Source organism: Paenibacillus gorillae, from assembly GCF_000513275.1.
GTDB classification, from domain to species: Bacteria; Bacillota; Bacilli; order Paenibacillales; family Paenibacillaceae; genus Pristimantibacillus; species Pristimantibacillus gorillae.
Genome location: NZ_CBVJ010000082.1, coordinates 115,344 through 160,400 on the forward strand (window position 1 = coordinate 115,344; position 45,057 = coordinate 160,400).

General features: G+C 50.8%; 39 protein-coding genes (1 of these 39 cut by a window edge). 1 reads left to right on the top strand and 38 read right to left on the bottom strand.

What is annotated here, in order from left to right; translation table 11 throughout:
• The 26 genes from thrB to TY10_RS14690 all read right to left on the bottom strand — a co-directional run.
• A protein-coding gene (thrB, locus tag TY10_RS14560) for a homoserine kinase (protein ID WP_042164712.1) crosses the window boundary here: on the bottom strand, nt 1-357 show its start. The gene continues 624 nt to the left of window position 1, outside the view; only the first 357 of its 981 coding nucleotides appear in the window; its start codon is at nt 355-357; its stop codon lies beyond the left edge, outside the window.
• Between the two features lie 38 nt (nt 358-395).
• Nucleotides 396-1,682, bottom strand: coding sequence for a homoserine dehydrogenase (locus tag TY10_RS14565; protein WP_042164714.1), 1,287 nt, complete (start codon nt 1,680-1,682; stop codon nt 396-398).
• A 48-nt stretch (nt 1,683-1,730) separates the two neighbouring features.
• Nucleotides 1,731-2,168, bottom strand: a complete 438-nt coding sequence (locus tag TY10_RS14570) for an ACT domain-containing protein (RefSeq protein ID WP_042164717.1) — start codon at nt 2,166-2,168, stop codon at nt 1,731-1,733.
• Nucleotides 2,169-2,957: 789 nt separating this feature from the next.
• Nucleotides 2,958-7,070, bottom strand: coding sequence for a galactose-binding domain-containing protein (locus TY10_RS14580; RefSeq protein WP_052350552.1), 4,113 nt, complete (start codon nt 7,068-7,070; stop codon nt 2,958-2,960).
• A gap of 340 nt (nt 7,071-7,410) precedes the next feature.
• Entirely contained in the window at nt 7,411-8,730 is a 1,320-nt protein-coding gene (gene obgE / locus TY10_RS14585) for a GTPase ObgE (RefSeq protein WP_042164722.1), read from the bottom strand.
• 13 nt (nt 8,731-8,743) lie between these two features.
• The gene (locus tag TY10_RS14590) at nt 8,744-9,484 is read right to left on the bottom strand and encodes a Spo0B domain-containing protein (RefSeq protein WP_042164725.1); all 741 of its coding nucleotides are present in this window, start codon (nt 9,482-9,484) and stop codon (nt 8,744-8,746) included.
• Nucleotides 9,485-9,655: 171 nt separating this feature from the next.
• Nucleotides 9,656-9,967, bottom strand: a complete 312-nt coding sequence (gene rpmA, locus TY10_RS14595) for a 50S ribosomal protein L27 (RefSeq protein ID WP_042164730.1) — start codon at nt 9,965-9,967, stop codon at nt 9,656-9,658.
• A gap of 14 nt (nt 9,968-9,981) precedes the next feature.
• Nucleotides 9,982-10,320: a ribosomal-processing cysteine protease Prp gene (locus TY10_RS14600; RefSeq protein ID WP_042164732.1), complete on the bottom strand. Its 339-nt coding sequence runs from the start codon at nt 10,318-10,320 to the stop codon at nt 9,982-9,984.
• Between the two features lie 12 nt (nt 10,321-10,332).
• Nucleotides 10,333-10,644, bottom strand: a complete 312-nt coding sequence (gene rplU, locus TY10_RS14605; protein WP_042164735.1) for a 50S ribosomal protein L21 — start codon at nt 10,642-10,644, stop codon at nt 10,333-10,335.
• 176 nt (nt 10,645-10,820) lie between these two features.
• Nucleotides 10,821-12,068, bottom strand: coding sequence for an Rne/Rng family ribonuclease (locus TY10_RS14610; protein ID WP_042164738.1), 1,248 nt, complete (start codon nt 12,066-12,068; stop codon nt 10,821-10,823).
• A gap of 989 nt (nt 12,069-13,057) precedes the next feature.
• Nucleotides 13,058-13,936, bottom strand: a complete 879-nt coding sequence (locus TY10_RS14615) for a M50 family metallopeptidase (protein WP_042164740.1) — start codon at nt 13,934-13,936, stop codon at nt 13,058-13,060.
• On the bottom strand, nt 13,929-14,861 hold the full coding sequence (locus TY10_RS28885; protein WP_052350553.1) for a M23 family metallopeptidase: 933 nt from the start codon (nt 14,859-14,861) through the stop codon (nt 13,929-13,931). The genes TY10_RS14615 and TY10_RS28885 overlap by 8 nt, the downstream gene beginning before the upstream one ends.
• 159 nt (nt 14,862-15,020) lie before the next feature.
• Nucleotides 15,021-16,166 (bottom strand): FtsW/RodA/SpoVE family cell cycle protein, encoded by a 1,146-nt coding sequence (locus tag TY10_RS14625; protein WP_042164743.1) that lies wholly within the window; start codon nt 16,164-16,166, stop codon nt 15,021-15,023.
• Between the two features lie 7 nt (nt 16,167-16,173).
• Nucleotides 16,174-16,965, bottom strand: coding sequence for a septum site-determining protein MinD (minD, locus tag TY10_RS14630; protein WP_042164744.1), 792 nt, complete (start codon nt 16,963-16,965; stop codon nt 16,174-16,176).
• Nucleotides 16,966-16,980: 15 nt separating this feature from the next.
• Entirely contained in the window at nt 16,981-17,631 is a 651-nt protein-coding gene (locus TY10_RS14635) for a septum site-determining protein MinC (RefSeq protein WP_420329407.1), read from the bottom strand.
• 65 nt (nt 17,632-17,696) lie between these two features.
• Nucleotides 17,697-18,230, bottom strand: coding sequence for a rod shape-determining protein MreD (gene mreD / locus TY10_RS14640; RefSeq protein ID WP_081735286.1), 534 nt, complete (start codon nt 18,228-18,230; stop codon nt 17,697-17,699).
• Complete coding sequence (gene mreC / locus TY10_RS14645; protein WP_238327643.1) at nt 18,227-19,060, bottom strand: rod shape-determining protein MreC; 834 nt, start codon at nt 19,058-19,060, stop codon at nt 18,227-18,229. The genes mreD and mreC overlap by 4 nt, the downstream gene beginning before the upstream one ends.
• A 91-nt stretch (nt 19,061-19,151) precedes the next feature.
• Nucleotides 19,152-20,180, bottom strand: a complete 1,029-nt coding sequence (locus TY10_RS14650) for a rod shape-determining protein (RefSeq protein ID WP_042164749.1) — start codon at nt 20,178-20,180, stop codon at nt 19,152-19,154.
• Nucleotides 20,181-20,221: 41 nt separating this feature from the next.
• Nucleotides 20,222-20,911, bottom strand: coding sequence for a RadC family protein (radC, locus tag TY10_RS14655; protein ID WP_042164751.1), 690 nt, complete (start codon nt 20,909-20,911; stop codon nt 20,222-20,224).
• Between the two features lie 90 nt (nt 20,912-21,001).
• Nucleotides 21,002-21,622, bottom strand: coding sequence for a Maf family protein (locus TY10_RS14660; RefSeq protein WP_042164873.1), 621 nt, complete (start codon nt 21,620-21,622; stop codon nt 21,002-21,004).
• Between the two features lie 67 nt (nt 21,623-21,689).
• Entirely contained in the window at nt 21,690-21,932 is a 243-nt protein-coding gene (locus TY10_RS14665; RefSeq protein ID WP_042164753.1) for a DUF4321 domain-containing protein, read from the bottom strand.
• Nucleotides 21,933-21,994: 62 nt separating this feature from the next.
• The gene (locus TY10_RS14670; RefSeq protein WP_042164755.1) at nt 21,995-23,476 is read right to left on the bottom strand and encodes an SPOR domain-containing protein; all 1,482 of its coding nucleotides are present in this window, start codon (nt 23,474-23,476) and stop codon (nt 21,995-21,997) included.
• A gap of 143 nt (nt 23,477-23,619) precedes the next feature.
• Nucleotides 23,620-25,008, bottom strand: a complete 1,389-nt coding sequence (gene murC, locus TY10_RS14675; protein WP_042164758.1) for a UDP-N-acetylmuramate--L-alanine ligase — start codon at nt 25,006-25,008, stop codon at nt 23,620-23,622.
• A 7-nt stretch (nt 25,009-25,015) separates the two neighbouring features.
• Nucleotides 25,016-26,392 carry a bifunctional folylpolyglutamate synthase/dihydrofolate synthase gene (locus TY10_RS14680; protein ID WP_042164760.1) on the bottom strand — a complete coding sequence of 459 codons (1,377 nt, stop codon included), beginning with the start codon at nt 26,390-26,392 and terminating at the stop codon, nt 25,016-25,018.
• Nucleotides 26,393-26,441: 49 nt separating this feature from the next.
• Nucleotides 26,442-29,102, bottom strand: coding sequence for a valine--tRNA ligase (locus tag TY10_RS14685; protein WP_042164761.1), 2,661 nt, complete (start codon nt 29,100-29,102; stop codon nt 26,442-26,444).
• A 447-nt stretch (nt 29,103-29,549) separates the two neighbouring features.
• Nucleotides 29,550-31,013: an MDR family MFS transporter gene (locus TY10_RS14690; protein ID WP_042164764.1), complete on the bottom strand. Its 1,464-nt coding sequence runs from the start codon at nt 31,011-31,013 to the stop codon at nt 29,550-29,552.
• A gap of 263 nt (nt 31,014-31,276) precedes the next feature.
• On the opposite strand from TY10_RS14690, the gene TY10_RS14695 reads away from it, so the two are divergent.
• Complete coding sequence (locus TY10_RS14695; protein ID WP_042164766.1) at nt 31,277-31,885, top strand: TetR/AcrR family transcriptional regulator; 609 nt, start codon at nt 31,277-31,279, stop codon at nt 31,883-31,885.
• A gap of 71 nt (nt 31,886-31,956) precedes the next feature.
• Here the strand turns inward: TY10_RS14695 and fsa are convergent, their stop codons facing one another.
• From fsa to TY10_RS14755, 12 genes are all read right to left on the bottom strand, one after another.
• Nucleotides 31,957-32,625, bottom strand: a complete 669-nt coding sequence (fsa, locus tag TY10_RS14700) for a fructose-6-phosphate aldolase (RefSeq protein ID WP_042164875.1) — start codon at nt 32,623-32,625, stop codon at nt 31,957-31,959.
• Nucleotides 32,626-32,772: 147 nt separating this feature from the next.
• Nucleotides 32,773-34,065, bottom strand: a complete 1,293-nt coding sequence (locus tag TY10_RS14705; protein WP_042164768.1) for a LysM peptidoglycan-binding domain-containing protein — start codon at nt 34,063-34,065, stop codon at nt 32,773-32,775.
• Between the two features lie 88 nt (nt 34,066-34,153).
• Nucleotides 34,154-35,131, bottom strand: a complete 978-nt coding sequence (locus TY10_RS14710; protein ID WP_042164769.1) for an RluA family pseudouridine synthase — start codon at nt 35,129-35,131, stop codon at nt 34,154-34,156.
• 80 nt (nt 35,132-35,211) lie between these two features.
• On the bottom strand, nt 35,212-36,519 hold the full coding sequence (hemL, locus tag TY10_RS14715; RefSeq protein WP_042164771.1) for a glutamate-1-semialdehyde 2,1-aminomutase: 1,308 nt from the start codon (nt 36,517-36,519) through the stop codon (nt 35,212-35,214).
• 3 nt (nt 36,520-36,522) lie between these two features.
• Entirely contained in the window at nt 36,523-37,521 is a 999-nt protein-coding gene (hemB, locus tag TY10_RS14720) for a porphobilinogen synthase (protein WP_042164773.1), read from the bottom strand.
• Between the two features lie 85 nt (nt 37,522-37,606).
• Nucleotides 37,607-39,190 (bottom strand): uroporphyrinogen-III C-methyltransferase, encoded by a 1,584-nt coding sequence (gene cobA / locus TY10_RS14725; protein WP_042164775.1) that lies wholly within the window; start codon nt 39,188-39,190, stop codon nt 37,607-37,609.
• A 3-nt stretch (nt 39,191-39,193) separates the two neighbouring features.
• A complete protein-coding gene (hemC, locus tag TY10_RS14730) occupies nt 39,194-40,162 on the bottom strand; it encodes a hydroxymethylbilane synthase (protein WP_042164777.1) in 969 nt (322 codons plus the stop codon).
• Nucleotides 40,146-40,796, bottom strand: a complete 651-nt coding sequence (locus TY10_RS14735; RefSeq protein WP_042164779.1) for a precorrin-2 dehydrogenase/sirohydrochlorin ferrochelatase family protein — start codon at nt 40,794-40,796, stop codon at nt 40,146-40,148. Before TY10_RS14735 ends, hemC begins: the two co-directional genes overlap by 17 nt.
• 44 nt (nt 40,797-40,840) lie before the next feature.
• Nucleotides 40,841-41,500: a cytochrome c biogenesis protein CcsA gene (gene ccsA, locus TY10_RS14740; protein WP_337588363.1), complete on the bottom strand. Its 660-nt coding sequence runs from the start codon at nt 41,498-41,500 to the stop codon at nt 40,841-40,843.
• A gap of 193 nt (nt 41,501-41,693) precedes the next feature.
• The gene (gene hemA, locus TY10_RS14745; protein WP_042164781.1) at nt 41,694-43,079 is read right to left on the bottom strand and encodes a glutamyl-tRNA reductase; all 1,386 of its coding nucleotides are present in this window, start codon (nt 43,077-43,079) and stop codon (nt 41,694-41,696) included.
• A gap of 241 nt (nt 43,080-43,320) precedes the next feature.
• Nucleotides 43,321-43,719 (bottom strand): adenosylmethionine decarboxylase, encoded by a 399-nt coding sequence (gene speD / locus TY10_RS14750; protein WP_042164783.1) that lies wholly within the window; start codon nt 43,717-43,719, stop codon nt 43,321-43,323.
• 274 nt (nt 43,720-43,993) lie between these two features.
• Entirely contained in the window at nt 43,994-44,713 is a 720-nt protein-coding gene (locus TY10_RS14755) for a YjgB family protein (RefSeq protein WP_042164786.1), read from the bottom strand.
• Nucleotides 44,714-45,057 lie beyond the last annotated feature (344 nt).

Genomic DNA, 45,057 nt, shown 5'->3' on the forward strand with positions numbered 1-45,057 from the left:
TAGCTTGTCATCACTTAACGGGCTGCCTATCAGCGCATTAGCCGCGACCAGAGCGCCGACAATTGCAGACGCGCTGCTGCCAAGACCTCTCGTCAGCGGGATTTCGCTGTACATCTCAATATGCAGCTCGGGCATTTGCACGCCCGCTTCCTTGAACACCAGCTGTGCTACTTTATAGATTAAATTGGTTTTATCGGTTGGCAGGCCTTGCATCTGCTCGCCATGAAGGCGGAACGATGTTGTTGTCGCCGGCGACATCTCGATCCATGAATAGAGGGAGAGTGCCATGCCCAATGTATCAAAGCCGGGCCCCAGATTGGCTGTGCTTGCCGGCACTTTTACTAATACTCGTTTCATAGCGGGTAAAGCTCCTTTTTGCCTCGATTAGATTTGGATTAGCCTTCTACGCGATAGACGCTCTTCACCTTGCGGATCACATCAAGCGATTCGAACTGCTGCAGCACTTTATTGATCGCCGCTTTGTTCGCATCATGTGTAATCACGATAATTTCGGCTTCCGGATTCAATGGGTTTGGCTGCTGAAGAACGGACTCCAGGCTTACCTCGAAATCAGCAAACACTTGCGTAATACGGGCTAATACGCCCGCCCGGTCGTCAACATGCAGCAGCAGAAAATATTTCGAAGAAATTTGCTCGTCGGATTTGAGCTTTTTCTCCTTGAAGGCCACTACGCCTTGCTTGCCGTTCACGCCCAGCTTCAAGTTTTTCACCACGGCAACCAGATCGGCTACGATGGACGTTGCTGTCGGCAGCTCGCCCGCTCCCGGACCATAGAACATCGTCTCGCCTACTGCTTCGCCATAGACATACACCGCGTTATATACGCCGTTGACGGATGCGATCGGATGGGACGTCTTCACCATAGTCGGCTGTACGCTGATGCTGAACTCATCATCCTGGCGCTCTGCAATGCCGAGAAGCTTCAGTTCATAACCAAGACGCTTCGCATACAAGATGTCCTCTTTGCTCACCTTGGACATCCCTTGTACCGAAACATCGTTCAAGTCCACGTTGGCACGGAAGCCAAGCGTCGACAAAATCGTCATTTTGCGGGCAGCATCCAGACCTTCCACATCAGAGGTTGGATCAGCCTCCGCGTAACCAAGCTCTTGCGCTTCTTTCAATACATCATCATATGACGCGCCTTCTTGACTCATTTTCGTCAAAATATAGTTGGTCGTACCGTTCACGATGCCCATAATCTTCGTAATCCGGTCGGAGGAAAAGCCCTCAATCAGCGTACGAATGATCGGAATGCCTCCGGCAACGCTAGCTTCATAGAAAACGTCGCAGTTATGTTCATGCGCCTTCGCCAAAATTTCTTTGCCGTGCAGCGCCATTAAATCTTTGTTCGCCGTCACGACATGCTTGCCGCTGGCCAGCGCCTCCATAATGTATTCTTTCGTATGTGCAATGCCGCCCATCACTTCAACGATAACGTCAATTTCGGGATGGTGGATAATTTCCCACGGATCCTCGGTCAGCTTGGATGAATCAATCGAAATGCTGCGCGTTTTATTTTTGTTATGAACGAGTACTTTCTCAATGACGATCGGGGATCCGACCTGGCCTTGCAAATCCTCTTGATGTCCCTCCACGATCCGTACGACGCCGGTCCCAACCGTACCAAGACCAAGCAATCCAACTTTAACTGGCTTCATGACATTCCCTCCACAAATCAATCGTCTCGTATATTGTTTATTATTGCATTAACCCTGCCCGATTACGGAAGCTTTGCGCACCCCTTGCTGGCTGCGAATCACTTCGATGAGCGAGGATAGATCTCCGGTCAATTGCGAAATGTCAACCGAAATCACGACATTCGCGTACCCCTGAAGCGGAATGCTCTGATTCATCGTCAGTACGTTGCCCTCCAGTCCAGCGACTAGGCTGAGTACCTTAGACAATACGCCAGACCGATGCTCCAAATCCATCGAAATCGTAACGATGCGTTCCCGTTCAAGCTCATGCAGCGCATACACGCCATCTTTATACTTATAAAAAGCGCTCCGGCTCAAGCCTACCCGCTCAACGGCCTCATGCACCGTAGCGGCTTCTCCCCGCCCAAGCATCTCTTTCACCTGGATCGTCTTCATGATCGCCTCAGGCAGCATATCTTCCCGAACGACATAATAACGTTGCGTCACTATTCGTCCTCCCTACAAAGACAATTGTTCATCTATAATGGACATTATATCGGAATCTGTCCCCTGCGGCAATAGGTTTATTGCTTGCCCCTCTATAAATCCGCTGTAGATTGCTCTATTATTTTATCCGTATAAAATAGAAGTTTTGTCGCCCATTGCGCAGTGGATATACGACTTTTTTAAGCACTTTGAATGGTTGTACAGCTTCCTATAAATATGCTGGTGTCAACTGCTCTAAAAGAGAAACAAAATGCAAATGTACATTTTGTTAAGCCTCAAAGGGCTCCAAATCGCTATCATAATGTAAACGTGCATTTGAAAACCCTCTTGACTGCCCCATTCATGCTTTTTAGTCCAATCAACCTGCACTTTTACATTTTGATGCCATAAAACGGCGAAAAACCGGATAACAAACTGTATTTTTACATTTTGAGAAGATGACGCTGACATCAACCTCGGCTTCCATGGAACCAAACTTCGTTATTAGAGAAAGTAACTTCTTTCTGCGATTCTAGAACCTCAAAATATACGGTCTCACAAGTGTATTCTAATATTCTTACAAGCTAATAGTCTGCTTGCAGCCTGCGTTGATGCTGCCTTATTCTGTACACCTTATCCAGCACTTCCTGCTCTATTACGCTGCTCTAACACTCCCATTTTCTCGCCTGCCGTCATACGACAACACATAGGTATGCGCTCGGAGGTGCGGCGTTAGTTACGGGCATCGGTGATTACAGCCAAAACAAGGAGACGGCATCCGCCGTCTCCTTAAGTCAGTTCTTCAATTCTTTAACTGCCGTACACTTCAAAATTCCATAGCGAGTATCCGAATGCTGTCGCACGTTCCGTACCATTCATACGGACGTACCGCCCGTTCCCTGAAACGGTCAGCTGCTCAGCCCCTCCGTTACCATTCGTAGTAGCATAGATATCGGTCCACGTTGAGCCATTATCAGAAACTTGAATTTTATACGATTTGGCGTGAGCCGTTTCCCAGTCCAGCTTAACTCCCGTTATTTGCCGGGATTGACCCAGGTCAACCATAATCCACTGCGGATCGGCTCCCATTGCCGAACCCCAGCGCGTACCCGGATCTCCGTCAAAAGCATTCGCCGCTGCGAACGGCTCCTGAACTGTCGATGCAGAAGCCGTTTTATTGAGCGACAGCAGTGTGGACGGCACCGTTGCTGTTTGACCATAAACCTCAACTTCATACAACGAATAGCCGTAAATCGTCCCTCTTTCGGTCATGTTAATGCGCACGTAACGGCCGGTGCCGCTCACCGTCACTTCATCAATCCCTCCGTCACCAGTCGTCGTCGAATAAAGATCCGTCCACGCCGTTCCATTATCGGAGACTTGAATTTGATACGACTTGCCGAACGCCGTTTCCCAGTTCAACTTCACTTTGCCGATCGGCTGTGAGGTGCCCAGATCAATAGTCAACGTTTGCTCATCAACGCCTGCCTCGGAAGCCCATCTTGTTTCAGCGCTGCCGTCAACGGCATTTGCCCCTGCGAACGGCGCTTGGGTCGAGGAGACCGTTACCTGCTTGCCCTGCGCAATATTAGTGCCAGGAGCTTCAGGACCTCCGCCTTCGCCCCCACCTTCTTCCCCGCCTTCTCCAATTTCAGCCCAATCATCGGAAACGTTGGAATTGGTCAATGGATTGACAGTGACGAGCGACTTAGCACCCACGACTGCCGTGCCTGTTGTACCACCAGAACTATTTTTGAACGTTACCGTAACCGGCTGAGACGTCGGATTCCAGACGACAGCTTTATAAGCATTTCCTTTTTTATACACCGTTGCACTGCTCCAGCCTGTCGCGTATACCTCTTTCGTACGCTCTCCAAGCGAAGCCATATTATGAACGAACCAATACGTATTGAAAATTTCATTCTTCTGCATCGTCGAAGCATTCCACTTGGCAATAACCGCTTGCGGATCGCTGAGCGCTTGAATCGGCCATACAATATGCTGCCATTCCGTCTCCGGTCCGCCATTATCGGTTACAAATCCGTTGTATAACGCTGCCGCTTTGCCCGGAGCCAAGGCGTAGCTCGTTAAATACTCGGATGTCGGAAGCCAGTGAATGCCATAGATATGCACCGGCAGTCCGCTGAAGAACGTTCCATAGAAATACGAAGAGCCGTACACTTGTCCAACCGACTTATGCGACCATTCCGGCAGCCAGTTATCGCCGTCATAGTTAAACCAGTATTGCTCAACCGCCTTTAATTCCGTTGTAAAGCCGTAGATCGACGCATCGCGGAATGCTGTATCGCCAGTCAGCAAACTCCACATATATTGTCCTACCCAGCCAAACAACGATTCTCCAGCCGCTTCCTGATTGTTGCCGCTATCGTTGTCCGCATAGCCGCCCGCCCATGAATGGCCCTGATACGGGTCAAAGCTGCGAAGGAACGGATACTGCGAGTCCGTACGGGACGGATTCGCGTAATCACGAATCAGATGATTGACCATATCGCCGTATTGTGTGCGGAAACTGTCATCGAACGTGGCCAGAACCGCAGAAGCAAATACGAAATATCCATAGGTAAAATGATGATCTGTAATGCCGCTATTCGCTCCAAATTCGCTCGTCTTGTAGTATGTCGTGCCCCAATCCGAATTGTAGTAGAAGAAATAGTCCGGCTCACCTTGCGTATACGTATACCAATCAGCCAATATTGTGCGCATACGTGCCAAAAACTTATCGCGATACGCCGTCTCTCCCATTTCATTAGCAGCTAGAACTCCCATAGCAAGAGGATGCAATCTCTTTCCTTGCCAGTAAGCGTCTGCCGCCATTAAGTTGCCTGATGTCTCTTCATCAAGGTTTTTCAAATATGCCACCATCTGCGTCCGGTTGTAGTCAGGATTGTCCGGCTGTGTAAATTGCGGCACGATGCCGTAGAACCGGTCAACAGTCGTAAAGGTGTTGCCCTCCCTTACTTTAAGCGTGCCTCGAATTGAAGAGTACGCAAGCGCCGTAAGCGGCGACGTAGTCACCTTCCATTGATGCGGGTAAAGCGCCTGCAGCGTCTGATTAGAGAAGCCTGGCCGCTTAAGTTCGGTCGTGACATTGAAATTCGTTGTGACGAGTGATGTCGCATCATTATAGTCATAGCTCACTTGAGTTCCCGTTACAAACGCATAAGCGTGCTGGTAATAGTAATTCAAATCGGCTGCAGAAGGAAGCGATGCTACAGATAAATAATTTTGGCTGCTGCCCAGCTGAATTTTGATTTTAGCCCCTGCTTTCGTAAACACAGTGCCCGGAGGGGCGAAAATGCCGTATTCTCGCGTTTGCGGCGTTCCGCTTGGACGGCCATCCGTATTCACGACCGTGACGCGCAGATGGTCAGTTGTTACGGTCGAGCCGTCGGTCGCAAGCACCGCTGCGCCGCTGGCATTGTATATGCCTGTAATGAGCGGCGAGTAAATTTCTGCCGAGCTCGGATCGCTGAAGGTATTGTAGACATAAGGCGATCCTTTCACGATTGTCGATTTCATTTTATCCGCAGCATTATCGCTGATGACTGCATCAACCGACCAGTCGGTGTAGCCTGTTACGCGATTAGCCATTTTAGACGAATCGATATTGCCGGCCATTACATACAGATCAGGGTTGCCGTCTGCATTGACAGCCGAGCCGTCGCCGTTCAACCAGCCTGAGCCAGGATTCAGTATACCGAGACCTTGCGGGAAGTATTTCATTTTCATAGGCAGTGTAATGAGATAGTCTCCAAAAGGCTTAATGAGCATCGATTGCCACCAGTCATTGGATTGAATCGGTGCATTGATATTCGATGACTTGTAAGTCGGAAATTTCGGCTGCGGCATCTTAATATCATTGATTAAATAGCTGCCTTGTCCAACTTGGACAGCCGAAGGTGTCGGCAGCGAAGGAATCGTATACGTCGGCTGCGGATGACCAGGAACGTAATCATAAACTTCAAATTCCAGTAGCGAGTAGCCGAAGCTTGTCGCCCGCGCAATGCCGTTCATTCGAACGTAGCGTCCGCTCGTATACACTTGAATGTCCTGCTTGCCTCCCGTGCCCTTAAGCTCCCGATAGACGGTTGTCCATTGCGAGCCATTGGGGGAAACCTGAATATCGAAGGCGCGTCCTGCAGCCGCTTCCCAGTTGAGCACAATACGGCCAATCGTATGGGATGCTCCAAGGTCTACCATAAACCATTCGTTATCCGTATGATTGGACCCCCACCGTGTTCCCGGATTGCCGTCAACGGCATTCGCAGGCAGTGTGGAGCCCGGCGGCAAGTAACCCGATTCTTCAAATGAGGAAGCTGTTACCGCCTTGCCCTGCGCAATGTTAGGGCCATATTCCAAAGGCGGTGTACCCGTGCCGCCCGTTCCGTAAATCTCCAGCTCTAGAATGGAGTAGCCGTAAGCAGGCAAGGCCCGCTCCGTACCATAAATACGGATGTATCGTCCATTGCCGGATACAGCTATGTCATCTATGCCGCCATCACCCGTCGTCGTGCTATACAAGTCATTCCAAGTCATTTCATTATTGGACACTTGAATTTTATACGACTTGGCGTAAGCGCCTTCCCACTGAATCTTGACCCGGTCAACGGCGGCAGCCGCTCCAAGATCGATATAAATCCATTGCGGATCTTCGCCCCATTTGCTTCCCCAACGCGTTCCGGTGCTGCCATCCACTGCAAGATGGGCTGCGTTAGCCCCCTCCACCGATGATGCATAGGCTGTCCGGTTCAATGACAGCAGATAGGAGCCCGCGGCGTGAGCCTGCCTCTCCGTCAAGGCCGACACCAGCGTTAGCAGCAGCGCTGCGACCAGCAGTTGCGCCACCAGCCTTCTGAGCGGCCCCGCTGCTCGTTTTCTTTCTCCCGAATAAACGGATTCCATTATTTGATTCCTCCCAAGCTAAAATTTGGTTGATGCGGTCTTGCTTCGCTGCTTTAAAGACACGCTTCCCGGAAAAACAATAAGTTAAGATCCCCCCTTTATAAAGGAAGCGCTTCCATAGCCTTCCGCTTCCTAGTATAAAAGCTTTGAAGTATGACAGGACATGCCGAGAATTTGCGTTTTATGCCAAAATATCGTCACATTTTTTTCCAGACACCTCCTATTGGCATCACACGCGATGCCTCCTGACGCACACGCAGTGCAGAGTTCAGCACATGAAAAAAAAGCCTGGAAACGACGCACGGAGGCGTGTTCCAGGCTTATTGGTTGTTGCCGCTTTTTAACCCAAATAGTCGTTTCCTTCAAAAAACTCAAAGGTGAAATCGGCGATTTGCACCGTATCTCCATCCTTTGCGCCTTTTTTCCGAAGGGCCGCATCTACGCCCATCTTACGCATAATTTGCGCAAAACGCATAATGGCGTCGTAAGAGTTCATATTCATACGCTTCAAATAGCCTTCGATCGATTTGCCTTCAACGACGTATATCTCGTCTTCTCTGCGAATCGTAAATGAGGAATCTTCGCGTTTCTCGAAGCTGAATACTTTCCGTTCCGCGACATCCTTCACTTCTTCGATATCAAGCTCCAGAGGGACCGTATCCAGTGTATCCGCCACCTTGTACAGCAATTCTTGAATACCTTGCTTCGTGAGCGAAGAAATCGGTACGATGATATACTCCCGTTCGCCGCGAACCTCGTCAAGCTGCTGCTTGAACAGCTCCAGATTGTCCGCTGCTTCCAGCATATCCATTTTGTTCGCGGCAATAATTTGCGGGCGGTCCTTCAGCTTCTCATTGTAGAGGCTAAGCTCTTCATTGATCTTCTGCCAATCCTCAAACGGATCGCGGCCTTCCGAGCCGGCCATATCAATAACGTGGATAATTACCCGCGTCCGCTCGACATGCCGGAGAAACTCATGGCCCAGTCCAACGCCTTCACTAGCCCCTTCAATAAGACCAGGCAAATCGGCCATTACGAAGCTTCGGTCATCCCCAACGTCAACAACACCCAGGTTGGGCGTAATCGTTGTAAAATGATAGGCGCCGATCTTCGGCTTCGCGCCGGATACAACCGACAGAAGCGTCGATTTCCCAACGCTCGGGAACCCGACAAGACCAGCATCAGCCATAACCTTCAGCTCCAGAACGACCCAGCGCTCCTCGCCTTCTTCACCATTCTCGCAAATATCCGGCGCTGGATTATTAATCGTAGCAAAGCGGGTATTGCCGCGTCCGCCGCGTCCGCCGCGGGCAACGATTATTTCTTGGCCATGGCGCGTCATGTCGGCGATAATTTCTTGTGTATCATCATTGACAATAACGGTGCCCGGCGGAATCCGGACGATCATATCGTCTGCGCTGGCGCCATGCATGCTTTTTACTTTGCCCCGCTCACCGGCCGGACCTTTGAAATGCTTCTGGTAGCGAAAATCCATTAAAGTGCGCAGGCCTTCATCTACTCGGAAAATAACGTTGCCGCCTCTTCCTCCGTCACCGCCTGCTGGACCGCCCTCAGGTACGTACTTCTCACGGCGGTAGGAGACGATACCATTGCCCCCGTCGCCGCCTTTTACAAATATTTTCGCTTTATCGACAAACATGCTGTGCCTCCGTTCATGCGCTCAATTCCGCCTTTAGCACAATTTTCTCCTGCGGACGGTCCCATTCGACCGGCTGCAGCAGCGCGCCTTCCAACTGCTTTTTTATTTGATCAGCCAAATGCTGTTCCCCGTTGATCTCGCCAGCATAATAGAAGGAAGCGTATAAGACGCCCTCTTCATTCCGCGTCAGCTCAATTGTCAAAACCGCTGCGTCTCCATAGCCTGCTTTGACAGCCAGCCGGTAGGCGCTGATTAGCTTGATCAGCGTATCTGCAATCGGCTGGCCCCTATCGGGCCATTCATTCAACTGAATATTCTGTTCATTTTTCACTTGCAACTGCAAGGAATTCGTAATGGTGCGGAACGATTGGATATAGCTGACCAGCGATGGCACACCAAGCTTCGCAATGTTGCTCTCAGCTACCATTCTGTCCTTTATCTTCTCCACGTAGTCCGCGGTTCTATCCAGCTTCTGCATTCGGATATAGCCGTACAATACCTGCAAATCATTCATCCAGTCATGCCGGTGATGATTCAGCGTTCGAATACTGGACGCTTGCAAGCTATGTATCGTTTGAGTCATTCGCTCGGAATGCCCCTTCCGTTCAGCCCATATCCATAAAGCAGCGGCTCCCGTCAGCCAACCGAGAAATAGCGCAAGCAACCAATACTGATGAGGCCAAATAAGGACGGCGGCCGATGGCAGCAATATGGATGCTGCGGCACACCGCTTCGCAATAGATAAGCGATCCATGTGTGATCCCACTTTCTGCTCGTTTCCTATATGATCCAGTATAGCGTGATGGCGCCTTCCGCTGAAATAGTTGACCGGCAGCTGCCTAGCCAACGATTCTAAATGAATCCCGAAGCGCAAAAACAATCAAAAAAACCCGGCCTATCATTCAGGCCGGGCCACTTGCTGCTATTAGGCTTCTACTGCTGCGGCTACCGGAGCCAAGTCAACTGGATATACGCTCACTTTTTTGCGATCGCGTCCCCAACGCTCGAACTTAACGACGCCTTCCACTTTCGCGAACAGCGTGTCATCTTTGCCGATACCCACATTGTTGCCTGGGTGAATTTTTGTTCCGCGTTGACGGAACAAAATGCTGCCCGCAGATACGACTTGACCGTCCGCACGTTTAGCGCCGAGGCGTTTCGATTGGCTGTCGCGACCGTTCTTTGTGGAACCTACACCTTTCTTCGAAGCGAAAAGCTGAAGATTCAGTTTCAACATGGTGTTTCCCTCCTTCATGAAAGAAGTTGTTCGCCGATTACGACATTTCTGCCGTAGGATTCAGCGATTGTTGCCAGCATAACTGCCATAGCTTCCAGCAGCAGCTGAATTTTGTCGTCCGTCTCCCGATCGGGGTGCACCGGAATATCCGATGACAGCCAGCCGTTCTTCATAGAGCACGGCAATTCGACTTGCGTCAACGCCTCAATGGCATTGACCGTACCGACCGAAACGGCCGATACGCCAGCGCAGACAATGTCTTTGCCGGGCTTGGCATATTTCGCATGCCCTTCGACCGCGAAAGATATAATCCGTCTGTCAACGGCATTTCGTACAAATGTAACGTTTATCATCTAGAAATCCTCTTACGCTTGGATTTTCTCGATCGTTACTTTAGTGTACGGTTGACGATGACCTTGTTTGCGACGGTAGTTCTTTTTGGCTTTGTATTTGTATACGATGATCTTTTGGCCTCTGCCTTGTTTCTCGACTTTGCCGGAAACCGTAGCGCCAGCAACAACTGGAGCTCCAGTAACCAGACCGTCGCCTTTGGATACAGCCAAGACACGATCAAACGTTACGTTTTCGCCTGCGTTTTGGTCCAATTTCTCGATGTAGATAACATCGCCTTCTTGAACTTTGTATTGCTTACCGCCAGTTTCGATGATTGCGAACATAGATAGTGCACCTCCTTATTGTCGAAGACTCGCCTGACCCAGGTGGCATGAACTTGTGATTCATACGCTTGTACCCGATCGGAGCGGTATCTGCATATCTGTGCTGTAAAACAGCCTAATCAGACATACTAGAACATTATAGCATAAAAGATAGTTTAGATCAACTATTGCCTGCATTATCCGATGCCCACGGTTTTCTTGCCGCTTCCCCCACAGGCCTCGCAGCGTACAGTCAATTGCTGCGTTGCGTTTTCCCTCGCTTTTTTGCGGGTAAGCTCCAGCAAGCCCAATCTTGTCCAGCCCAGAACAGCGCATTTCGTCCGGTCCCGCTTCGCCCACTCAGACATTCGCGACATGACACGCTCCCGGTTGCCTTCGTCCTCCATATCGATAAAATCAACAATGATGATTCCGCCGACGTCCCGGACGGCCAGAAGCCGCGCAATCTCGTCCGCAGCCTCCATGTTTGCCTTGAATACGGTATCCTCCAGATCATTATCACCGGTGAATTTTCCCGTATTCACATCAATAACGGTTAGAGCTTCCGTCTCCTCCCAAATGAGCAGTCCGCCGCTCGAAAGCCTTATCCGCCGCTGAAAATCGGCATTAGCTTGCTCTGTGACTCCAAAGGCTTCGAATAAAGGCTTATCGGAGGCACGATCATACAGCTTTAGACGCTGCTCCAGCTGCGGTGTCATTTCCCGCAGCAGCGCCTGCACTTCAGAATGTCTGGTCGCGTCATCGATCCATACTTCATCAATAGCTTGCGTCATCGCATCTCTGACGATACGCCGCAGCAGCCCCGCTTCCCGGTGCAGCTCGGAGGGTACCGGAGCTTTCGCTGCCCGATTGGAGATATCATTCCATTGCTGTCTGAGCTGTTCCACATCTGCCTCAAGCGCCTGCTCGCTTTCACCTTCTGCCGCTGTTCGCAGAATTATGCCTTCCTCGCCTTGGAGCAGCCGCTCACCAATGAGTCGAAGCCGGGTCCGTTCACTTTCCTTGCCCACTCTTTTGGACACGCCCACATAGCCGGCCACCGGCATATAGACGAGCCATCTGCCAGGCAGCGTAAAATGGGTCGTTACCCTTGCGCCCTTACCGCCAAGCGGCTCTTTCATCACCTGCACAATCAGCTCTTGTCCCGGCCGCACCAGCTGCTGGATGGACGGCTTTTGAGCCGGCTGCTTTTCCAGATGCGGATGCAGCAAATCATCTATGTACAGAAAAGCATTTTTACTCAATCCGATATCGACGAACGCCGCCTGCATGCCCGGAAGCACATTAACAACTCGTCCTTTATAGACATTCCCGACTAACCCGCTATTCTCAGACCTCTCCATATAAAATTCAATCAATCGCCCGTCCTCAAGCACCGCCGTCTGCAGCAGCTCTCCGTGTCCGTGCATTAACAATTGCTTCATTCCCCAACATCACCGCCATGCCTTTTTGTCTAATATTTTAACACATAACCATGACTTCGCGTTCGCCGTACAGGAGAAATAAATCACGATTAGCCTCCAAAATGGACTCTCTTGCTCCAATGGATGTAAGCTTACCTAGCACAACAAGGTACTCCTCGTTTCCTATCGTTGTTTCATCTTCACTAGCGTCTGCTCTGTACGGGATAGATTCCTGTGCAGCAGCAAATGGAATTTTCTTCAATCACACTTAACTTACGAATTCAACGGGTCGAATGTTGCTGTCACCCCAAACTTAATTTAACTCTCGTTGCACACCATGTACAATCACATTCTCATTTCAGCGCAACTGATTCTCTATGCTAAAGCATTCATTCACCATCACTATTCGCGTTCGCTGGTTCTAGCTCTTTACTCGACATATCGTTGCAGCGCGCTACAGAACTCAGTTTCACCAGCTAACTTCTTCTTGTGCTTTTAGTTCTTCCTCTCTCTGCCGAAACTAGTTTTTCTAGGATTACCAGCTTCAATGTTCACCCCCGGCTCAACGCTCGACTTGCCATAGTCGCACCATGCGCCTTACTTCATCCACTAACTTTTCTCCAGCGAACCAGCTTCGCTGTTTAGCGAAGCTAGACTCGTTAAAGCAGTCTATAAGGACTGCTACAACAAAAAGAACGAACCTAATTTCGTTATCCGAGAACCTAGGTTCTCGAATAGCGAAATTAGATTCGTTCCACAAAAATGATGCCGTTATATGGTTGCTACAACGAACTTGCATTCTCTAAATAGCGAATCAGCTTCGCTAATTCGAATTAGCAATACTATACAATAAATTCGCATGATACACGGGTTTAATCTTTCCCCGCCAGACGGAGTAGTTTCGAGTTCATGCTGACTTTTTGAAGGTTGCCCAATCGATCGAATTAACGATCGATCCCCAACCAAGAATGGCAGCATGAACCGAAACTACGGAGTCCGAAACTACGGAGTCATATCAGCTCCATCACCGCCCGATGAGGGTCGCGCTCGGTCAAGTACCGATCGATGAGCCGCTCCTCCGGAACGACTCTTGCTCCCTGGCCCCCCGGCTCCATCACATAGACGAGATGGTACTGCTCCCGCCAGAGCAGACGCATAACCGAGCCAATAGGCTGCTTGCCGCTCACGAACAACGGCCGCGCATAGGCGCCTCGGGCGGCTGCCCGGGCCGCGACCCGGTCGCGGTGCATCAAAAAGCGGACGAATAAATAGGGAATATTGCGGTAGTACGTCCAGTTGGTCAGCAGCAAGAAAATACCGATAGCCAGCAGGTTCAACTGAACGCCTTCATTTGGGCGAAAGGCAATCAATATCGAGAATATAATCATCATGGCGCTAAGCGCAATACTGATCCGAGCTGTCCATTTCATCATCGTAAAATAATTAAAGCCATAGCTAAAAGCCGCTTGCAGCAGCTTCCCCCCGTCGAGCGGGTAGATCGGCAGCAGGTTGAACAGGCCAATCATCATATTGGCTTTCCATACATATGCCGCCCATTCCGCGTCCCACCAGCCAAGCTGGCCGCAGCCCCATGCCGCCAGCCCAATCCATAGGTTTTGCAGCGGTCCCGCTATCGCGACCATTGCTTCCTGGCCTGCAGGAAGTCCGCTCGCCTCATCGACTTCAACAACACCGCCGAAGGGCAGCAGTTTCACTTCGCGTACCGTCCAGCCGAATGCTCTAGCCGTGATGACATGTCCCGCTTCATGAACGAGAACGATCAGAAACAAAGTCAGAAGTTCTGAGAAAAATCCGGTCGCGAGGGAAGCAATCATGACGAGCACGAACAGCGGATGAAACGACCAGCGGATGCCCAGCCATTTAACCAATCGGTATCACGCTCACTGGATCGATGTAACGGTCATTTTGCTTCACTTTAAAATAAAGCAGGCTGGGCTCGTCCCCGCTCATTTCACCCAGCGTACCGATTACGTCGCCCGCCTCCACCCAGTCATTCGCCTTCACACCCGCTGCCCCAAGCTTCGCATAAATGCTCGTTCTCTGATTCGCATGCTCGATCACAACTGTAACGCCGGTTTTGCTCTCCTCCGTCACAAGCAGTACGCGGCCGGTCTCGACAGCATTAACTTTTTCCTTAGGCGCACCGGCAAGCTCAATTCCATCCAGCAGCTCAGCAAACGTCTTGACAAGCGCACCATCAGGAAGCGGAGAGACGACCGGCAATTCCACTGCGCCCTCAGCGGATTGTGCCGGCTTCGTTTCATCTCCGAATATCGGAATGAAGGAAGGCGCACCGGCAAAGGTTTGCTTGTACCATACCGCAACAGCTGCAAAATCCATTTCTTCCGTTAAAGCGCTCTTCACGAAGCTTCGGCCTTCAATCGTCCAATCGGCATCATATTGGTACATTCCCCATATCGCAGCAAACAAAAATACCGCCGCAATAACTTTCCACTTTAGCTCTTTGCGGAAACCATTCCATCCGCCGCCATTTCCATAGCTGTTCCAAGTATCATCCCGATCCCGCTGGCTGCCGTTTCGGCCGCCCTCGTCCTCGACTCCCCAACCTAGCCAAGGAGTAGGATTCGTCTTCCACTGCCTCTCGGGGTCAAGCTCATGCGTTATCCGCTCCTCAGCTCGAATCGGTCTTCCATTTGGCGGGCTTAACGGAAAATCCCCGTTTCCAGCCGTTCTATAGTCACTCCGGTCATTTCTTGGCTGCGCGGCTTGCTGCTCTAACAATCGTTTAATTTTCTCCTGTCTCCGCTGGCGTATACCGTCCTTTGCATTCATCGAAAGTTCCTCCCTCTCCCCGGCATGCAGCCAACGCGCCTGCTGCGAGAGCTTGTTCATTTACTCATATCTATGAGGAGAATGAGACAAGTATTCGGGTGAGCCTTGGAGAAAAAACAAAAAGCGTCCGCCCTCAGCTAGAGGTGCGAACGCCCGTAATCAATCGGCAAGCTCGTATTTTTCCTGATGCGCTTTAATACTGAAAACAATGCCAATCGAAATCATGTTTAGAAGAAGCGATGTGCCGCCATAGCTTATAAAAGGTAAGGTAATGCCTGTAATCGGCATTAATCCGATCATCATTCCGATGTTCTGGAAAATTTGAAATACGAACATCGTCGCAATACCGATTACGATAAATGATGCTTTTTGATCGTAACACTTGAAGGCGATGATAATCATCCTATAAATAAGCAAGAAATACAGCAGCAGCAGCACCGCTGAGCCCTGGAACCCGAATTCCTCCCCGACGACGACAAAAATCGAGTCTGAATAAGGATACGGAATAAATTTGCCCTTCAGCATATCGCCCTGCATATAGCCGTCACCGCTTAAACCGCCTGAACCGATTGCGATTCTGGCATTAACCGACTGATGCTTATCATCTTGAGACGCTTGCTCCGGGTTAATAAACGTATTAATCCGCTGATACCAGTGCTTCTTTTTGTGCAGATCAAGATAATCGTAAATTTGCGAGTTGAACGTATTAAATAGAGACACGAACAATATAACTGCGGCGATAACCGTCGCCAGACCTACAAGCACATGCGTATATTTGACGTTGCCGATCCAGAGCATGCCTAGAACGATAACTAAGTAAATAATCGCATTGCCAAGGTCCGGCTGAATCATAACGAGCATGAACGGCAGGAAGGCAAATGCCGCTACCGGCACCAGATCTTTCGTGAACGTCAGCTTGTCGCCCTGCCGTCTGCCCATAATATAGGCAATGCCTATAATAATGATGATCTTCATAATCTCGGCCGGTTGAAACAGAAAGCCCGGAAGCTGAAACCAGCCCTTGGCACCGTTTATTTCCGAGCCGAAAAAATAAACCAAAATGAGCAGCGTTACACCAATGCCATACAGCACATGCCAGCCCTTCAGCAAAATACGGTAATCGAAAACCGTTGCCAGAATTGCGATGCAAAAACCGATTCCATAGTAGATAAGCGTCTTAACATCGTAATTGTGATACAAGGCGTTGTTATGCGTGGCGCTGCGGACGAGAATCGTGCTGATGAACATGAGGCAGACGAGAATTGCAATAATACCCCAGTCGATTTTTTTCAGTTTGTTAAGCACAAGGCAATCATCCTATTCCAAGAAACTTGCGGAAGCGCTTGAAGGCGCCAGCTTTCTCATCGAGCAGCATCAAAGGAACCATATCGCCTAATATACGGCGGGCAACGTTGCGATAAGCGATCGCCGCACGCGAGGATGGATCCATAACCGTCGGCTCGCCAGCGTTGGCAGCCTTAATTACCTTCTCATCATCCGGTACGATACCGATCAAATCAACGGCCAAAACTTGGCAGATTTCGTCGATATCGAGCATGTCGCCCGTTTTCACCATATTATTCCGAATCCGGTTAATAATAATTTTCGAAGCGATCTTCTCCTTGTCGAGAAGTCCGATGACCCGGTCAGCGTCGCGAACTGCCGCGTTTTCCGGCGTTGTCACCACGATGGCACGATCTGCGCCGGCGATGGCGTTACGGAAGCCCTGCTCGATGCCTGCGGGGCAATCGATAATGACATAATCGAAATCCTGCTTCAACTCCAGGACGATTTGCTTCACTTGATCGGGCTGAACATCATTTTTATCCTTCGTCTGAGCGGCCGGGAGCATGTACAGCTCATCAAAGCGCTTATCCTTAATCAGCGCCTGATTCAACCGGCAACGGCCATCGGCCACGTCGATCAGGTCATAAATAATACGGTTTTCCAGCCCCATGACAACATCCAGATTGCGCAAGCCGATATCCGTATCGACCATGCAAACCTTTTTGCCGAGCAGAGCAAGCGCCGTACCTAAATTTGCCGATGTCGTCGTCTTGCCGACTCCGCCTTTACCGGACGTAATAACAATTGCCTCTCCCATACGTTACACCCCTCTTCACATAATCGGATTATTGCGCAAACGGAACAGCTGCGTAATCTTGTCGATCTGCATGCTGCCGTCATGCAAATAAGCGAATTCCATTGTAGCGTCGCCGCTCATCCACTCCTCCGGCGGTCTGCTAATCACTTCCGCAATTCGCAGCTGCGTCGGACGCATAAGCGAGGCGGCGATAATGACATCAGTCCGCCCTCCAACACCAGCATGGGCAACTCCTCTTAATGCACCAAGCACATAGATATCACCCGTGCATAAAATCGTGCCTCCCGGATTCACATCGCCTGTTAACAGCAAATCTCCGTCATGCTCGACCATTTGCCCGGAACGGATCATGCCAGTGATGACACGAGGTCCGGTCGGGCCCTCTATTTTATCGGCCCGCTGCACTTCCGATTCGACCGATTGCACGATCAAATTCCCTTGCGCCCGGATTACCGAACGAATCCGCTCTTTATCTTCGTCGACGAGCTGCCTCGTCCCCAGCTTCACATGTACGTGAACCAAAGGCCCGGTCAACAGCTGCTGATGCGTTTTTTCAAGCTTGTACTGCAATTCATCCATTAAGACGGCGAACTCGCACTGGTCGTCGAGAAGGAAAACGAGACCTTCCTTTACGCCTTTTATCATGATATGCTGCTTCTCGGTCACGTCAGTCCCTCCCAACGTATTCCATTCTTTTCGCAACGCCTAAATTCCTGCTTATAGCCGTTTTTTTATTCTTCTTCCTTCTCAGAGCCGCGCGACCAACTGCTCTCGCACAGCTTCCGAGCAGGCACATAGCAGATCAAAGCGAAGACCAGCTGCAGGAACAGACTAGGAAGAATGTGATCCAGAAGCGCCCAAGCATAGGATTCATTCGTAATGCGGAATGCTTTGTAAATAAAATATACGAACGTGTCATTAACCAGACAAGCAAGGCCGATGACGGATAGAGCAGTCAGCAGCGTGCTGCGCTTGCGCTCCAGAAGCAATCCTGTGAAATATCCGATAAGTCCCATAACAAAAGCGTGTACGCCCATCAAATGTCCGAAAAAGACGACGTCCTGCAGCATGCCGAAGCCGATTCCGAGCAGCAAGGCATGGTGCCGGCCGCTGTATAAAGCAGCATAAATGACGAATACGAACGTAAAGTGAGGAACGATTCTTCCAGCCAGGTCAACCGGAATAATCCAAGGCATAATCGCGCCTTCAATAATAAATAGCAGAAACATTACGCCGATGAGTCGATTGATGCTCATCCCGTTCATTCCGCAGCATCCTCGATATCTTGAACTTCAACGACAAATACCTCAGTTAAATGGTCAAATTTAGCCGCTAGCTTGACCGATGCGGTATATGTAAGACCAAAATCGCCTACCTGCTTGTTCTCTACCGTACCGATTACCAGACCCCGCGGATATACGTTGCCAAGTCCTGACGTAATAACGACATCATCGACAATCATTTTGTCCTTCTCATCGATTTTCGTCATCATGAGACGATCCGTTTCTTGATTATAGCTGCTTATAATACCGAAAGAATCAAGTTTTCCTAAAATCGTTGCTGCAATTAAATTAGAATTCGGCGATTTCTCATCCAGTTCAGTAATCGGCATAACTGTGCTCGTAAACGGGCGAACCTCGCTGACAAGACCAATCAAGCCGTCTACTGTTGTAACTGCCATATTCTTCTTAATACCGTTCTTGGAGCCCAGATTGATAACCATCGTACGGTTGGATGTGTCGTTATTCACTGCGACAACCTGTGCAATCCGATATTTATAATTGTACAGCTGCTCCTGACGTTCTGTGAAATCCAACTCTTCTTTAAAACGCTTATTTTCCTGTTCGATAAAATTATAGTTGATCTTGTCGCGCGCATAAGCGGCTGCCAGCAGTTTCAACTGTTCGTTTTCCTCATGGATCGTGCGCAAGTTTCGGATATCCTCAAAGAAGCCCGCTATAATTCCAGCGGGCTTGTAGAATAGACTCTGCGCAAAACCAACGGAATCGCCAAGAAACTTTTCTGGCATTGTTAGTTCTTTACGGTCACTTAACGAAAAACCGATGACCGCAATGAACAGTATAAAGCCGAACATAAGCATGAACATCCGCTTATTTCTAAACAGCTTAAACAGCTCAATCACCTGCCTATTTCATTTACAATTCCGTATGGCGCTCGCGGCCAGGTTAACGTTTCGAACGCGACGAGCTTCTGTTTTTGAACAAGTGAATGTTGTCAAGCGAACGGCCTGTTCCAATTGCCACGCAATCAAGCGGGTTGTCCGCTACAATTACAGGCATGCCTGTCTCGCGAGCCAGCAGTTTGTCCAAATTGCGAAGCAGCGCTCCGCCGCCTGTCAATACGATGCCGCGATCCATAATGTCCGCAGAAAGCTCCGGCGGGCATTTTTCAAGCGTGATTTTCACCGCATCAACAATCGCATTAACTGTATCCATCAGCGCTTCCGTAATTTCCTCAGCTGTAATCGGCAGCGTCTTCGGCAAGCCTGTAACGAGGTCACGGCCGCGAATTTCAATCGATTCAGGCGCATCAAGCGGCAGCGCAGAGCCGATTTCCATTTTCAACTGTTCGGACGTTCTTTCGCCGATCATCAAATTGTAGAAGCGTTTGATATACTGAATGATCGATTCATCCATTTCATCACCGGCAACCCGGATCGAACGGCTCGTTACGATACCGCCCAAGGAAATTACAGCAACCTCAGTCGTACCGCCGCCAATATCGACAACCATGCTGCCTGTAGGCTCCCACACAGGGAGATCAGCGCCAATTGCTGCTGCGAATGGCTCTTCAATTGTGTAAGCCTCACGTGCGCCAGCTTGCTTCGCGGCATCCTCAACAGCGCGCTTCTCAACCGCTGTAATACCGGAAGGAACACAAACCATAACGTTCGGGTGACGCGGAAAAAGCGACTTTTGCTTTTGCGCCGAACGAATGAAATATTTAATCATTGTAGCAGTCGTCTCGAAATCAGCGATTACGCCATCTTTCATCGGACGTACAGCACGAATGTTGCCCGGCGTTCTGCCGATCATTTTTTTCGCCTGCTCGCCTACTGCTTCAATCGTTTTTGTATCCGTACGAAGGGCCACAACCGACGGCTCCCTCACTACAATTCCTTTTCCTTTAACGAAAACCAGCGTGTTCGCCGTTCCTAAGTCGATGCCCAGATCTTTCGAAAAACCACCAAACATGTTAATGCTCCCTTCTAATTGCGACAATCCCACTTATTATATTACAAATAACCTTGTTCCTTCAAACTGATAAACCTTCCATCTCCAATAACCAGATGATCCAGCACTTCGATGCCTACTAATTCGCCAGCTTCCATCAGACGCTTCGTTAGCGCGATATCTTCCGGGCTGGGCTGCGGATCACCGCTGGGATGGTTGTGAACGCAAATTAGAGATGCGCTGCTGCATTTGATCGCCGCGCGGAACACTTCCCGCGGATGGACAAGCGAGGCATTCAACGTGCCGATCGACAATGTTTCCCGGGCAATAATGTGGTTTTTCGTATTTAGAAACAAGCAGACGAAATGCTCCTTATTCAAATAACGGAGATCCTCCATTACATAATCGGCTGCATCCTGAGGCCTGCGTACCGTGACCGTCTCGCCATGACGACTGCGTGTAATCCGGCGTCCGAGCTCAATGCCCGCACGCAATTGCACCGCTTTAGCCGGTCCGATCCCTCTAATCTTCGTCAACTCGTCCATGCTCATATCAACCAAATTGCGTAAGTTGCCGCATTCCTTCAAAATTTTACCAGCCAAATGAACAGCCGATTCCCGCTTTGTACCTGTACGCAGCAGAATCGCCAGCAGTTCTGTATGGCTAAGTGCTTCGGCCCCATATCGCATCATGCGCTCTCTTGGACGTTCATCATGGGGGACATTGCGCAACAGCTCTCCTTGCGACTCCATGTCCATCCCTTCCCTCAACTCTTAATAACGATCGTTTTTAATAGTACTGTTCAATTCAATAGTTAGTTATCGCTGCATCATGCCAGACGTTTAGGCTTCAAATACATCAATGCCGAATTCAAGAAGCATGTCCGACAAAAGCGAGATCGGCAATCCGACGACATTGAAATAGCAGCCTTCGATACGGTCGACATTCGCCGCCCCGTAACCTTGGATGCCGTATGCGCCAGCCTTGTCATCCGATTCTCCTGTTGCGATATATTTAGAAATTCTTTCATCGCTCAGCGGCTTCATATAGACCTTGGTCATACGATGCTTGACGACAGCCAGTCCATTCCCGGTCGGCAAACAGGCAACTCCCGTATAAACTTCATGGGAACGCCCTTGCAGTCTCTTTAGCATACCAAAGGCATCATTGCGGTCCTTCGGCTTGCCGAGCACATCGCCGTCGACGACAACAATCGTATCGGCACCGACGACGATGGAGGACGACTCCTCCTGCTTCTCGCTCAAAATTGCCGCTGTAGCCCGCGCTTTGCGCAGACTCAGCTGCTCTACGATATGCCCCGGGGTCCAGTCTTCAGGTACAGACTCGTCAGCGTCAGAGGGCAAAATATAAACCGGCAAGGAAAGGCCCAGCGATGCGACCAGTTCCTTCCGGCGCGGAGACGATGATGCCAGCACGAGCTGACTAATCGGCTGCATTTGCATTTCGTTGGCATGTTTCGATTTCAACTATCCCGTTCTCCTTTATAACTTACCGCATAAGTTATGCGGTTCATATTTTGCGATAGAGCCATATTGCTGCGGCAACTCCGATGATGCTAAGCAAGCTGATCTGAAGGTGGATGGATAGATCGAGGCGGAGAGCGTAAAGATCGACGGCAGGAGACCAAGAAGTTTGAATCGTTTTGGTCAAAAAGGATAATCCGGATACCGGTTCCAGCCAGCGCGCAAGCAATGCGCCTGCCAGCAAGCCGAGTACGAGGAAAAGCAATAAAATCCAGCCGTTTTTCTTCATGATTCAACGCCTCTCGCCATTAATTGACACCTGTTTCTTATTATACTTAGGTTTGATTTTCATTACAATGCGCTCACGGACTCAAACCATTGCTTTTGTGTCAGAATCGTTCCCATCAAATCGCTTTGAATAGCCTGCAAATGCGATTGTGACGGCTTTTTATCGTATTCCTCAAGTCCTTTGGCGGCGGAATTGAGGGATTGAATTAATTTTATGAGAAATGCCTGTCCTTCTTTGTCCTTTACTCCCGCTTCCATCGCCTTCACACTCTCCGTCCAGCTTTGATGAGAAGCCAACCAAGCTTTAGATGCCGCCGAACTGAGCGAAGATAATTGCGGCTGTTCCAATTGCGTCAGCGTAAGCTTATCGATCATCGACACCAGCTCCGCTGTTCTGCTGAAAAACGCTTCCGCTGCTGCTGCATCGCCGCTAAACGGAAATTGCTGCGGCACTTCAACGTCCACCTGCTTCACATAAAGCTCCATACCGCTTAATGTTTTGCCAAGAGTGACCGCCTGCGCACGATCCCCTGCCAGCCCTGTGTACGCTCTATAATCGGTCCCCGTGTAAAATCCTGCCGCTGCGTTCCCGCGGCTTTGCAGATCGGCTAGCGCAGCCTGCAGCCCCTCAGCATTGCTGAATACGCCATATTGCAGCATATAGTAGGTTTGTACAGGAAGAGAAAGATTAGCGGAGGCGCTCCCTTTGCCTGTTACCTCTCCTGCTGCTGCAGTTCCGTTTCCAGGGTTAGCACCGTTTCCTTTGCCTGCCGTAGCTTTACCGCCTCCCTGTCCGGGGTTGGCAATGGCTCCGTCAACCGGTTTCGCCGCACCGCCCGTTCCCTCGCCAGGCCAGACTGGCGTACCTGTAAATAAATTTAGCAGCAAATAACCGAATAATGCGCCAGTTGCAAGCGCAGCCGCCACGGACAGAAACACCTTCATCCAAGAGGGCGGAGCGGAATAACGTTTGACCGTCCATTCATGCTTGCCCCCGGCCTCAATCCCGCCTGTTTCCTCTGGAAATTCTTGAGCATAATGGGCTGCACCTACACCTGCATCTGGTTGTGGTTGTGCATCCCCTCTATGCTCAATCTCCAGCTCGGGGTTGAAAGAATGAATTGACGCATCATTGGCAGCAGCTTTGCGATTTACCGCTTTAGGCTTGGCAGGACGCTGATCAGCTTTCTCTTGACTCTCTGGCGTATGGCTCCGGTTTTCTCTATCCTTTGAATTGTCTGTATCGCGTATAAGCTGCTCAAGCGCGCCGACATCCTCTTGAAACGCTGTATTCCAGGGTGTGAATTCCCCGCTCATGCTATACGAATCATAGCTTTCTTTATAAATCGGAACGACTTTCGAAGCAGTCTTGGAGGGCGACGCTGAAGCTGGGACTGCCGTACCGTTAACATCAACAGCATTCCAAGGATCACGCATATCCCCCTGCGTTCCTGCACTATTTCTCTTCATCTCTTGGCGATTGCTATCTGGAAGTGGCTGTCCGCTGCGGTCGAAACGATAAGTAATGCGATTATTGGATTTCATGTCAACTCTCTCCTTGTCCCATTCTTCTATTGCTAGTTTATGAGAGTGTTAAGAGAATTATGAGCATGAAACCGCTAAGACATCGCTGCAAAAAAAAGATGCCCGGACCGGTGTAATTCCGGTCGGGCATCCTTCCATTTCTGTTATGCGTGTTCCTTCAACGATTTGGCAAGCGAATCGGCAACCTTCCAAATATCGCCGGCTCCCATCGTAATGACGAGATCGCCGGGCGCAACTTTGGCCGTCAGGTATTCCAACACTTCTTCCTTCGTTGGAATATAGGACGTATTCGCATTGCTGTTGCTTTGGATCAGCTCTACAAGCTTGCGAGAATTGACGCCTTCAATCTGCTGCTCGCCGGCTGGCGAGTAGATATCGGTAATAACAACCTCGTCCGCCTCCGGAAATGCACGGCTAAATTGATCCAGCAGAAAAAACGTCCGCGTATAACGCTGGGGCTGGAATACGGCAACAATGCGCTTGCCTGTCGCTTTCGCTGCGCTGATTGTCGCTTGAATTTCTGTTGGATGATGCGCGTAATCGTCAATGACGAGAATATCATTGATCTCGCCTAGCACTTGGAAACGGCGCTTCGCTCCGCGGAATTCATGAATCGCATCAGCAACTTCCTGGAACGGCAAGCCTGCTTCTAGACATGTAATAATTGTCGCCATCGCATTATAAACATTATGTTTGCCCGGTACGGACAGGTTAACCGTGCCAAGCTTGGTCCCGCCCTTGGTCATGTTGAAAGTCACCTTGCGGTCGCCAAGCGTAATGTTCTCCGCTTTGTACTCCGCATCGCCTTCAATACCGTACGTAATGAGCCTGCCGCGCGCGTCGGCATCCAGCCGCGGCAATATTTCCGTGACGTTCTCATCATCCGTGCATACGATCGCCTTGCCGTCTTCCTTCACTTGCGACAAGAATTGAACATAGGCTGTCTTCAGCTTTTCGAAATCGCCATCATAGTTTTCAAGATGATCCGGCTCAATATTCGTTACAATCGCAATCGCAGGATGATATTGAAGGAAAGACCCGTCGCTTTCATCCGCTTCAGCCACTACATACTCGCCTTTTCCGGCTTTTGCGTTTGTCCCGACGTTGACAATCTCGCCGCCGATAATATAAGTCGGGTCGGCCTTGCAGGATTCCATAACGAGCGCGATCATCGAGGAAGTCGTCGTCTTGCCGTGTGCACCAGCAACAGCGACTCCTTTTCCTGCATTCATGAGGCGAGCCAGCATCTGGGCACGATGCAGTACCGGAATGTTCAGCTCCTCTGCCGCTCTGCGCTCTACGTTGTCTCTTGATAGAGCGGTCGAATAGACGACCAGATCAGCTCCGTTGACATGCTCCGGTTCATGACCGATATAGATTTGCGCTCCCTTAGCAGCGAGCTTCTCCGTCAATTCCTGACGGGCGACGTCTGATCCCGTTACGGTATAGCCCATTTCGAGCATGACGCGCGCTATGGCACTCATGCCATAGCCGCCGATTCCAATGAAATGAACATGTTCTGCTGTATTCAAAGACGGTTCACCAACCTTTTTCAGATTCCGAGTTGTACAGGATGCGGGAGCGAACGTCAGCGATTAAGTATAGCGATCCGGACACAACACCCAGGTCATCATCTCCGGTCAGCTGCTGCAGCTTTTCAAGCGCTGCCCGCCAATCCGGTTCCACGATGAGCTCAAAAGTATGCGATTCGGACCGTTCGCTGCGAATCAGGTCAGCAAGCGAGCCGGCCTCACATTTGTTGCGGAAATCAGGCTCGGTCACGATAAGCGTATCCACTATTGGCAGTATATGCTTTATGACATCGCTATGATTCTTATTCTCCAGCATGCCCATCATTAGATGTAAACGATCATAGCGGTAAGTCGTTTGCAAAGCCGAGGCGAGCGTTTCCGCTCCTTCGGGATTATGGGCCCCATCAAGCAAAATACGCGGCGTACGGGACACCATTTCGAGACGTCCAGGCCATGCAGCAAGACGAAGTCCTTCTTCAAGCGCCTCATCGTCGACGATTAGCGCATAATACTGGCGCAGCACCTCAAGCGTCATGACTGCCACGGCTGCGTTAGTCATTTGATGAGCACCGTTAAGCGAGATCGTCAGCTTCTCAATCGGACGGAAAAGTCCTTCAAAGCTGAAGCTTTGCTCATCCTCTTGAACAGACAGGCTGCCAAACTTAAACTGCTCACCCAGCAAATAGAGCGTGCTTTTCTTGTCCGCCGCCGTTTGCTTTAACACTTCAATAAGTTCAGGCTGCGTAACTGCGCTGACGACAGGAACGCCGGCTTTAATAATTCCGGCTTTCTCTTTGGCTACTTCAGTCAGCGTACCGCCAAGACGATCCATATGGTCATGACCGATATTGGTGATGACGGAAATGACCGGCGTTACGATATTCGTGACGTCCAGACGGCCGCCAAGTCCTGTCTCCCATACAACGTAATCCGGAAACTTAACCTTCGCGTAAAAGAGAAGCGCAATCGAGGTCGCTACTTCAAACATCGTCGGCGAACCGAGTTCCGTTGCCGAAATCTCTTCGACAAACGGCTTTAACTCATTCGCAAGCGCAAGCAGCGTCTCTTCTTCGATATCTTCGCCATTGTATTGGAACCGGTTCGTAAACTTTGTGATATAAGGAGAAGTAAACGTTCCAACGTCATAACCGCTTTTTATTAAAATGCTTGTCAGGAAAGCGCATGTAGAGCCCTTGCCGTTCGTACCTGCAATATGAATGAATTTCAGCCGGCGCTGCGGATTGCCCGCGAGCTCCAGCAGCTTGGCAATCCGCTCCAGACCGGGACGGATTCCGAACGGGATCAGCCCGTTAATCCAATCGACAGCCTCGGCATAGGTGCGGAGCTGAGCGCCCTGCACCTCTTGTGTATGGTTATCGTTCATGGTTATCTTTCCTTCTTCCATCTCGATTCATGAAACGCCAGCGCTTAAATTAGCCGCGCAGTTCCGCTATTCTAGCCACCACTTTACTGCGTTTATCGGCGTAATCTGCCATTTTTGCCCGCTCTTCCTCAATAACCTTAGCCGGCGCTTTCGCTACGAAGCCTTCGTTACCGAGCTTCTTCTCGATGCGCTCCACTTCGTTGTTCAGCGTAGCAAGCTCTTTCTCCAGACGAGCGATTTCTTGCGAAATATCCAGCAAGCCCGCAAGCGGCAAGTACAGCTCCGCTCCTGTTACAATTGCCGTCATCGCTTTGTCCGGTGCTGCCAGGGACAGTCCGATTTCCAGCTTGGACGTGCCGCAGAAGCGGACGATAAATTCTTCATTGCGCTGCAGCAGCGCTTCTGTTGCCGCATCCGACGGCTTGATCAGCAGCTCAATCTTTTTGCTCATCGGCACATTCACTTCCGCGCGAACGTTGCGTACGGAACGGATAAGATCCATCAGCAGCTCCATCTCCTTCACAGCTTCAGGAGCTTCGAGCCCAGCTTCATATACCGGCCATGGAGCGATTGTGATCGACTCGCCCTCATGCGGCAGATGCTGCCAAATCTCTTCACTGATGAACGGCATGAACGGATGAATCAGACGCTGCGTCCGGTCAAGCACATAAGCGAGTACCGATTGCGTAGCGCGCTTCGTCGCTTCATCGCTGCCATACAGATTAAGCTTGGCGAACTCAATGTACCAGTCGCAAAGATCATCCCAGATGAAATTGTACAGCACACGGCCGGTTTCGCCGAACTCGTAGCCGTCGATGAGACGGGTAACTTCACGCACTGTCTCGTTCAGACGGTGAAGGATCCAGCGATCCGCTGTACCCAGCTCTACATGGATATTGATATCCTCGGCTTGGAAGCCCTCCAGGTTCATTAACGCAAACCGCGATGCGTTCCAAATTTTGTTGGCAAAGTTGCGGGCTTGCTCCACCTTCTCCCAACGGAAACGCAAGTCCTGGCCCGGCGTACTGCCTGTTGAGATCATAAAGCGCATCGCATCAGCGCCATATTTCTCGATCACCTCGAGCGGATCAACGCCATTCCCGAGCGACTTGGACATTTTGCGGCCTTCGGAATCTCGAACGAGACCGTGCATCAATACATCCTTGAACGGAATTTGATCCGTAAACTCCAGCCCCGTAAAGATCATGCGGGAAACCCAGAAGTAGATGATGTCATAGCCCGTTACAAGCACATTAGTCGGGTAGAAGCGTTTGTAGTCTTCCGTTTGCTCCGGCCAGCCAAGCGTCGAGAACGGCCAAAGTCCGGAACTGAACCACGTATCCAGAACATCATTGTCCTGAGACAGATCAGAGCTTCCGCAAGACGGACAAGCGGTAATATCTTCGCGCGCCACGTGCATTTCGCCGCAAGCACCGCAATACCAGGCCGGAATACGGTGGCCCCACCACAGCTGGCGGGAAATACACCAGTCGCGTACATTTTCGATCCAATGCAAATACGTTTTTTCGAAGCGGTCAGGTACGAAGTGAACCCCTTCATCCGACTTCTGAACTTCAATAGCACGGTCAGCCAGCGGCTTCATCGCAACGAACCATTGCGTGGACAGGTACGGCTCAATAACCGCTCCGCTCCGCTCGCTATGGCCGACCTGATGCACATGATCCTCGATGCGAATGCAGACGCCTTGCTCCTGCAAGTCCTTCACAAGCTGCTTGCGGCACTCGAAACGATCCATGCCGGCGTAAGGTCCTGCTTCTTCGTTCATGACACCTGTTTCATCCATCACGATAATTTGCGGCAGGTCATGGCGCAGACCTACTTCAAAGTCATTCGGGTCATGGGCAGGCGTAATCTTCACCGCACCCGAACCGAATTCTTTTTCCGCATAAGCATCGGCAATAATCGGAATCTCACGGCCCGTAATCGGCAGTACGATCAACTCCCCGATCAGATCGGCATAGCGCTCATCCTCAGGATTAACAGCAACTGCGCTATCGCCCAGCATCGTCTCTGGACGCGTCGTCGCTACCGTAATAAAGCCCTTGCCGTTTTTGAGCGGGTATTGCAGATGATACAGATGGCCGTTCAGCTCTTTATATTCAACCTCAATATCTGACAACGCCGTACGAGCGGCCGGATCCCAGTTAATGATTTTTTTGCCCCGGTAAATAAGGCCTTTCTCGTAAAAGCTTACAAATACCTCGCGAACCGCTTGGGACAATCCTTCATCAAGCGTAAACCGTTCGCGGGAGTAATCGAGCGACAGACCCATCTTCGCCCATTGATCCCGGATCGTATTGGCATACTGGTCCTTCCATTCCCATACCTTCTCCAGGAAAGCTTCCCGTCCCAGATCATAGCGGGTAATGCCTTGCTCGCGAAGCTTCTGCTCTACTTTCGTTTGCGTGGCAATGCCCGCATGGTCCGTACCCGGAAGCCAAAGCGCATCATAGCCTTGCATCCGTTTGGTACGAATGAGAATATCCTGCAGCGTAAAGTCAAGCGCATGACCAATATGAAGCATACCCGTTACGTTCGGCGGGGGAATGACAATCGTATACGGCTCCGCGTCAGGACGGTTGCCCGCTTTGAAAAATTGTCCCTGCTTCCAAAAGTCATACCACTTTTGCTCAGCGGTTTTCGGATCGTAGGTCGTCGGCATTGCCGGCGTCGTTTGGTTGTCGGCCATTAATTTCCATCCTCCTAATTATAAAGGCTTTGCCAGGCAAAGCCGGCTTAACAGACTGAATCATAAGCGGTGGTCCCGGACAAGCAAACATACGAAAAAAACCTTCCGCCCTTATAGCAAAGGACGAAAGGTTTAGCTTCCGTGGTACCACCTTTGTTCCGTGCAAAACTGCACACGGCACTCGAACAGATAACGGCTGTGGCCGGCTTGAATTGACGGTAGCAATCTTACATAGCTTCCCGGGTCCTTCAAGCAACTCCAGGGCGACTGGTAGCAGTAACTTCCTACGGAACCTCTCAGCGCTACGGCTCCGCTCTCTGATGGCTTGGCTGCTAGCTCTTCCCCTTCAACGTCGATAAAGATAGATATACAATATTCTACCCGAATCGACTATAGAAAGTCAATGTTCGCAGCCTTTATTTCGTGTTCACTTTCGGAGTTATTCTCTTAGTGACCGCCCATCATCATCTGCATTTCCGGTTTCTCCGCACCTTCCGCATCCGAACGCTTCGGCTTCGTCAAGAGGAAGCCGAACAATACGCCGGCTACGCCGATGCAAGTCAGAATGAGGAACGTATCACCGTAAGCCGATGACATGACATCCAGCGGGTTCGTGCTAGCTGCCGCATAGTGTACGCTGCGGCGGGCAAGAATGGTAGCCAGGCCCGCTACTGCGAATGATGTCATAACCTGTTGAGCAGCGCCTGTCAAGGAAGTGACGCGGCTTACCAGTTCTGGAGGCGCAGATTGAATAATATGCGTGTTCAGCGGCATCATCGACAAACCCATGCCTGCGCCAAGCAGAATCAGCGGCACCATAAAGGAGCCAACGCCAGCAGTAGCGGAGATGTTCGAGAGCAGGAACGCTCCAATTGTTACGAAAGCAAGGCCGGTAATAACAAGCGGTCTTGCGCCGATCTTATCAAACAGCCTGCCGCCAATCGGCATGCAAATGGCTGCAGCAAGCGCCTGCGGCAGCAGGATCAAGCCTGTTTCTAGCGCCGAGTAGCCTTTAGCCGTTTGCAAGAACAACGGGAACAGGAACAAGGTGCCGAACAGGGCAATCTGCGAAACCCACTGTACGATAACGCCACGGGAGAAGTTCCCGGATTTGAATACTCGAAGCTCCAGCAGCGGCTGTTTGCGGCTCAGTTCTACAATAATGAAAATAATGAGCGATACGCCGCCGACGATCAAGCCTGTCAGCGTCTTGGCGGAGCCCCAGTCGGTGCCACCCTCGCTGACGCCATATGCCAGACCGGCAAAGGCAAGCGGTGCAAAAATCATGCCTAGAATATCAAGCTGCGGCACCGATTGACGTTGAATGACCGGCAGCGTCCGGATGCCGATAATTACGGCTACAACGCCGATCGGCAGGTTGATCAGGAAAATCCAGTGCCAGCTTACATACTCGACAAGCCAGCCGGACAAAACCGGACCAAGAGCCGGAGCCAGCAGCATCGGAATCCCGATCATCCCCATTACCGCACCTTGCTTGCCCGGAGGGCTGAGACGGTAAGTGAAGGCCATTGCGATTGGAGCGACCATACCGCCCCCAAGACCTTGAATAATACGGTATACGATCAATTGTTCAGCGGTAGTCGCCAATGCGCAAAGCGCAGAGCCGATTGTAAACAAAATGACAGACACTAGAAAAATTTGCTTGGCGCCGAAACGATCGGACAGCCAGCCTGCTAATGGAATAACGGCAGATTGAGCCAAGGCATAGCCGGTAACGGTCCATTGCACGAGTGTAAAGGATGCGCCGTTGAAGTCCTCGCTCAGTTTGGGAAGTGCGACATTCATCGCCGTCCCGTCCAGGATGACCATGAACATCCCAACTATAATGGCGAGCAATGGCGCGATAATCGAGCGAATTGACAGGTTCGCGCTGTTTGTTGTTGCTGACATGCTTCTCTTCTCCTCCCAAATGCTTTGTCTCACAGGCTTACGCCCTGCGGCAAAGTTCTTATATCTATAAGCGCATGCCTTGACCTCTCCCCCGCTGCAACTATACAATGAAGGTATCGAGAGACAAGATTGCTTATGTTTGCGGACAATTGTCCGCTGTTCGATATTACCGGACAATTGTCCGCATGTCAATATACGAATACGCTATTCAATCATTAAATAATTATTAACACACTCATTTTGTTGAAAAGGAGGGTTTGCCCGTGCCTGCAGCCGGAAAGAAAAAGGGCTCATTGGAAGTTAGCACAACGATCCTTCATACTGCAAAGCTGCTATTTGCCGAACATGGGGTAGAATCAGTCAGCATGCATCAAGTCGCCAAAGCTGCCAATATCGGACAAGGGACGCTTTATCGCCGTTACGCCAATAAATCGGATCTGTGCATGGACTTGATGAAAGACAATTTCTCTACATTTGCCGCGAGCATTGACAAGCTGCTTCACGACAAAAAAGATTCGTCTGTGCAGGAGCGTTTCAATTTGACCGTCCATCATTTAATCCGATATCTTGACGAGCAATTTGACTGGATTAGCGTGATCCACATTCCGAGGCATTGCGAACCTGATCAAGCGACATTTTTCAACTCGCCTCCGTATCAGTTTTTATATCGCACTTATGAATCGCTTTTGCTGGAAGCGCATGAGAAGCAGGAGCTGATTGAACTGGATATTGAGTTTACAACTCATATGCTGATCACCAGCTTTCCTCCGGAATCCTTTATGTATATGAAAAAAGTCAAAGGCTATTCAACGGATAAAATAGCCGCTAGTTTTTGCCAAATATCCATTGATCCGCTCTTTTTGTCTAAATAATAACGTCTGCCTTCTCTCTTAATTACAAGGAGACGGCAGACGTTTTCGTTCATTTTACATATAAAGCTTGTTTACAGCTTTGGCGCTTTCGACCAGTCGGCAGCGAATTTTTCCATGCCTTGATCTGTCAATGGATGTTTGGTCAACTGCTCGATGACACTGAACGGAATGGTCGCAATATGTGCACCTGCCATTGCGACGCGGGTCACATGATCCGGGTGGCGAACCGATGCGGCAATGATTTGCGCTTCTAAATTGTGTACGCGGAACAGCTCGGCAATTTTGGATACTAGCAGCACACCGTCTTCCGAAATATCGTCCAGACGGCCCAGGAACGGTGATACATACGTTGCACCAGCGCGTGCCGCAAGGAGTGCTTGGTTAACGGTAAAGATAAGTGTAATATTCGTTTTGACCCCTTTACTGGTCAGATATCGGCAGGCCTCCAATCCCGCTAGTGTCATCGGAAGCTTGATTGTAATTTTGCTGTCTCCGCCGTTGATTTTAATCAACTCATCAGCCTCTGCCATCATCTCCTCCGCCGACAGTGCGTTTGGCGTTACTTCTGCGGATACTGATTCCACTTCCGGCACTAGCTGTAATATCTCTGCGATGCGATCCTCGAATTTGACTCCCTCTTTCGCTACAAGCGAAGGATTCGTCGTTACCCCCGACAATACACCGATTCCATAAGCCTTCTGGATATCTCCGATATTTGCGGTATCGATAAAAAATTTCAAAATCATTCCTCCGTCACTCGTTTTATCGTTCGTTCCTATAATAAGCTTCTCCCATAAGACGGCTCGGCATCCCGCCGCTTGTCTTTCATACAACTGAAAAAAGGGCTTGCCCGCAACGCGGACAAACCCTTTTTTAAATAGCCTGGATTATGGAATGTACAATAGCTGTCCTTCAGCAACCGCAGATTCGTTCAAGCCGTTGTACAATAATATTTCGCGAGGATTCATGCTGTATCTGACGGCGATTGACTCTAAAGTCTCGTCCCGTTGAACGATGCAGACGCGGATTTTACGGAATTCCCGTTCATCGCTTTGCTTGCCCAGGAATAATGTTTTCCACTCGATCTCGTCGCCGGACTGAATAGACTTGGAAGATTCAACTGCCTGCTGTGCCGCTACCTGCTCCGCAGCCTCCCGTGCAGCCTGCTCCCGTTTGCTCGTTTGCAGCAGCGTCAGCAATCCGACATTAGCAGCCTGCTCCGGATCCGTCCCCGGCTGCTTGCTCCCAAAACCGATTCGCAGCTCCTGCTTCTCCGCCTCTTCTGCGTTCTTCTGCTCTCCTGCGGCAAACCATTGCTCATCCCGTTCTTCCTGTTCCCAAGCAGCGGGCTCGCTCTCCTCTTCTGAGGCAAAGTCTGCATCCGCTTGAGCACTACTAAATGCATGCTCCTCACCTGACTGCTGCTCTGATGCGTAAGTAACTGCGCGCTCCTCGGAAAAAGGCGAGCCAAGCGCAGGTGACTGCGGCAAAGGCTGCTGTTGCGGCGGGGACTGAGGCTGCGACTGGGGCTCAAACCATTGCGCAGCCGACCAACCGGAGTCTCGCGGAGATGCAGAGATCGTAACTGCAGCTTCGCTGTCTTCCTCCCGCTCTTCGTAATCCGGCTCGTCAGCATCCTCTTGATCGTCCTCGAAATCTTCATCGTCGTCATTCTCTTCCGAGCTTGAGCCATAAATCTCCTGCTGAGCTTGCAGCCTCGCCTGAAGCACCTGCTCATCGAAATCAGCCGTTTCCCGCTCATGAACGACAGTAATCGGCTCCTCCCGCCAAGCTTCCTCAGCTTCCGGCAGCGGTTCAACCAGAATGCCCCGCAGCGACAGAACACCTGTAATGTTAAGCGTTCTTGAGCTAAGCAGGTCAACGTCGAAGTTGTCGATCTCCACGGAAATTTCGTCAAGACGTGATATCCGATTCAATGGCAGCGTAATTTCCACAGGAATCCAATGCTCCAGCGTTTGCAGCAAGGAAGCCTCTGCCTGTCCTCTGTAGACACCGGTCAAGAGCAGCTGTCCCTTCAGAACCGCGTGGTCGTCCTGCTCAATGACTTGAATGCGGGGAACGAGCTCAATTTCCTCCAGCTCTTCAATCGCTGCTACTTCATCCGGTAAATGAATGCGTTCATAGACGTCAAAACGCAATCCCTTTGATTGATCTGTCACGCTTTGTCCTCCCTCCCTAATCTGAATGCTTGGGCTACTATATACATTCCCTATTATTTATATGGCAGGATTGGGAGGAGCATGACTATCATTTTGTACGGGAGCCCAGCTTGTCGCGCAGCGTCTCCAGCCAAGCCGGAGATGGCGCCTTTGCTTCAATGGACAAGCCGGTCCATGGATGAGGGAATAACAATCGTTCACCGTGGAGCGCTTGGTGCGGCAGCAGCATGCCATCCCCTCCATAAAGCCGGTCTCCAACTAACGGATGACCGATATGGCTCATATGGACCCGAATTTGATGCGTACGGCCTGTCTCCAACTGGAGACGAACAACAGAAGCATTGCCTATTGTCTCTACTAGTTCGTAATGGGTGACCGCCTGCTCACCGTTTGGCGATACCCTCCGGCGTGCAGTATGACGGTCTTTGCCAATAGGCGCATTAACTGTCCCAGACTGGAAAGCCAGACGGCCATGGACGATGGCGATATAGCGCCGATCGATCCGCTTTGCCCGCATCGCTTCATCCAGCACCCATTGAGCCAAATCATTTTTCGAATAAAGCACCGGCCCTGACGTATCATCATCAAGCCGGTGAATATGGCGGACGGGCAGAAGATCGCTCTTCGCCAGCATGTGCAGGGCCACTGCCTCGTCCAGCGTACCGCTCTGGCCCGGATGGGATTCATGGACGGGCATGCCGACCGGCTTCAAGAATACCGCGCAGAAATCATCCTCATAGAGCAGCTCAGGAACCAGCGTCCCCTGCGATCCAGAGCGGTTGGCTGCGGCTTTTTGGTAGAGCGGATCGGCAGACCCCTTGGCAGCAGCGGGAAACGCAAGAAGCTTCAGCGATTCTCCTTCCCACTGTATACCGCCTACCGAGAACAGCCGATTGATCCATTTAGCAGGAAAAGGCGCGTAATCAATCAGCCATTGGCGCATTGCATGGGTGCTCATCCTTGCTTCAGGCGTTTCCACATTAGCTGCTGCAGCAAGACTGGACAGTCCTTCGCCATCTAGCACGAGCCATTCCTTGTCTCTCCGATATGCAAGTACAGACTTCATAGGCAAATTTGCCTCCTTCCAGAAAAAAGCCAGCGGTTGAACGTGCTTACGTCCTGCCGCTGGCTGTATTTGAGTAATTATTAAAGACGGCTGAAAGCCGTGTCATGAGCAGCAATCGTCGCATCGATATCATCGTCCGAATGGACGCCTGAGACGAACATTCCCTCGAATTGCGAAGGCGCAATGCTGACTCCAAGCTCCAGCATGGCTGCAAAATAAGCTTTGAAGCGCTCCATATCCGATGTTTTGGCCGTATCGAAGTTAATGACAACTTTGTCGGTGAAAAACGGACATACCATCGAGCCTACACGGTTAATTGTAGTCGCAATGCCGTGTTTCGCCGCGTTCTTCTCGAACCCGCGCTGAAGACGTACCGCTTGACGCTCCAGCAATTCATAGCGTTCAGGAGTCATTAGCTTCAACGTTGTATAGCCAGCCGCCATAGCAAGCGGATTGCCAGACAGCGTTCCTGCCTGATAGATCGGACCGCTTGGCGCGATCATTTCCATGATGTGGCGTTTACCGCCATAAGCGCCGACCGGTAATCCGCCGCCGATCACTTTGCCGAAGCAGGTCAAATCCGGGATAATACCGAACAGCCCTTGCGCGCATTGATAGTGAACCCGGAATCCGGTCATCACCTCGTCGAAAATAAGCAGGCTGCCATACTGCTCTGTAATATCGCGCAGTCCCTGCAGGAAGCCCGGCAGCGGCGGAACAACACCCATATTTCCGGCCACCGGTTCAACGATAATACAAGCGATTTGCTCGCCGAATTTCTCGAATGCAACTTTTACCGAATCAAGATCATTGTAAGGAACCGTAATCGTTTGGGAGGCTACGCCTTCCGGCACGCCAGGACTATCTGGCAAGCCGAGTGTCGCCACGCCAGAACCCGCTTTAATGAGCAAGCTGTCTGCATGGCCGTGGTACGAGCCTTCGAATTTCAAAATCATGCTTCGTTTCGTATAGCCGCGGGCTAGCCGCAGCGCACTCATTGTCGCCTCTGTGCCGGAATTGACCATGCGGACGATATCGACCGAAGGCACTCGTTCGCATACGAGCTCAGCCATCAGCGTCTCCAGCTCAGTTGGCGCGCCGAAGCTTGTCCCTTTCTCGGCTGTACGTTTGATCGCTTCAACGACCTCCGGATGGGCATGCCCCATAATAAGCGGCCCCCATGAGCCAACGTAATCAATATAGCTATTGCCGTCAATGTCATAAACGCGGCTGCCTTCTCCCCGCTCCATATAGACCGGAGTAAGCCCAACCGATTTGAATGCCCGAACCGGACTGTTTACGCCGCCGGGAAGCACTTTTTTCGCCCGTTCGAACGCTTCTCTAGAACGGGTATCCTGTCTTCTGCCGATTGAATTAAGGTCGCTCATCGATTATTCCTCTCCTCTCAGCCAGCGTGAAGCATCCTTCGCGTGGTAAGTGATAATCATATCTGCGCCCGCGCGCTTCATTCCAGTTAACGTCTCCAGCACGACGCTTTTCTCATCGATCCATCCGTTAGCCGACGCTGCTTTAACCATGGAATACTCTCCGCTTACGTTGTAGGCCACAACGGGCAGATCAAAGCTATCCTTAAGCTGTCTAACGATGTCGAGATAGGCAAGAGCAGGCTTAACCATCAGCATGTCAGCGCCTTCTACGACGTCGGATTCCGCTTCGCGAAGCGCCTCGCGTGAATTGGCAGGGTCCATCTGATACGTCTTACGGTCGCCGAATTGCGGTGTGGAATGAGCAGCCTCGCGGAACGGGCCGTAAAAGGACGACGCATATTTAACGGAGTAGGATAGGATCGGAATATGCGTAAAGCCAGCTTCATCCAAGCCGTCGCGGATCGCAGCTACAAAGCCGTCCATCATGTTGGAAGGCGCGATGACGTCAGCCCCTGCTTCCGCTTGAGATACTGCTGTCCGTACGAGCAGTGCAAGCGATGCATCGTTGTCTACGACAGCCGTTCCGGTCGCTTCGTGCACATGCACAACGCCGCAGTGGCCATGATCAGTAAATTGGCACAAGCAAGTGTCCGCCATAATGATCAGTTCAGGCGCCCAACCCTTAATAGCACGCGTCGCTTCCTGAACGATGCCGTTCGGATCGTAAGCAGAAGAGCCCTCTGCATCCTTATGGTCCGGAACGCCAAACAGCATGATCGCTTGAATGCCCAGCGAGACGATATCGCGAATCTCCGCCTCCAAGAGATCCATCGACAGATGATAAACGCCTGGCATTGATGTGATCTCTTCGCGGATATTGGTGCCATAGGTTACGAAAATCGGATAAATAAAATCATTTGCAGTCAATACCGTTTCCCGCACGAGGTTGCGCATGGCCCCCGATTGGCGCAGTCTGCGATGTCGAACGATAGGAAATGCCATAATTATTCCTCCTCCTGATTCCTTGCCTTATATCGTATAGGATGCGTCGTTTACTGCACCCTTAGAATAGATGATAATGATATCGTTACACGAGCTTGCTTGCCTGATGCTGAGTCATCGCCTCAACCAATGAAGCGATCGTCGCCTCTTCCGGCTCAATCGTTACTTGCAGACCCGCAGCCGCAGCCGTCTGGGACGTCAACGGACCGATAGAGGCAATCTCAACGCCAGAGAGGGCAGCAACCGGATCATCAATGCCGTTACGCCGTAATATTTCCAGCAGATTTGTGACCGTAGAAGAGCTTGTGAATGCGACAACATGAATTTGCCGCTCACGAATCCACTCCAGTGCTTGATCGTCCTGTGTATCGGCCAAAGCCGTCTCATATACATCAGCTTGAACAGCCTGTACTCCGCGGGCTTCCAGCTCTCGGGGCAATACTTCACGAGCCAGATCACCACGCGGCAGCAACGCAATCTGGCCTGGCGCAAGCTTGTCCTCCAATTGCTCCAGCAAGCCTTCTGCCTGAAACTTGGCCGGCAGCTCCTCTACCGCGAGTCCCCGATCGGCAAGCGCCTCTGCTGTTTTTGGGCCAACAGCAGTAATTCGGGCTTTGTTGAACCGGCGAATGTCGATGCCAAATCGGCGCAGCCAGCGGAAAAAGTAATCAACGCCGTTAACACTTGTGAAGCAGATCCAGTCGTAACGTTCTGCTTGCTCCAATGCATCCCGAAGGGCTTGTACCGTCGACGGCTCTGAAGGCTCGCGAATTTCAATGACCGGATATTCACAAGGCTCGCCGCCCAGCTCCTCAATCCAATCTGCCAGCTCACTTGCTTGCGATCTCGCCCGGGTGACCAGAACGCGTACGCCAAACAGCGGCTTTCGTTCATACCATTGCAGCTTCTCACGCTGCAGCACGACATCACCGACGACAATGACGGCTGGCGGCTGAAAGTTCGCTTCCTTCACAATACGTTCGATCGATTCCAGCGTACCGACGATCGTCCGCTGCTCCACACGCGTACCCCACCGGATCAAGGCGACTGGCGTATCGGCTTTTTTGCCATGCCGGATTAACTGTTCGGCGATGTAGCCGATCTTGGCAACGCCCATTAGAAAAATAAGCGTGCCTGTTGCATTCGTCACTTTATCCCAGTGAATCGACTTATCCAGCTTATCTGGGCTTTCATGCCCCGTAACGATAGACAGGGAGGAAGCAAGGTCGCGATGCGTAACCGGAATACCCGCATAGGCAGGTACTGCTATCGCAGAGGTAATGCCCGGCACAATTTCAAACACAATGCCGTTAGCTCTTAGCAGCTCCGCTTCTTCTCCAACCCGGCCAAAAATCGTCGGGTCGCCGCCTTTCAGCCTCGTTACATTTTTGCCTTGCAGCGCCAAATCAACGAGCAGCTGATTTATTTCCTCCTGCTTCATCGTGTGACGGTCGGGGAGTTTGCCAACATAAATTTTTTCCGCACCGGGCTTTAAGTGCCGCAGCAAGCGCGGACTAGCCAGCCGGTCATAGACGACGACATCGCTGCGCTTCAAGCATTCCAATCCGCGCACCGTAATCAGCTTGGGATCACCCGGTCCTGCCCCGACCAGGTAGACGATCCCTTTATCTCGTTCATCCGCTAAAGCCTTTACTTCCCCATACCCCATCTGCTATCCCTCGATTTCCGCCAAAATCCGGTCTGCGCCTCTTGCCGAGAGCGCTGCCGCAACATCCCGGCCTAATTGCTCGGGATCGCTGCCCCGCAGCATTTCTTTCAATAGCACGGAGCCGTCCGGCGTGCCCACTATTCCCGTAAGCTCCAGCTCCAAGGCTGCCGAATCCCCGCTCATCTGCCGTACTGTCGCATAAGCGCCGATCGGAATCTGGCAGCCGCCGTTCAAAGCGCCAAGAAAGCTCCGCTCCGCCCTAACTGCCAGCGAAGTCTCCTCGTCATTGTAGATCGACAACAGCTCACGAACAGCAGAATCGTCTACACGGCATTCAATACCAAGAGCACCTTGTCCGACAGCTGGAACGGATACATCCACTGGAATTGTTGCCGATATCCGGTCTTCCCAGCCCATTCGTGTCATGCCTGCGGTTGCCAAGACGATCGCATCGAACCCTTCCGTCTCCAGCTTGCGGATACGAGAGTCTATGTTGCCGCGCACAGATTCGATTTGAAGATCGGGTCTAGCATTCTTCAACTGGCAGGAGCGGCGAAGACTGCTCGTGCCGACTCTTGCTCCCTTCGGTAAATCATCGAGAGACGAGCCGTCCTTCATAATGAGACAATCTCGCGGATCGACCCGCTTCGGAACCGCTCCATTCATTAGTCCTTCCTGCAGCTCGTAAGGCATATCCTTCATGCTATGAACAGCAAGATCAATGTCGCCATCCAGGAGAGCTTGCTCGATTTCTTTGACGAAGAGTCCTTTTCCGCCGACCTTGGAGAGCGTCACATCGAGAATGCGGTCGCCTTTCGTAACGATTTTTCGAATTTCGAAGGAATAACCAAGACCGTGTTTATCACTAATACGCTTGAGTGCATCGATCACTTGACCACTCTGCGTCAGCGCAAGCGCGCTTTGCCTTGTCCCTACTACGATCGTGCGCTGTCCGTTATTTGCCGTTTCCATTATGTAATCCCTCCGTTATCAACTTCTGAAGCCGTTCCAGCCAAGCATCCATATCTTCATCGCCTTCATACACGCGAGGCGCTTCTGCCGCTGCGAGCCGCAGCAGCTCATGTCTTTCATGCTGATCTTCCACAGCCTTCTTGACCCATTCTCTCAACCTGCGAAGCCTTTGAACGGCGGCTTCATATTCATCTCCATAGGCCTGCTCCAGCTCGCCTTTTATTCTTGCAGCAAGCGCAGGACTTGCGCCGCTTGCCGATACCGCAAGCAATAAATCGCCTCGTCGGACGACAGCCGGACTGGCAAAGTCAGAGCCGGCCGCATCATCGGCAATGTTCACCCATGCCCCGGCACGTCTGCCATCCTCAGCGGCGGCTTGATTCAACAGGACATCATCCGTTGCGGCAAATAGCAGACGCGCACCTCTGGCGTCCTCAGCTTGATAAGACCTTGCAAGCACTTGAATAACGCCTTCATTGGCAAAGGCTTGCAGACGCGGCGTCAAGACCGGGCTAACTAGCACGACGCCATCGGCACCCGCATCCAGCAGCGCTGACGTCTTCCGTTCTGCAATACGTCCGCCGCCTACGATTACAACTTTCTCTCCGCGAAGCTGAAGCATCACTGAGTACATGGCAAGCTCCCTCTATCTATGTCGACAAGCATTTACTTTGTGCTTTAATGAAAAGCGGATATAAAGTTGGACAATAAATTAAGAATAAGGACGAAAAAAGCTAACACATGCAGCCGGGCAAGCTGAGTGCCCGGCCGATCCAGCATCGCGCGCTGAACGACGTAAAAGATATACATGACGAGTGCAGCGAATGATGAGACAACCTTCCAGTCCAGCAGCAGAGAAGTCTGGCCTTCGATCAACAGCAGCGTCACCGCTACAGACAATGACATCGCAAGCAGCGGCACTCCGATAATTATCGCACGGTCGGAATAACGCTCAATCGTATCCAGGCTTGGAAACCGCCGCACATATTTCGACCATCGCTTGTCCTTCAACTGCTGATGAAGGAACAGGTACATGCCAGCAAAAATCGCTCCCACTGTAAGCGCCGCATATGCGCATAGGATCAGGCTGATATGAACGAACAGCAGCTCGCGCATCGTCGAGGACAAGGCCATGCGTGACTCTTCTCCAGGGCGGCTGTACATATTGAGAGCCAATACGGCAAAACCAACGATATTGACTAAAAAGACGATAAACTCGATTTTGAAAAACCGGCTAATAACGAGCGATATCGTGACAAGCAGCCATGAAAATCCTAACCAGTATTCAAAGGTAGAGATGGACGTCATCTCAAGATGGGTCAAAAATTCGAATAACAAGAAAGACAGTTTGCAATATCCATACAAAAATAAGGAGCCCTGTTCCGATCCGTTTCGCTCTCCGGTTCGCGTCCATGAAATCGGAGAAGTAAAACAAAAGGCTCAGGGCGTACATATAAAGTATCGTGTCATACAGCCAATTTTGCGTTCCCATAAGCGCCTCCACGCTGCGCTCCCTAAAGTGCGGAGCGCTCTACCTAGTGACGGACGCCAGCGATGGCGCAGCCCCGCGTACAGGCGCTTTGTTCTTCAGCGCTTCGGCCGCGGCTATCGTATCGTTCGCCGCTTGAAGCTCCGCTTGCTTCTGTGCAAGCTGCTCCTCCAGCGCAAATATTTTCACGAACATGTCCATCGCTTCGTCCGCATGTTTCTCTCCGGCCATCTCTTTAATCCGTAAGATCGGATCCTGCATCATTTGATTGACAATGCTTTTAGTCAGCTTGCCGATGACCTTCAGCTCATGCTCATCAAGGTCAGGCAGTTTATTGCGCATGCTTGCCATCGTATCTTCATGAATATCGGCGGCTTTCGTCTGAAGGGCGCGGATGAGCGGAACGACGCCAAGCGTACGGTACCATTGGGCAAAAATTTCAAGTTCCGCTTCAATCATCGTTTCGATCTTAGCTGCTTCCGCACGGCGATGCTCCAAGTTACTCTCCACGATGCCCTCCAAGTCGTCGATATCGTATAGAAATACATTTTCGACTGCAGCGATCGCCGGATCTAAATCCCGAGGCACCGCAATATCGATCATGAACAGCGGCTTCGACTTGCGCCGTTTCATAGCAGCAGCTACTGTAGCTCTATCCAGCACATAGCCTTCAGCTCCAGTAGAGCTGATTACGATATCCGCCTCATGCAGCTTCGCAGCGGCCTCCTCCATGGAATAGGGAACGCCATTGAACTTGTCCGCCAATTGGGCCGCCCGCTCATAGGTACGGTTGACAACGATAACTTGATTAGCGCCGTTGGCGTATAGATGCTTCGCCGTCAGCTCGCCCGTCTCGCCAGCTCCGATAATCATAACCGTCTTCTTATTAAACTGTCCGAAAATTCGTTTGCCCAGTTCCACAGCAGCGTAGCTTACGGACACAGCCGATTCACCAATTGTGGTAACCGAGTGGGCTTTCTTTGCCATCGTAATCGATTGCTTGAACAGCATATTAAAGAGCGTACCTGTCGTTTTCTCTTGCTGAGCAAGCGCAAATGCGTCCTTTACCTGACCAAGAATTTGTGTCTCGCCGATCACCATGGAGTCCAGCCCGCTCGTCACTCGGAATAAGTGCTCAATCGCCTTATCATCTTCATACATATAGAGATGGTTCGTGAACTGCTGTCTCGGCAGCTTGAACCATTGCTCCATAAAGCTGCGGATATAATGGCCGCATAAATGATGGCGATCGACTACTGCATACAGCTCGGTACGGTTGCAGGTCGCCACAATGACACATTCCATAATGCTGCTAGTCTGGTTAAGCTGCTTCAATGCTTGCTGCATTTCTTTTTCCGCGATTGCGAATCTCTCCCTTACTTCCACGGGAGCCGTCCGATAGTTCAATCCGACTACGATAATGTGCATGCGCGATCACCTGCCTTTCTTTTATATATCATACGAATAATAAGCAATTTTCATTAACACATCGTTTGTCAATCGTAATTATAGCATAGTTCGACAACCATATTGGGTTCATTTATGAATAATGTTTGAAAAACTGATTCTCATTATTCCCATTTCACACAAAGAAATAACCATGGACGATTCTCCGCCCCGTAAGGCGCAGAATCGTCTATGGTTATTTGATATCAATCATTGCGAGCTATTAGACAAGCTCGGTTTGTTTCATTGCCGGTTCTTCGACTTGCAATTCACCCATGCCGCGAACAAGCTTCTTGGCATGCGTCTTTGTTGGTTTCAGCACTGCAATCATATAATCAATCGCCAGCTGCGGATCCACGGTTTCACCACAGGTGTAACAATCAAGAGCGGCAAATCCTCTCTCAGGATACGTGTGAATGGAGAGATGACTCTCCGACAGCAGTACGAGTACCGTTGCGCCTTGAGGTTCAAATTGCTTCGATTGCACAGACATTACGGTAGCGCCGCATGCATCAGCAGCCTCCACCATTTGTGCTTGCAAAAATTCAGCGTTGTTCAGCAGATCAAAATCTACACCCCAAGCATCAACAGCAACGTGTCTTCCGAAAGTTGAATATTCCATCTTCCGGTTCCCCCTTCCTAGGAATAAAATGTTTAAAAAATTTCATCCGCTAGGACCTACGTCATTCACTTCCCGAGGGTATAAGCTCTCGCATCATCTGAGTGAATCCTGGTTCCTATTTTGACTAGAACAGTGTTTTCAACGAGATTAAAAATAACATCTATCAGGCGGAAATGCAACTCCTTTTTTGGATAAGGATTGATTTGGATAATGCCGCCCCGATGCCCGTTTATAACGTATGAAAACCGGCTCTGATCTGTACCCGTATCCGTTATTAGCCAGCCATTAAATTTTTAGTATCATCCGGGCTGTATACCGAGATATGATCGACTTTCTTCGTCGATGCCGGGATAACAAATTTCAGCTGATATTGCTTGTTTACGTTATAGGTGTAAATGTGATCATCACCGTTAACTGTCGTCTCATCCGCTTTACCAAGGGCGGATTCGATATTTTTCAGCGTGAGGCTGTGCAAGTCCTTGGAATAGGATCTGACGTCGAACACGACCATGCCTTTGTTATATCCGAATGTGATGCCCCGTTTCTTATACTCGGCATACATGCCTTTACCCACGAAGTCATTGTGGTCAGCCTTGCCCCATTCTTTCTCAATATCGTCATAAAGCGAGGTATGAGCCGCGTAGCTGCAGCCCGGCACTTTCCCTTCCTTCGCTAATTCGAAAATCTTGCCGACCGCGAGCTTGGACTCGTCTTTTCCGCCATTGGCCTGACCGCTTTGCGGTTTGCTAGTTGGCTTGCTTCCCGTGTGAACACCGTTCCCGCCGTTATTCGTATTGCTGCTGTTGTTAGCAGGAGGTGAAGTCACCTGTGTGACTGGCGGCTGAGTTGCGGAGTCGCCCGGTGCGTTCGTTGGCTGATTTCCCCCGCTGCCCGTACCGTTATTACCGCTGCAAGCCGACAAGGCTAACGCCAATACGGCGGTACCTCCAATAACCGCTAATTTTCTTGTATAGTTCCGAACCTGTTTGTCCATTTGCTGCATCTCCTTTAGTTCTAAGTTGTCTTTGCTTCACCGGCAGCTTGACACTGTCATGAGAATGGACTGCTTTTTCGCGCAAAAGGTTGCAGTGCCCCTTAATATAATATTGTCCACATCGTGGAAAATGAATCAGGGAGACTGCGCCGCGGCCATAAAAAAAGAGCCGCATCCTATGCGGCCCTTCTCTTCATTCCTATTAGGCTTCCAGCACAAACAGCTTGCGCGTCTGCTCCTGCAGCCGCTCGTCGATCGCGGCGATCTGCACCGGATCACTAGCCTGGTTACGCAAGTCAAGAAGCTCATTAATGGCGTTCTGAACCATCTCGATATCCCGCTCG

Bases quoted from the DNA above. Each gene is read 5' to 3' on its own strand.
- cobA (WP_042164775.1), bottom strand. From the start codon at position 39,190: ATGGGGTATGGGGAAGTAAAGGCTTTAGCGGATGAACGAGATAAAGGG.
- mreC (WP_238327643.1), bottom strand. From the start codon at position 19,060: ATGTTCGGCTTTATACTGTTCATTGCGGTCATCGGTTTTTCGTTAAGT.
- TY10_RS14580 (WP_052350552.1), bottom strand. From the start codon at position 7,070: ATGGAATCCGTTTATTCGGGAGAAAGAAAACGAGCAGCGGGGCCGCTC.
- TY10_RS14565 (WP_042164714.1), bottom strand. From the start codon at position 1,682: ATGAAGCCAGTTAAAGTTGGATTGCTTGGTCTTGGTACGGTTGGGACC.
- TY10_RS28885 (WP_052350553.1), bottom strand. From the start codon at position 14,861: ATGAATGCAAAGGACGGTATACGCCAGCGGAGACAGGAGAAAATTAAA.
- TY10_RS14600 (WP_042164732.1), bottom strand. From the start codon at position 10,320: ATGATAAACGTTACATTTGTACGAAATGCCGTTGACAGACGGATTATA.
- rpmA (WP_042164730.1), bottom strand. From the start codon at position 9,967: ATGTTGAAACTGAATCTTCAGCTTTTCGCTTCGAAGAAAGGTGTAGGT.
- TY10_RS14710 (WP_042164769.1), bottom strand. From the start codon at position 35,131: ATGAAGTCTGTACTTGCATATCGGAGAGACAAGGAATGGCTCGTGCTA.
- rplU (WP_042164735.1), bottom strand. From the start codon at position 10,644: ATGTTCGCAATCATCGAAACTGGCGGTAAGCAATACAAAGTTCAAGAA.
- TY10_RS14610 (WP_042164738.1), bottom strand. From the start codon at position 12,068: ATGAAGCAATTGTTAATGCACGGACACGGAGAGCTGCTGCAGACGGCG.
- TY10_RS14665 (WP_042164753.1), bottom strand. From the start codon at position 21,932: ATGAAGAAAAACGGCTGGATTTTATTGCTTTTCCTCGTACTCGGCTTG.
- TY10_RS14650 (WP_042164749.1), bottom strand. From the start codon at position 20,180: ATGTTTGGTGGTTTTTCGAAAGATCTGGGCATCGACTTAGGAACGGCG.
- TY10_RS14690 (WP_042164764.1), bottom strand. From the start codon at position 31,013: ATGTCAGCAACAACAAACAGCGCGAACCTGTCAATTCGCTCGATTATC.
- TY10_RS14735 (WP_042164779.1), bottom strand. From the start codon at position 40,796: ATGTACTCAGTGATGCTTCAGCTTCGCGGAGAGAAAGTTGTAATCGTA.
- hemL (WP_042164771.1), bottom strand. From the start codon at position 36,519: ATGAGCGACCTTAATTCAATCGGCAGAAGACAGGATACCCGTTCTAGA.
- TY10_RS14670 (WP_042164755.1), bottom strand. From the start codon at position 23,476: ATGAAATCCAATAATCGCATTACTTATCGTTTCGACCGCAGCGGACAG.
- TY10_RS14590 (WP_042164725.1), bottom strand. From the start codon at position 9,484: ATGGATCGCTTATCTATTGCGAAGCGGTGTGCCGCAGCATCCATATTG.
- minD (WP_042164744.1), bottom strand. From the start codon at position 16,965: ATGGGAGAGGCAATTGTTATTACGTCCGGTAAAGGCGGAGTCGGCAAG.
- TY10_RS14680 (WP_042164760.1), bottom strand. From the start codon at position 26,392: ATGAACGATAACCATACACAAGAGGTGCAGGGCGCTCAGCTCCGCACC.
- TY10_RS14685 (WP_042164761.1), bottom strand. From the start codon at position 29,102: ATGGCCGACAACCAAACGACGCCGGCAATGCCGACGACCTACGATCCG.
- hemC (WP_042164777.1), bottom strand. From the start codon at position 40,162: ATGGAAACGGCAAATAACGGACAGCGCACGATCGTAGTAGGGACAAGG.
- TY10_RS14755 (WP_042164786.1), bottom strand. From the start codon at position 44,713: ATGGACAAACAGGTTCGGAACTATACAAGAAAATTAGCGGTTATTGGA.
- speD (WP_042164783.1), bottom strand. From the start codon at position 43,719: ATGGAATATTCAACTTTCGGAAGACACGTTGCTGTTGATGCTTGGGGT.
- TY10_RS14660 (WP_042164873.1), bottom strand. From the start codon at position 21,622: ATGCAAATGCAGCCGATTAGTCAGCTCGTGCTGGCATCATCGTCTCCG.
- radC (WP_042164751.1), bottom strand. From the start codon at position 20,911: ATGGAGTCGCAAGGAGAGCTGTTGCGCAATGTCCCCCATGATGAACGT.
- mreD (WP_081735286.1), bottom strand. From the start codon at position 18,230: ATGAACGGGATGAGCATCAATCGACTCATCGGCGTAATGTTTCTGCTA.
- hemB (WP_042164773.1), bottom strand. From the start codon at position 37,521: ATGGCATTTCCTATCGTTCGACATCGCAGACTGCGCCAATCGGGGGCC.
- hemA (WP_042164781.1), bottom strand. From the start codon at position 43,079: ATGCACATTATCGTAGTCGGATTGAACTATCGGACGGCTCCCGTGGAA.
- obgE (WP_042164722.1), bottom strand. From the start codon at position 8,730: ATGTTTGTCGATAAAGCGAAAATATTTGTAAAAGGCGGCGACGGGGGC.